The sequence below is a fragment of the Bacillus sp. FJAT-26390 genome (assembly GCF_001682865.1).
Classification (GTDB): domain Bacteria; phylum Bacillota; class Bacilli; order Paenibacillales; family Paenibacillaceae; genus Pristimantibacillus.
The window spans coordinates 1-55,913 of the sequence record NZ_MAQX01000036.1 but is presented as its reverse complement, the minus strand read 5'-3'; the positions used below and the strand labels follow the sequence as shown (position 1 = coordinate 55,913).

General features: G+C 46.7%; 73 protein-coding genes and 1 tRNA gene (1 of these 74 running past the window's edge). 68 read left to right on the top strand and 6 right to left on the bottom strand.

Annotation, left to right across the window (positions count from 1 at the left end):
• From A7975_RS30885 to A7975_RS30835, 12 genes are all read left to right on the top strand, one after another.
• Window positions 1-634 carry the 3' portion of a purine-nucleoside phosphorylase gene (locus A7975_RS30885; RefSeq protein WP_065387723.1) on the top strand. 206 nt of this gene lie to the left of the window's left edge, so only the last 634 of its 840 coding nucleotides appear in the window; its start codon lies off the left edge, out of view; its stop codon occupies window positions 632-634.
• A 110-nt stretch (window positions 635-744) separates the two neighbouring features.
• Complete coding sequence (locus A7975_RS33415; protein ID WP_141680465.1) at window positions 745-903, top strand: aspartyl-phosphate phosphatase Spo0E family protein; 159 nt, start codon at window positions 745-747, stop codon at window positions 901-903.
• Between the two features lie 37 nt (window positions 904-940).
• A complete protein-coding gene (locus A7975_RS30880) occupies window positions 941-2,272 on the top strand; it encodes a pyrimidine-nucleoside phosphorylase (protein ID WP_065387722.1) in 1,332 nt (443 codons plus the stop codon).
• 154 nt (window positions 2,273-2,426) lie between these two features.
• Window positions 2,427-3,635, top strand: a complete 1,209-nt coding sequence (locus A7975_RS30875) for a D-alanyl-D-alanine carboxypeptidase family protein (RefSeq protein WP_065387721.1) — start codon at window positions 2,427-2,429, stop codon at window positions 3,633-3,635.
• Between the two features lie 251 nt (window positions 3,636-3,886).
• Window positions 3,887-4,240, top strand: a complete 354-nt coding sequence (gene spoIIAA, locus A7975_RS30870; RefSeq protein ID WP_053376719.1) for an anti-sigma F factor antagonist — start codon at window positions 3,887-3,889, stop codon at window positions 4,238-4,240.
• Entirely contained in the window at window positions 4,237-4,683 is a 447-nt protein-coding gene (gene spoIIAB / locus A7975_RS30865) for an anti-sigma F factor (protein WP_053376718.1), read from the top strand. Before spoIIAA ends, spoIIAB begins: the two co-directional genes overlap by 4 nt.
• Before the next feature lie 19 nt (window positions 4,684-4,702).
• Window positions 4,703-5,458: an RNA polymerase sporulation sigma factor SigF gene (sigF, locus tag A7975_RS30860; RefSeq protein ID WP_053376717.1), complete on the top strand. Its 756-nt coding sequence runs from the start codon at window positions 4,703-4,705 to the stop codon at window positions 5,456-5,458.
• A gap of 116 nt (window positions 5,459-5,574) precedes the next feature.
• Entirely contained in the window at window positions 5,575-6,225 is a 651-nt protein-coding gene (locus tag A7975_RS30855; RefSeq protein WP_053376716.1) for a stage V sporulation protein AA, read from the top strand.
• Window positions 6,218-6,646 (top strand): stage V sporulation protein AB, encoded by a 429-nt coding sequence (locus A7975_RS30850; protein WP_053376715.1) that lies wholly within the window; start codon window positions 6,218-6,220, stop codon window positions 6,644-6,646. The genes A7975_RS30855 and A7975_RS30850 overlap by 8 nt, the downstream gene beginning before the upstream one ends.
• A 25-nt stretch (window positions 6,647-6,671) precedes the next feature.
• Window positions 6,672-8,321 (top strand): spore germination protein, encoded by a 1,650-nt coding sequence (locus tag A7975_RS30845; protein WP_053376714.1) that lies wholly within the window; start codon window positions 6,672-6,674, stop codon window positions 8,319-8,321.
• Window positions 8,322-8,452: 131 nt separating this feature from the next.
• Window positions 8,453-9,784 (top strand): diaminopimelate decarboxylase, encoded by a 1,332-nt coding sequence (gene lysA / locus A7975_RS30840; protein WP_065387720.1) that lies wholly within the window; start codon window positions 8,453-8,455, stop codon window positions 9,782-9,784.
• A 53-nt stretch (window positions 9,785-9,837) separates the two neighbouring features.
• Window positions 9,838-10,269, top strand: coding sequence for a peptidylprolyl isomerase (locus A7975_RS30835; RefSeq protein WP_053376712.1), 432 nt, complete (start codon window positions 9,838-9,840; stop codon window positions 10,267-10,269).
• A gap of 198 nt (window positions 10,270-10,467) precedes the next feature.
• Here A7975_RS30835 and A7975_RS30830 read toward each other — a convergent pair whose 3' ends face one another.
• Together A7975_RS30830 and A7975_RS30825 are read right to left on the bottom strand one after the other, a co-directional pair.
• Entirely contained in the window at window positions 10,468-11,634 is a 1,167-nt protein-coding gene (locus A7975_RS30830) for a tyrosine-type recombinase/integrase (RefSeq protein ID WP_065387719.1), read from the bottom strand.
• Window positions 11,635-11,636: 2 nt separating this feature from the next.
• On the bottom strand, window positions 11,637-11,852 hold the full coding sequence (locus tag A7975_RS30825; protein WP_065387718.1) for a helix-turn-helix domain-containing protein: 216 nt from the start codon (window positions 11,850-11,852) through the stop codon (window positions 11,637-11,639).
• Between the two features lie 1,209 nt (window positions 11,853-13,061).
• Between A7975_RS30825 and A7975_RS30820 the strand changes: the two genes are divergently transcribed.
• The 34 genes from A7975_RS30820 to A7975_RS35300 all read left to right on the top strand — a co-directional run bounded on the left by A7975_RS30820 (window position 13,062) and on the right by A7975_RS35300 (window position 40,163).
• Window positions 13,062-13,131 (top strand) — tRNA-Gly (locus A7975_RS30820).
• Window positions 13,132-13,213: 82 nt separating this feature from the next.
• Complete coding sequence (locus A7975_RS30815) at window positions 13,214-13,552, top strand: YolD-like family protein (protein ID WP_065387717.1); 339 nt, start codon at window positions 13,214-13,216, stop codon at window positions 13,550-13,552.
• Window positions 13,542-13,751, top strand: coding sequence for a hypothetical protein (locus tag A7975_RS30810; protein ID WP_065387716.1), 210 nt, complete (start codon window positions 13,542-13,544; stop codon window positions 13,749-13,751). The genes A7975_RS30815 and A7975_RS30810 overlap by 11 nt, the downstream gene beginning before the upstream one ends.
• Window positions 13,752-14,136: 385 nt before the next feature.
• On the top strand, window positions 14,137-14,466 hold the full coding sequence (locus A7975_RS30800; RefSeq protein WP_065387714.1) for a hypothetical protein: 330 nt from the start codon (window positions 14,137-14,139) through the stop codon (window positions 14,464-14,466).
• 478 nt (window positions 14,467-14,944) lie between these two features.
• Window positions 14,945-15,118, top strand: a complete 174-nt coding sequence (locus A7975_RS34415; RefSeq protein WP_176707849.1) for a hypothetical protein — start codon at window positions 14,945-14,947, stop codon at window positions 15,116-15,118.
• A gap of 524 nt (window positions 15,119-15,642) precedes the next feature.
• Window positions 15,643-16,173 carry a hypothetical protein gene (locus A7975_RS30785; RefSeq protein WP_065387711.1) on the top strand — a complete coding sequence of 177 codons (531 nt, stop codon included), beginning with the start codon at window positions 15,643-15,645 and terminating at the stop codon, window positions 16,171-16,173.
• Window positions 16,151-17,998 carry a phage terminase large subunit family protein gene (locus A7975_RS30780; protein WP_065387710.1) on the top strand — a complete coding sequence of 616 codons (1,848 nt, stop codon included), beginning with the start codon at window positions 16,151-16,153 and terminating at the stop codon, window positions 17,996-17,998. The genes A7975_RS30785 and A7975_RS30780 overlap by 23 nt, the downstream gene beginning before the upstream one ends.
• A gap of 27 nt (window positions 17,999-18,025) precedes the next feature.
• Complete coding sequence (locus A7975_RS30775; RefSeq protein ID WP_065387709.1) at window positions 18,026-18,253, top strand: DUF6148 family protein; 228 nt, start codon at window positions 18,026-18,028, stop codon at window positions 18,251-18,253.
• Window positions 18,254-18,267: 14 nt separating this feature from the next.
• Window positions 18,268-19,926 carry a phage portal protein gene (locus tag A7975_RS30770; protein WP_218061042.1) on the top strand — a complete coding sequence of 553 codons (1,659 nt, stop codon included), beginning with the start codon at window positions 18,268-18,270 and terminating at the stop codon, window positions 19,924-19,926.
• Window positions 19,865-21,022 carry a head maturation protease, ClpP-related gene (locus tag A7975_RS30765; protein ID WP_176707848.1) on the top strand — a complete coding sequence of 386 codons (1,158 nt, stop codon included), beginning with the start codon at window positions 19,865-19,867 and terminating at the stop codon, window positions 21,020-21,022. The genes A7975_RS30770 and A7975_RS30765 overlap by 62 nt, the downstream gene beginning before the upstream one ends.
• A complete protein-coding gene (locus tag A7975_RS30760) occupies window positions 21,022-21,414 on the top strand; it encodes a head decoration protein (protein WP_065387706.1) in 393 nt (130 codons plus the stop codon). The genes A7975_RS30765 and A7975_RS30760 overlap by 1 nt, the downstream gene beginning before the upstream one ends.
• A gap of 12 nt (window positions 21,415-21,426) precedes the next feature.
• Window positions 21,427-22,464: a major capsid protein gene (locus A7975_RS30755; protein ID WP_065387705.1), complete on the top strand. Its 1,038-nt coding sequence runs from the start codon at window positions 21,427-21,429 to the stop codon at window positions 22,462-22,464.
• A gap of 16 nt (window positions 22,465-22,480) precedes the next feature.
• Complete coding sequence (locus A7975_RS34410) at window positions 22,481-22,654, top strand: DUF7210 family protein (RefSeq protein ID WP_176707847.1); 174 nt, start codon at window positions 22,481-22,483, stop codon at window positions 22,652-22,654.
• Between the two features lie 8 nt (window positions 22,655-22,662).
• Window positions 22,663-22,989: a hypothetical protein gene (locus A7975_RS30750; protein WP_065387704.1), complete on the top strand. Its 327-nt coding sequence runs from the start codon at window positions 22,663-22,665 to the stop codon at window positions 22,987-22,989.
• On the top strand, window positions 22,986-23,570 hold the full coding sequence (locus tag A7975_RS30745) for a phage tail protein (protein WP_065387703.1): 585 nt from the start codon (window positions 22,986-22,988) through the stop codon (window positions 23,568-23,570). Before A7975_RS30750 ends, A7975_RS30745 begins: the two co-directional genes overlap by 4 nt.
• A 10-nt stretch (window positions 23,571-23,580) precedes the next feature.
• Window positions 23,581-24,030: a hypothetical protein gene (locus A7975_RS30740; protein ID WP_065387702.1), complete on the top strand. Its 450-nt coding sequence runs from the start codon at window positions 23,581-23,583 to the stop codon at window positions 24,028-24,030.
• The gene (locus tag A7975_RS30735; RefSeq protein ID WP_082198568.1) at window positions 24,027-24,338 is read left to right on the top strand and encodes a hypothetical protein; all 312 of its coding nucleotides are present in this window, start codon (window positions 24,027-24,029) and stop codon (window positions 24,336-24,338) included. Before A7975_RS30740 ends, A7975_RS30735 begins: the two co-directional genes overlap by 4 nt.
• A gap of 9 nt (window positions 24,339-24,347) precedes the next feature.
• On the top strand, window positions 24,348-25,802 hold the full coding sequence (locus A7975_RS30730; protein ID WP_065387701.1) for a phage tail sheath family protein: 1,455 nt from the start codon (window positions 24,348-24,350) through the stop codon (window positions 25,800-25,802).
• Window positions 25,803-25,818: 16 nt separating this feature from the next.
• Entirely contained in the window at window positions 25,819-26,334 is a 516-nt protein-coding gene (locus A7975_RS30725; RefSeq protein ID WP_065387700.1) for a phage major tail tube protein, read from the top strand.
• Window positions 26,335-26,348: 14 nt separating this feature from the next.
• The gene (locus A7975_RS30720) at window positions 26,349-26,657 is read left to right on the top strand and encodes a phage tail assembly protein (protein WP_082198567.1); all 309 of its coding nucleotides are present in this window, start codon (window positions 26,349-26,351) and stop codon (window positions 26,655-26,657) included.
• Between the two features lie 487 nt (window positions 26,658-27,144).
• On the top strand, window positions 27,145-29,457 hold the full coding sequence (locus tag A7975_RS30715; protein WP_141680462.1) for a phage tail tape measure protein: 2,313 nt from the start codon (window positions 27,145-27,147) through the stop codon (window positions 29,455-29,457).
• Window positions 29,454-29,651 (top strand): tail protein X, encoded by a 198-nt coding sequence (locus A7975_RS30710; protein ID WP_065387698.1) that lies wholly within the window; start codon window positions 29,454-29,456, stop codon window positions 29,649-29,651. The genes A7975_RS30715 and A7975_RS30710 overlap by 4 nt, the downstream gene beginning before the upstream one ends.
• 1 nt (window position 29,652) lies before the next feature.
• Window positions 29,653-30,675, top strand: a complete 1,023-nt coding sequence (locus A7975_RS30705) for a phage late control D family protein (RefSeq protein ID WP_065387697.1) — start codon at window positions 29,653-29,655, stop codon at window positions 30,673-30,675.
• A gap of 1 nt (window position 30,676) precedes the next feature.
• Complete coding sequence (locus A7975_RS30700) at window positions 30,677-30,907, top strand: hypothetical protein (RefSeq protein WP_065387696.1); 231 nt, start codon at window positions 30,677-30,679, stop codon at window positions 30,905-30,907.
• The gene (locus A7975_RS30695; RefSeq protein WP_065387695.1) at window positions 30,904-31,308 is read left to right on the top strand and encodes a phage tail protein; all 405 of its coding nucleotides are present in this window, start codon (window positions 30,904-30,906) and stop codon (window positions 31,306-31,308) included. The genes A7975_RS30700 and A7975_RS30695 overlap by 4 nt, the downstream gene beginning before the upstream one ends.
• A complete protein-coding gene (locus A7975_RS30690; RefSeq protein ID WP_065387694.1) occupies window positions 31,305-31,634 on the top strand; it encodes a GPW/gp25 family protein in 330 nt (109 codons plus the stop codon). Before A7975_RS30695 ends, A7975_RS30690 begins: the two co-directional genes overlap by 4 nt.
• Entirely contained in the window at window positions 31,631-32,755 is a 1,125-nt protein-coding gene (locus tag A7975_RS30685; RefSeq protein WP_255314622.1) for a baseplate assembly protein, read from the top strand. Before A7975_RS30690 ends, A7975_RS30685 begins: the two co-directional genes overlap by 4 nt.
• Entirely contained in the window at window positions 32,748-33,311 is a 564-nt protein-coding gene (locus A7975_RS30680; protein WP_065387693.1) for a phage tail protein I, read from the top strand. Before A7975_RS30685 ends, A7975_RS30680 begins: the two co-directional genes overlap by 8 nt.
• On the top strand, window positions 33,311-38,344 hold the full coding sequence (locus tag A7975_RS30675) for a phage tail-collar fiber domain-containing protein (RefSeq protein WP_065387692.1): 5,034 nt from the start codon (window positions 33,311-33,313) through the stop codon (window positions 38,342-38,344). The genes A7975_RS30680 and A7975_RS30675 overlap by 1 nt, the downstream gene beginning before the upstream one ends.
• 15 nt (window positions 38,345-38,359) lie before the next feature.
• Window positions 38,360-38,761 carry a hypothetical protein gene (locus tag A7975_RS33880; RefSeq protein WP_065387691.1) on the top strand — a complete coding sequence of 134 codons (402 nt, stop codon included), beginning with the start codon at window positions 38,360-38,362 and terminating at the stop codon, window positions 38,759-38,761.
• Window positions 38,758-38,904: an XkdX family protein gene (locus tag A7975_RS33400; RefSeq protein WP_082198564.1), complete on the top strand. Its 147-nt coding sequence runs from the start codon at window positions 38,758-38,760 to the stop codon at window positions 38,902-38,904. The genes A7975_RS33880 and A7975_RS33400 overlap by 4 nt, the downstream gene beginning before the upstream one ends.
• Before the next feature lie 41 nt (window positions 38,905-38,945).
• The gene (locus A7975_RS30665; protein ID WP_255314621.1) at window positions 38,946-39,236 is read left to right on the top strand and encodes a hemolysin XhlA family protein; all 291 of its coding nucleotides are present in this window, start codon (window positions 38,946-38,948) and stop codon (window positions 39,234-39,236) included.
• A gap of 20 nt (window positions 39,237-39,256) precedes the next feature.
• Entirely contained in the window at window positions 39,257-39,529 is a 273-nt protein-coding gene (locus tag A7975_RS30660; RefSeq protein WP_065387690.1) for a phage holin family protein, read from the top strand.
• Window positions 39,522-40,163 carry a M23 family metallopeptidase gene (locus A7975_RS35300; protein WP_065387689.1) on the top strand — a complete coding sequence of 214 codons (642 nt, stop codon included), beginning with the start codon at window positions 39,522-39,524 and terminating at the stop codon, window positions 40,161-40,163. Before A7975_RS30660 ends, A7975_RS35300 begins: the two co-directional genes overlap by 8 nt.
• Window positions 40,164-40,212: 49 nt before the next feature.
• On the opposite strand, the gene A7975_RS30650 is transcribed toward A7975_RS35300, so the two are convergent.
• A complete protein-coding gene (locus A7975_RS30650) occupies window positions 40,213-41,100 on the bottom strand; it encodes an ATP-dependent DNA ligase (RefSeq protein WP_065387688.1) in 888 nt (295 codons plus the stop codon).
• Window positions 41,101-41,313: 213 nt separating this feature from the next.
• Between A7975_RS30650 and A7975_RS30645 the strand changes: the two genes are divergently transcribed.
• Genes A7975_RS30645 through A7975_RS30630 form a run of 5 tightly spaced genes read left to right on the top strand, consistent with a single transcriptional unit; the run spans window position 41,314 to window position 43,195 of the window.
• Window positions 41,314-41,529 (top strand): helix-turn-helix domain-containing protein, encoded by a 216-nt coding sequence (locus A7975_RS30645; protein ID WP_065387687.1) that lies wholly within the window; start codon window positions 41,314-41,316, stop codon window positions 41,527-41,529.
• A 5-nt stretch (window positions 41,530-41,534) separates the two neighbouring features.
• Window positions 41,535-42,146, top strand: coding sequence for a hypothetical protein (locus A7975_RS30640; protein WP_065387686.1), 612 nt, complete (start codon window positions 41,535-41,537; stop codon window positions 42,144-42,146).
• Window positions 42,146-42,661 carry an accessory gene regulator ArgB-like protein gene (locus A7975_RS30635; RefSeq protein ID WP_065387685.1) on the top strand — a complete coding sequence of 172 codons (516 nt, stop codon included), beginning with the start codon at window positions 42,146-42,148 and terminating at the stop codon, window positions 42,659-42,661. The genes A7975_RS30640 and A7975_RS30635 overlap by 1 nt, the downstream gene beginning before the upstream one ends.
• Before the next feature lie 7 nt (window positions 42,662-42,668).
• A complete protein-coding gene (locus A7975_RS33395) occupies window positions 42,669-42,788 on the top strand; it encodes a cyclic lactone autoinducer peptide (RefSeq protein WP_082198563.1) in 120 nt (39 codons plus the stop codon).
• 26 nt (window positions 42,789-42,814) lie between these two features.
• A complete protein-coding gene (locus tag A7975_RS30630; RefSeq protein ID WP_065387684.1) occupies window positions 42,815-43,195 on the top strand; it encodes a LytTR family transcriptional regulator DNA-binding domain-containing protein in 381 nt (126 codons plus the stop codon).
• Between the two features lie 245 nt (window positions 43,196-43,440).
• Here A7975_RS30630 and A7975_RS35555 read toward each other — a convergent pair whose 3' ends face one another.
• Window positions 43,441-43,671, bottom strand: coding sequence for a helix-turn-helix domain-containing protein (locus A7975_RS35555; RefSeq protein WP_065387683.1), 231 nt, complete (start codon window positions 43,669-43,671; stop codon window positions 43,441-43,443).
• Between the two features lie 63 nt (window positions 43,672-43,734).
• Between A7975_RS35555 and A7975_RS30620 the strand changes: the two genes are divergently transcribed.
• Window positions 43,735-43,950: a hypothetical protein gene (locus A7975_RS30620; RefSeq protein WP_065387682.1), complete on the top strand. Its 216-nt coding sequence runs from the start codon at window positions 43,735-43,737 to the stop codon at window positions 43,948-43,950.
• Window positions 43,951-44,008: 58 nt separating this feature from the next.
• Here the strand turns inward: A7975_RS30620 and A7975_RS30615 are convergent, their stop codons facing one another.
• Window positions 44,009-44,896: an IS3 family transposase gene (locus A7975_RS30615; protein WP_065385942.1), complete on the bottom strand. Its 888-nt coding sequence runs from the start codon at window positions 44,894-44,896 to the stop codon at window positions 44,009-44,011.
• Between the two features lie 369 nt (window positions 44,897-45,265).
• Complete coding sequence (locus tag A7975_RS30610; RefSeq protein ID WP_255314620.1) at window positions 45,266-45,910, bottom strand: LexA family protein; 645 nt, start codon at window positions 45,908-45,910, stop codon at window positions 45,266-45,268.
• Window positions 45,911-46,048: 138 nt separating this feature from the next.
• On the opposite strand from A7975_RS30610, the gene A7975_RS30605 reads away from it, so the two are divergent.
• The 16 genes from A7975_RS30605 to dnaB all read left to right on the top strand — a co-directional run.
• Window positions 46,049-46,300 (top strand): helix-turn-helix domain-containing protein, encoded by a 252-nt coding sequence (locus A7975_RS30605; protein WP_255314619.1) that lies wholly within the window; start codon window positions 46,049-46,051, stop codon window positions 46,298-46,300.
• A gap of 68 nt (window positions 46,301-46,368) precedes the next feature.
• Window positions 46,369-47,112: a Rha family transcriptional regulator gene (locus A7975_RS30600; RefSeq protein ID WP_065387681.1), complete on the top strand. Its 744-nt coding sequence runs from the start codon at window positions 46,369-46,371 to the stop codon at window positions 47,110-47,112.
• Window positions 47,099-47,314 (top strand): hypothetical protein, encoded by a 216-nt coding sequence (locus A7975_RS30595; protein WP_065387680.1) that lies wholly within the window; start codon window positions 47,099-47,101, stop codon window positions 47,312-47,314. The genes A7975_RS30600 and A7975_RS30595 overlap by 14 nt, the downstream gene beginning before the upstream one ends.
• A complete protein-coding gene (locus A7975_RS30590; protein WP_065387679.1) occupies window positions 47,296-47,616 on the top strand; it encodes a hypothetical protein in 321 nt (106 codons plus the stop codon). The genes A7975_RS30595 and A7975_RS30590 overlap by 19 nt, the downstream gene beginning before the upstream one ends.
• A complete protein-coding gene (locus A7975_RS30585) occupies window positions 47,613-47,879 on the top strand; it encodes a helix-turn-helix domain-containing protein (RefSeq protein WP_065387678.1) in 267 nt (88 codons plus the stop codon). Before A7975_RS30590 ends, A7975_RS30585 begins: the two co-directional genes overlap by 4 nt.
• Window positions 47,880-47,947: 68 nt before the next feature.
• Window positions 47,948-48,133 carry a hypothetical protein gene (locus A7975_RS30580; RefSeq protein ID WP_065387677.1) on the top strand — a complete coding sequence of 62 codons (186 nt, stop codon included), beginning with the start codon at window positions 47,948-47,950 and terminating at the stop codon, window positions 48,131-48,133.
• A 98-nt stretch (window positions 48,134-48,231) separates the two neighbouring features.
• Entirely contained in the window at window positions 48,232-48,852 is a 621-nt protein-coding gene (locus A7975_RS30575) for a hypothetical protein (protein ID WP_065387676.1), read from the top strand.
• The gene (locus A7975_RS30570; protein ID WP_065387675.1) at window positions 48,849-50,432 is read left to right on the top strand and encodes a hypothetical protein; all 1,584 of its coding nucleotides are present in this window, start codon (window positions 48,849-48,851) and stop codon (window positions 50,430-50,432) included. The genes A7975_RS30575 and A7975_RS30570 overlap by 4 nt, the downstream gene beginning before the upstream one ends.
• The gene (locus A7975_RS30565; protein ID WP_065387674.1) at window positions 50,433-50,621 is read left to right on the top strand and encodes a hypothetical protein; all 189 of its coding nucleotides are present in this window, start codon (window positions 50,433-50,435) and stop codon (window positions 50,619-50,621) included. It begins immediately after the preceding gene.
• Window positions 50,622-50,624: 3 nt separating this feature from the next.
• Window positions 50,625-51,521, top strand: coding sequence for a RecT family recombinase (locus A7975_RS30560; RefSeq protein WP_065387673.1), 897 nt, complete (start codon window positions 50,625-50,627; stop codon window positions 51,519-51,521).
• Complete coding sequence (locus A7975_RS30555) at window positions 51,521-52,282, top strand: MBL fold metallo-hydrolase (RefSeq protein WP_065387672.1); 762 nt, start codon at window positions 51,521-51,523, stop codon at window positions 52,280-52,282. The genes A7975_RS30560 and A7975_RS30555 overlap by 1 nt, the downstream gene beginning before the upstream one ends.
• Window positions 52,283-52,888, top strand: a complete 606-nt coding sequence (locus tag A7975_RS30550) for a 3'-5' exonuclease (RefSeq protein ID WP_065387671.1) — start codon at window positions 52,283-52,285, stop codon at window positions 52,886-52,888.
• A 15-nt stretch (window positions 52,889-52,903) separates the two neighbouring features.
• A complete protein-coding gene (locus A7975_RS30545; protein ID WP_065387670.1) occupies window positions 52,904-53,581 on the top strand; it encodes a hypothetical protein in 678 nt (225 codons plus the stop codon).
• A 15-nt stretch (window positions 53,582-53,596) separates the two neighbouring features.
• Window positions 53,597-54,463, top strand: a complete 867-nt coding sequence (locus tag A7975_RS30540; protein WP_065387669.1) for a hypothetical protein — start codon at window positions 53,597-53,599, stop codon at window positions 54,461-54,463.
• Entirely contained in the window at window positions 54,399-54,746 is a 348-nt protein-coding gene (locus A7975_RS30535; protein WP_065387668.1) for a hypothetical protein, read from the top strand. Before A7975_RS30540 ends, A7975_RS30535 begins: the two co-directional genes overlap by 65 nt.
• Window positions 54,743-55,913 (top strand): replicative DNA helicase (gene dnaB / locus A7975_RS30530; protein ID WP_065387667.1); only part of this gene is annotated, 1,171 nt, incomplete at its 3' end. The genes A7975_RS30535 and dnaB, both read left to right, overlap by 4 nt.

Here is a 55,913-nt window from a genome sequence, read left to right as displayed (position 1 = left end):
AGGCGAGCTGCTGATCGGAACGCTTTCCGGTAAAACAGTAATTCTAATGCGCGGACGTTTTCACATGTATGAAGGATACGGCCCGGAGCTGACCGCATTTCCGGTACGCGTCATGAAGGCGCTTGGCGTCAAAACATTGCTCGTTACAAATGCAGCTGGCGGCGTGAATACGGATTATGAAGCGGGCAATCTCATGCTGATTTCCGATCATCTCAATATGACAGGCAAAAACCCTTTGATTGGTCCAAATGACAATGAGCTTGGCGTTCGTTTCCCTGATATGTCCGAAGCCTACAGCAAGCGTCTGCGCGCAATCGCTCGCGATATTGCAACAGCACAAGGCATTACGCTTCGCGAAGGGGTGTACGCGGGTCTTCTTGGACCAACGTATGAAACGCCTGCAGAAATTCGAATGCTGAGAGTAATCGGTGCTGATGCTGTCGGAATGTCGACTGTTGCCGAAGTCATTGCAGCGCGCCATTCGGGAATCGAAGTAGTTGGCATTTCGTGTATAAGCAATATGGCCGCGGGTATTTTGGATCAACCGTTGTCGCATGCTGAGGTCATGGAAACAACTGAACGCGTCAAGTCCCAATTTTTGGGACTAGTTAACGCGTTAATTGCTGCTATGTAATGTTTTTTGTAACACAATTGTAATAATTGCGTCGACTCAATATGACAGTGTTTTTTTGCGTTTCGTCGTATAATGTCCATGATTAAAGAAAGATGGAGTGGACAAAGCCCATGGACAAGCAATTAATCACGCAGATGGAGCAGTTGCGTAAAAAGATGATTGAAGCTGCTCTATTGAATGAAAGCCTTCAGCATTTGGACGTGCTCGTGCTAAGCCAATCTCTTGATGAGATTATTGTCCAGGTGCAAAGGGAACGACGCGCGTTATAAACAAATCAATAACGGGCAGGCGAATGGAGAGGGAACTATGCGGTCGGTAGATCTTATTCAGAAGAAAAGAGATGGCGGCGAGCTGACCGCTTCGGAGTTAACATTTTTGATAGACGGATACTCTCGCGGCGACATACCGGATTACCAGCTCTCAGCATGGGCGATGGCCGTGTTTTTCCAAGGAATGACGCCAAGGGAGACAGCGGCGCTGACGCTTGCAATGGCTAATTCTGGCGATCAGGTTGATCTCGGTCCAATCAGCGGGATTAAAGTGGATAAACATAGTACGGGCGGCGTTGGCGATAAGACAACGTTAATTCTTGCGCCATTAGTCGCTTCGGTTGGCATTCCCGTTGCGAAGATGTCCGGACGCGGCTTAGGCCATACCGGCGGCACGATCGATAAGCTTGAATCTATCGAAGGCTTTCGGACGGAGCTCTCGCGCGAGAAGTTCATGACACAGGTAAATGAGATTGGACTAGCTGTTATCGGCCAAAGCGGGAATCTTGCGCCGGCAGATAAGAAGCTATATGCGCTCCGCGACGTTACAGCTACCGTGGAGTCTATTCCGCTTATTGCAAGCTCGGTTATGAGCAAAAAGATTGCCGCGGGTGCTGATGCGATCGTGCTCGATGTAAAAACGGGCAGCGGCGCGTTTATGAAGACGCTCGAGGATTCTGAGCAGCTTGCTCAAGCGATGGTTAACATTGGTACCGAAGTTGGCCGACATACGGCTGCAGTTATCAGCGATATGGATCAGCCGCTTGGTTTTGCGATAGGGAACGCGCTAGAGGTTCAGGAATCGATTGATACGCTTAAAGGCAACGGACCGGAGGATCTCACGGAACTTTGTTTGACACTAGGTGCCCATATGGTTGTGCTAGGCGGGAAGTCAGATTCCGTGGAAACGGCGAAGGAACTGCTGCGCGCCCAGATTGAAAGCGGAGCAGCCTTAGCGAAGTTCAAAGCATTTTTGGCTGCCCAGGGCGGCGACGCAGCAGTTGTCGATGATTTTTCGAAGCTGCCGCAAGCACCTGCAATTATTGAGGTAACGGCAGCTTCCTCTGGTTTTGTCAATGCGATTGAAGCGGAGCAGCTAGGCCTTGCTGCCATGCTGCTTGGAGCAGGACGAGCAACCAAAGACGCAACGATCGATTATGCGGTAGGCGTTACGCTTCGCAAGAAGGTTGGCGATTCCGTGGAATCCGGCGAGACGCTTGCGCTCCTCCATGTTCGGGAAGCGAATGAATCGGCGAGAGAGGTCGCTGAACGGGTTCGCCATGCGTATACGATTCAAGCAAATCAACCAGCGGCGCGTCCGCTGTTGTTATCCGTTATTACGGCGGATGGTATTACTCGCTATAACTAACTTATAAAATTCAAAAATCCGTCCCAGTCATGGGGCGGATTTTTTTGTTGTCCATTTCCGTCTAGCTAATGGAATAATTTCCAACTTAAGAGTCAACACTAAAAAGAGAAATATAAGCGAAGTGTGCCGCAATAAAATTCAGGAGGAGATCTCGTTGAAAAATCGTTCTATCAAGCTATGTATACTAATTCTCGCATTTGCGCTTGCGCTTCCGGCGGCCGCGTTTGCCGCTGTGGAGCCAACACCGGCCCCAGGGCCCAAGCCATCAGCTCCGAATCAATCGCCTTCCGCCAATTTGGCGGCATCGGCTCGTTCCGCCATTTTAATGGATGCAGATAGCGGGACGGTTATTTATGAAAAAAATAGCCATGATAAGCTTCCGCCAGCTAGTATCACGAAAATTATGACGCTGCTTCTCATTATGGAGGCGCTTGATGACGGAAAAATCAAGCTGTCTGATAAGGTACAGACAAGTGAGTATGCCGCTTCTATGGGCGGCTCCCAAATCTTCCTTGAGCCGGGAGAAGAGATGAGCGTTGACGATATGATTAAAGGGATAGCGCTTGCCTCAGGCAACGATGCCTCCGTCGCCATGGCAGAGAAGCTGGCTGGCACGGAGCAGCAATTCGTAGCGATGATGAATGAGCGGGCGCGGCAGCTCGGCATGAACGATACGCAGTTTTCCAATCCAAACGGCTTGCCGGTTGCGAATCATTTTTCCTCGGCACATGACATTGCGGTGATGTCGAGGGAGCTGCTCAAGCATTCGGAAGTTACTAAATATACTGGCTTGTATCAGGATTATTTGCGCAAATCGTCGGAAAAGCCTTTCTGGCTTGTCAATACGAATAAGCTGGTTCGTTTTTATAGCGGTGCGGACGGTCTGAAGACGGGCTTCACGAGCGAAGCGAAATATTGTTTGTCCGCTACGGCTAAACGCGATAACATGCGCGTCATCGCAGTCGTAATGGGCGAGCCGGACACCAAAACGAGAAACGCGGAAGTATCCCAGATGTTTGACTACACATTCGCGCAATATATGAACCATTCGATCATTAAGGAAGGCGAATCGATGGGGACGCTGAAAATTGAGAAGGGCGTAGCACCAGAGCTCCCGCTTGTTGCTAAGCATGCGTACAGCGTGCTTCTTAAAAAAGGCAGCCAAACGAAGGATATCCGCTACGAGCTGAAAATTAACGGCCCTCTCAAAGCTCCGGTCCAGATCGGGCAGCCAATCGGCAAGCTTGTCGTCTATCAAGGCGATCAGGTGCTCAAGGAATTTGATGTGGATGCGCCGCTCTCGGTTGAACGGGCGGGCTGGTGGAAACTGTTGAAACGTTCCTTCTCCGGGTTGTTTGCTTAATAGTGTACGGTTTCTTCTAGATTACAGCGCATTTTTTGTCAGCTGTTAGCGGTATGCTTCTAGTTTTGTCGGCATGCAGGAAATGGTTGCCGCGGCGGAGAATTGCTAGTTCTATCTCGGCAAGTGTAATCGTTTGTATCTTGTAGCTTGAAGACCAGCAAACGTTGCACGGTGGAAATGTAAGGAAGGGAAATAACGTTTGGCTTATTCTTTCTTATGTTTGAAAAAACCTAGAGGAGATGAACAGCATAATGAGTCTGCAAGCAGAATTGGAGCAATACCGCAATGTGCTGATCGTGAGGCTTCGGGGAGAGCTGGATCACCATACAGCCGATGTCGTGCGCTATAAAATGGAAGAGGCTCTTCTTCGGGGCAGCAGCGAGCATGTCATCCTAAGCTTGAAGGAGCTGCAATTTATGGATAGCTCCGGACTTGGCGTTATTCTGGGCAGGTACAAGCAAGTGAAGAGCAAGGGCGGCAAAATGGTCGTTTGTGACGTAAATCCGAATGTCCATCGCTTATTCGAGATGTCGGGCCTATTCAAAATATTGACGATTCACGAAAACGAACGTACCGCAATTTCCAGTTTGGAGGTGGTGTCATGAACGGTTCCAATGAAATGACGCTTTCCTTCAGCGCCCGCTCGGAGAACGAAGCCTTCGCACGAATTGCGGTCGCTGCATTTGTGTCACAGCTTGATCCGACGCTCGAGGAGCTGAACGATTTGAAGACGGCTGTGTCTGAGGCAGTGACGAATGCGATTATTCACGGCTACGAGAGCGATTCTTCCTGCAGCGTAACGATCGAGGCGAAAATCGAGGGCGATTCCGTCTCCATCACCGTATCGGACAGCGGCAAAGGGATTGAAGACCTTGAGCTGGCTCGTCAGCCGCTCTATACGTCGAAGCCGGAGCTAGAGCGCTCTGGCATGGGCTTTACGATCATGGAAAACTTTATGGACCATTTCGAGGTTTCGAGTAGGGTGGATGGCGGAACTCGCGTAGCGATGCTGAAGAGAATCGAATCGAAAAAAGCGCTCTACAATTAGCGTATAGGGGTTGAACCTCATGGATGTCAATCTAAAGCAGACGGCCCAGCCATACTTGGATGACGCAGAAGTAAAGCGGCTTATTGCGTTAAGTCAGTCCGGCGATACGCTTGCAAGGGATACACTCGTACAGTGCAATATCCGGCTTGTCTGGTCGGTCGTGCAGCGTTTTATCAACCGTGGCTATGAGCCCGAGGATTTGTTCCAAATCGGCTGTATCGGATTGCTAAAGTCAGTAGACAAATTCGATTTGTCCTACGATGTAAAGTTTTCCACTTATGCGGTGCCGATGATCATTGGGGAAATTCAGCGGTTCCTGCGCGATGATGGTACGTTGAAGGTCAGCAGATCCCTCAAGGAAACCGCCAATAAGGTGCGTAAAATGAAGGATGAGCTGTCCAAAACGTTAGGTCGCTTGCCAACCATTAGCGAGGTTGCGGAACGGCTTGGCATTACGCCTGAGGACGTTGTTTTCGCTCAGGAAGCGAATAAGCCTCCGACCTCCATTCACGAAACGGTGTTTGAGAATGACGGCGACCCCATCACACTGATGGATCAAATAGCGGATGAATCTCAGGATCGGTGGTTCGACAAGCTAGCGCTGGTTGAAGCCATCGAAGGTCTGAGCGAGCGCGAACGGTTAATCGTGTATTTGCGTTATTATCGAGACAAGACGCAATCCGAAGTAGCCAGCAGGCTGGGAATATCACAGGTGCAAGTATCACGGCTAGAGAAAAAAATACTGCAGTCCATCAGAGACCAAATCGCCCTTTGAGGCGATTTGGTTTTTTCTATTTTTTACCTCATATTCAATGAGTATCCGAATCCTCCTTTTCTCATACTAAAAGGGAAACAAACACCAAAGCCTATATGCAGAAGGGAAGCTGACAGATGGCAACATCCAAGCATTCGGTCCTCTATCTGCGTTTGAAAAAACGAATCTATACGAAACCGAATCAACGGGTCTCTTTGGGGCAGGCAGCCAGGCTTCTAGCTGAAGATGATGTGCTTGAGAGACGGCTGAAGGAGCTTGTTCTGTACGAGCACAAAAGCGCAGACGGCAACCGCGTCGTGATCGACCTGCTGCAGATCGTCAAAGCAATCAGGCAGATGGTGCCGGATTTGACGGTTGAAGCTTATGGAGATCCTCAGGTACTGGTCATGGTAGCGGAGAAGCCGGTTAAGCCGCGAATTGCGGTGCTCGTTTTTGCGTGGCTGCTCTTATTTTTTGGAGCGGGACTCGCCATTATGAACTTCCATACGGACGTCAGCATGAAGGAGGTTCACATTCGGATTGTTGAGCTGATTACCGGGAAGCGAACGGAGCATCCGCTATGGTTTCAAATCCCTTATTCGCTCGGAATCGGGCTTGGAATGGTGCTGTTTTTCAATCACCTGTTCCGCAAACGGTTCAATGAGGAGCCGAATCCCCTTGAGGTCGAGCTATATATGTATCAGGAAAACGTGAATGCCTACGTCATTGCTGATGAAATGCGCAAAAAGTCGGATTACGACCAGACAAATGGTAACAAGCATGATTAATACATTATCCAACGTCTTTGTCGCTCTGCTTGGTTTGGCAGGCGGTCTTGCGGTAGGCAGCGGACTGGTGGCACTGCTAATCGTGCTTGATCTGATTCCGCGCCTGGCACAGGTGGCCAATGCTTACCGCATGTCGGTATGGTTTGAGACGGCGGTTATTAGCGGCTCGTTATATTGGACGTTCGCAGATTTTATGAATTGGCGATTAATGCTGCCTTCCGGCGTTTTTTTGAGCGGTGCGGGATTAATCGATGGCATGTTTGTCGGCATGCTGGCCGCCGCGCTGACGGAGGTAATGAACGTTCTTCCTATTTTGGCCAAAAGGATGAATCTATCGGCTTACATGGTTGGACTTGTAATGGCGATGGTACTGGGGAAAACGCTTGGGTCTCTATTCGATTGGCTTGTTTTTCAGTGGTAGCTTATAAACGACGAGGTGACGGAATATGAAGGATCATCATTCAGAACATGGTCATGAAGACGGAGATAGCCAAGAAGCATCCTACGCACAGATTTCCGGAGAACAGCAGCAGCGGGAGGAGTCGGGTTCATCACGCGATGAAGCCTCCGCCGCGCATACAGAGAAGAGGCCAAGAATAGGGAAGTCTGCTACTCATAAAGTGGGGGAGGAGGACAAATCTCCGATTCCTGATGACTTGGATGAAGTGCTCTCCCGCTTGGAGCATGAGATCGGTTATAAAACAAGCTTCGATGTGGTCGTCAGGGAGATGACGTTCGGCGAGAAGAAAACGGCGATGCTCTGCATGAATGGTTTAGTGAAGGATACCGTGCTGACAGAGGTGCTCAAGCGTTTGACCTTCTTGCAGCCAGAGGATTTGTCCGCTCATGCGTTTCATTCATTCCTTGATTTGTACGTCCCGGCAGCCCAGGTGACGAAGGAAGCGGATTGGAACAACATGCTCACGGGCGTAATGTCCGGCGTGACCGCTTTTTTTATAGACGGGGAATCATGGGTCATCATGATAGACGCGAAGTCCTTCCCTTCAAGGGGGCCGGAGGAGCCGTCGCTAGAGAAGGTTGTACGCGGCAGCAGGGACGGCTTTGTAGAGACGTTGATGGTCAACGTTTCACTTGTCCGCAGGCGACTCCGCGATCCGCAGCTTCGCTATGAAATTGTAAGAGTAGGCGAGCGAACGCAGACCGATGTATGTATCGCTTATATTAATGATATCGTCGACCAAGAGCTTCTTAAATCGATTAAAGATAAAATTTCAATGGTGAAAATAGACGGCTTGCCGCTTGCGGACAAGCAGCTCGAAGAGTCTACCGTAAAGCGCGGATGGAACCCGTTCCCCCTTGTACGGTATTCGGAGAGGCCCGATACGGTAGCGGCGCATTTGCTTGAAGGTTACGTGGCGGTATTCGTTGATACTTCGCCAAGCGTGATGACCCTTCCGACGACGTATGCCGATCTCATGCAGCATGCGGAGGAAAACCGCCAAACTCCGTTTATCGGCACCTATTTGCGCTGGGTGAGATTTATCGGCATTTTTGCTTCTTTGTTCATGCTGCCCCTTTGGCTTCTGTTTGTTATGCATCCGGAGCTGAAGCCGCCTGCGCTTGAATTTCTAGGACCTAATAAAACGGCAAAGCTGCCGCTCGTCGTTCAGTTTCTCCTCGCCGAGATCGGTGTCGATCTGCTGAGGATGGCTTCGGTGCATACGCCAACCTCGCTCGCAACGGCGATGTCGCTCGTAGCTGCGATTTTAATCGGCGATATTGCGGTAAAGACCGGTATTTTTGTCAATGAGGTTATTTTGTATATGGCAGTAGCCGCAATCGGCATGTTTGCCACGCCAAGCTATGAGCTGGGGCTTGCGAATCGAATCGTGCGACTCGTGCTGATTGTGTCGGTGTCTGCCTTCAGTGTGCCTGGCTTCGTCATTGCGACGACTGCCATATTGCTGATGCTGGTGATGGAGCGCTCATTCAACCGTCCGTACATGTGGCCGTTCATCCCGTTTGACTTGAAGGCGCTGTGGAGCATCCTTATACGCCAGCCGGTGCTGTACAACCGGACGCGTCCAAATAACCTGAGAGCGCAGCAGATCGATAAGATGCCTAAAACCGAGTAGATTCACAAAATGCAAATGAAATGTTGATTTATCCATTTCGCAGTGCGGGTAGATTGCGTTATACTGATGCTATTGATGCAAATTCTATCCGTTCTATCTGCATGCAGATAGAAGAAAGCTGAGGGGAAATTATGTACCTGCATGGAACTAGTAAAATTAACACTAAAGGACATTTGGAAATTGGCGGTTGTGATGTAGCTGATTTGGCTGCACAATTTGGAACGCCACTATATATCGTGGACGAGGCACTTGTACGTCAGCGTGCGAGCGAGTATGTTGAAGCATTCAAGGCTTCCGGCCTTCGTTTCCAAGTCGCTTATGCAAGCAAAGCGTTCAGCGTAATGGCTATGTGCGCGATTGCTGAGCAAGAGGGGCTATCGCTGGATGTCGTGTCCGACGGCGAACTGTACACAGCTATGCAAGCGGGTTTCCCGGCGGAGCGCATTCATTTCCACGGCAACAACAAAACGCCTGAAGAAATCAACATGGCGCTTGATGCAGGCATTGGCTGCTTCGTAGTAGACAATTTCATGGAGCTTCAACTGCTTAACGCACTTGCAGGCGACAAAGGCAAAAAAGTGAATATTTTGCTTCGCATTACGCCAGGCGTAGAAGCCCATACGCATGATTACATCTCTACAGGCCAACAGGATTCTAAGTTCGGCTTTGACCTTGGAAATGGCGCAGCAAAACAAGCTATTCAAGAAGCTCTTGCTTTGCCTAACCTTGTTATTTTGGGCGTTCACTCCCATATCGGTTCGCAAATTTTCGAAGTAGAAGGTTTCCGTATGGCTGTGGACAAGGTTGCTGATTTCGCGGTTTCGATCCGCAACGAGCTTGACCTGACATTTAAAGTAATCAACCTTGGCGGCGGCTTCGGCATTCGTTATGTTGAAGGCGATACTCCGCTTCCAATTGCTGAATATGTTGCAGCCATTACGGGTGCGATTATTACGAACTTTACAAACGCAGAATTCCCATTGCCTGAGATTTGGGTAGAGCCGGGCCGCAGCATGGTAGGCGATGCAGGAACGACTTTGTATACAGTGGGCACTAGCAAAAACATTCCTGGCGTTCGCAAATATATCGCTGTTGACGGCGGCATGACGGACAACCCTCGCCCAGCGCTTTACCAATCGAAATACGAGGCTGTGCTTGCCAACCGTGCGAATGATGCAGCAGAAGAAACCGTTTCTATCGCGGGCAAATGCTGTGAAAGCGGCGATATGCTGATTTGGGATTTGGAATTGCCTAAAGCCGAAAATGGCGATTTGCTTGCTGTTTTCTGTACAGGTGCTTATAATTATGCAATGGCGAGCAACTATAACCGCATCCGTCGTCCTGCTGTCGTTTTTGTTAAAGACGGCCAGGCTGACCTTGCAGTTAAACGTGAATCGCTTGAAAATATCGTATGTAACGACGTCATTCCGGCAAGACTTCAAAAATCACCGCTTGCGAAATAAGGGCGATATTGGTAACGTAGTCTTATCTGGATAAAAGAAAGGTAGATGCAGCAATGGCAAAACAAGCAAAAATCACACTAGCAAACGGCGGAGAAGTTCTAATCGATCTATTCGATCAAGACGCGCCAAATACAGTAGCAAACTTCGAGAAGCTTGCTAACGAAGGCTTCTACAACGGTCTTACTTTCCACCGTGTTATCCCTGGTTTCGTTGCACAAGGCGGTTGCCCGAACGGAACTGGTACAGGCGGTCCTGGTTACACAATCAATTGTGAAATCAATCCGAACAAGCATGAGCGCGGAACGCTTGCTATGGCACATGCTGGCCGTAACACAGGCGGCAGCCAATTCTATATCGGTTACGCTCCACAGCCGCATTTGGATGGCGGACATACTGTTTTCGGTAAAGTATCGAAGGGTATGGAGTTTGTTGATGCTTTCAAAGGCGGAGACAAAATGGAAAAGGTTGAAGTTGAAACGATTTAGTGTTAAGATACTAACTATAATTATGTAAGTGCAGCTTTCCTTCGGGGTCAGAAAAGAGTATCCCGATACAATAAAAACCGCCAATCCCTTGATATATAAAGGATTAGGCGGTTTTTTATTTGCCTTAAAAAAGGCTTTGGTAGGGTGTTTGGTAGGGAATCGGTAATAATAAAATGCCGTGACTTGACACGACATGAGTTAATTCAATAATTTGTCTAACGATTTAACGGCTTCTTCCTGCATGTTAGGCAGCATATGCGAGTACGTATCAAGTGTTATTGATATTGATGAATGACCTAACAATTCCTGTACGACCTTTGGATGTGTTCCGTTACTGAGTAACAGGGAGGCACATGTATGTCTCAGGTCATGAAACTTGATGTAGCGCATTTCAGTCTTCTTGATAACCCCGTTCCAAAACTTTGTGAAATTACCAATGCTGATTGGATCGCCATTTGTTTGGCATATTACCAAGTCCAAATCTTTGTAGTTCTTCTGTGCATGCTCCAGTTCGCTTAGATTTCGGTATCTCTCCACAGCACCCCAACGTTCTTGAACAATCATAGCCCTGTGCTTCTTGAGTTCGCTTATCACGAATGGTGAAAGCGTGATTGAACGAGATGCATTTACACTCTTACCACCGTCCTTGATACGTCCTCGCGGCTTCAAAGTCTGCCTTATCGACAATATGCCATTATCAAGATCGACGTCAGACCATCGCAGCCCGGTTATCTCTCCGCGACGCATGCCTGTATAAACCGCGATTACGAAAAGGATTTTGAATCTGTGGTCAAGCTTGCTAAAGAATTGTTTAACCTCATCTTTGGTCCAATAATCATGATTTACTTTATTAACCTTTGGAACAGAGCCCTTGTCCATCGAATCAAAAGGGTCGATATTAATCAAGCCTTCGATTTTGGCAGCTCCGAAAGCGGTCTGCACAATGTTGTAAATCTTTTTGATGGTTCCCTCGGAAAGATTCTTCCCATTTTCTTGTTTGTATTCTTGGAGAAACTTGATCAAAGACTTTATATCTTTAACACCGAACTTCTGGACAAGAACTTTTCCAACTGCTGGATTGATATGAACTTTGAGATGGCTTTCGTATGTCTCCCTTGTTTCCGGAGAAATGTCTTGCTTGTCTTTGAGCCATTGCGGCAAATAGTCTTCAACAGTCAATTTCGAGGGATCGAGATACGTTCCTTTGTCCCACTCAACACGCGCCAGACGTTCAGCTTCCCTCGCTGCAGTCTTCCCAGTAAACCCTCGTTCCTTGATTGTCTTACGCTTCCCATTTCGGTCCTTAACTTCAAAAGCATAGTACCAGTGTTCTTTTCCGCTTTTGGTATAAGGATATATCGGCATGATTAATCCTCCTGCTCTTTTTCGTATTCAATCAATTCGTTTACATTTTCAATTTCAAGCGCCACCATAATTTTATTAAGATTATCTGGCGACCAAGCTTTGGAATCGTTATTACACATATCAAGGACAGTTGGATAACGGATACCTGTCAACTTGGATAGTTGATTTGGATTCATATGTCGATCATGCAATAGCTTATCAATTTTTAATCTTAGCATGCTTATCACCTCAATCTCATTATAATACGAATATCGTAACAATGTCTACGAAAATCGTAATTAATTATACGAAAATCGTTGACATATATACGAATATCGTATATAATAAGAATATAAGGAGGTGAGAACAAGATGGCCAAAAAGAAAAAGAAACAGCAAGTAGATAATCGAGCAGTAATCATCACGCTAGTGAGTGCAATCATTAGCCTGATAAACTCGACAATCGCCCTCATCATCACACTCAGCCACTAAGCAGTACCCGAAGCCTTGGCTCCGAAAGGAGCCTTGGTCTAGGGGATGGTGAAATATAAGGGTGCTGTTTCTTTCTCTTTAAAAATTATATCACAAAGGGGATGGATATATGAAGACGTCCAAAATATTGACAGCAGCCGTTATTATTAGCATCGCGGCGTTGGTCATTAGTTTAGTAGCCCTTACAATAACTTTGGTTAGATAACCGCCTGAAGAGCGCGTAAGCGCCTTGGACCTGTTGCGGAATAGGTTGAAACCATATCGTTGAAAATAACGGTATGGTCGCGGATCTCCGCCACGAGCCGGCCGTGCATGGCTGGCCTTTACATATATTGTTCTTTGACAATTTCAATGATTTGTTAGTAATGGTACATAATTGGCAATTAAAAGTAAAAAGCGCCATTTCTTGTCATGCGGGCGCCACCTATAAGTGAGAAGACAAACGAGAGCAGCACCCGACACACTAACATGCTCATTCCGGCAGTAGGCAGGCTTCGAGCCATAAGGACTCCTAAAATCCGCAAGGGTACTTCTGCGGGCATGCTGCTCTTTTGGTTTCTTTAGATCATATACAACAATTGTTGTTGGAGGTGATCGGTCATCTCTTCACCTGACGCTCAGATTTGCCGCGAGAACAAATGTTTGGTGTTCTGCCTCGTAACAGGACACTAAAATACAAAGTCTCTTAAAATGTCATTGTGAGCGTCTAGTGATGTGTGTTCTTTTTCGCTAAATCAACCAGCGTGGATTAAGCGACGACTCAGCCAGCTCCGCAGGGTCGGTAGGCTACCGAGTACTTGATGAGGGGGAAACCTTCATTCTGGTGACACAGCCTGCGGAGTAAAAACAAATTAAGAAAAAGGCTTATGAGGACAATAGTCTGAGGCCGCTGAAATCTCATTCCGAGGATGGCGCATCGGCGGTAGGCGCATGTAATAAATTACCGCTCTCTGATATGCGGACATGGTATAAAGGTGTGCTGCAGCATTCCAAGCTGCTGATGTGGGTTCGAGTCCCGCTGTTCGCTTACAATTAAAAAAGTCAAGACTGTATTTAAGAACATCTGTTCGCATATAATAAGAACATCAGATAAGAAGGACGGTGTTCTAATGGCGACAGGATCGCGGAAAAAACTTGAAGGTAACGGGATGTGGGAGAGCAGCCGAATGATGCTGCCTGAGCATAAAGTGGCATTGAATGCATGGGATATCGAGCGGCAAAAACGGCAGCGGATCCATCTTGATGAGCAAGAATGGGAAGATGTATCGCGTTCGGTTCAAGAATCAATGCAGCGGAGAGAACCAATTAAGCTTAAGATGTTTCATGAATTTGAGGATCTCGAAGTTAACGGCATCGTGGATCGGGTTGATCAACTGCAAGGCCGATTTATGGTTGACGGCGAATGGTTTCTGATTAAGGATATAGAGGGCGCCAGTCTTGAGCATTGATCGCCAAAAACTGGTCGAGCATCTTGAAGGTAAGGCAGAGGAGCTTCGACTAAAGATCGACGGATATGACGAGGCAAAGAGCATCGACAGTGGAATGATTTTGATGTGGGTTGCTAAGAAGATCATGCTCACGCATCTGCTTGATGACTTGTATAAAGGTAATTTTGACGAAGAAAAAAAGCCGCTTAGCGAACCTTGAATTCGCAGGCGGCTTTTACATAATGCATTCCATTAATTGTGACGGTGTGATCGTCTTGTTTCTCAATCACGCCGCCAAAGTCGATGATCTCGCCATCCTGCCATGCAACGACTGGTGTTTGATTGAATTTGGCGGCGGCTAGATGTTCGTGTGTGGTAAGAGCAAATCCTGATCTAAACATTATTTATCAAAAGAATAAATAAATGAACCTAACGCCAATAAAGTTGCTGCAACGATAACGAAGCGTAATAATACCGGAGAAAAGACATTCCACAAGTCCTCAACTATTCTCACATCAACCCCTCCTTTCTACCTAGTTCTTTCGACACCAAAAGAGGAAATCCTTTCCTGTTGGCGAAATATGTTGAAAAGGGAGGTGTTAATTATGAAATGCTTTAGATGCGAAGGAGAAGGCAAGGTAGTAACAGAAGAGTGGGATCGTGAGTGGGATCGTTTTAGCCATAATGCTCCTTCCAATTACGATACGAAACGACACATGGAACGATCGGGGATCACAAAGTACAAAAGTTGTCCGGTATGCAATGGTTTAAAAGTATTAACAAATGTCAAATTAGATGATTTAAACGGTAAGAACGCAAGGGTCATCGAGGTTTCGAGAGAAGGTGTATCTCTAATTGACTTTGTATTGATAAAATTTGATGACGATACCTTTGCGAAAGTACTTATTAAGGATTTAGAGATAGGCAAACGTTAAAAATATGATGAAGTCACTCAAATGAGTGGCTTTATCTTTTTCGAAAAGAGCATAAGCAATAGTATAAAGAAGTACGAACGTGTGTTAGGTTGTTTTCTTCATGAAAATCGCTAAAAGAAAGTTTGACTCCAAAATGTTCCATCGATATAATGACCTTGTTCTTCCTCTCAAGTTACAAAGTCCGTATGCTTTAAATATAAATGCGCGTCTTACGCGCTTCCATGCCTTTAGTGAGGAGCAAAGCGACCTCATGCTTTTATACCTGCTCTACCTTATATCGTTATCAGAGTCGCCCTTAAATGGAGCGGCTTTTTTTATTGCCACGAAAGGAGGGTTTATATGATACTGCAACGGCTATCCATATTCTCAATATTCCTCACGCTATTTTTATATATCAACGTTGTGCCGATTAGAGACGTTCCTAGCAATTTTATTCTGACAGATCGGACAGAGCCAAAACGAAAAGAAGAAGCTGATCATGGCTAAGAAGCCCGCGAAGGCAACGAGCAGCAGGCCAGATGTACAGACGATCAACGTTACATATAAGTGCGGTCATGAGGGCAAGCGACGAGAGATCGTTTATCCTCATGTTGGCATTTCGCATACGCTTAGCTGGATCAAAAATAACGTGAAGTGTGGTGAGTGCTATTGAGTGTTGTAATGATTCTATGTTATTTAGCAGTCGCATTAATAATCTTCGCCCTAGTGGCTTCATTGATCGTAATCAAGATAATGATCAAAAAGCATAAAGGTTTTAATAAAGAATATAGCGCAGCTGAAGCGCAAATAAATCTGACCAAAGATCATATGAGGAATAGAACATGTATGATTCTGTGGTAGTAAGTCCATAAGGTTTAAGACTTCTATCCGCCAAGGGAACGTTGTTTGCGAACAGCCGCGGTGATCGATGGTGTTGCAATGCGGGAGTATCAGGGACAGAACGTGCGAGTACAGGCTCGGAAGCCCTGAAAATATTTGAATTTGGGTCCCTCTGGACTTTGAAACAACTGCGGGTACGCGTGAGCCCGATTTTCAACTAGTTTTATTTCAGAAAATTTCCTTCCGCTTCCGAATCAGTCAGGTCGTTATTGATATTTTTAAATAATCGGCTTCATTAAAGCTAATTGATTTCATCGTTGGGATGGATTGGATATAAACGGAAGTGAGGTGCCGACGATGGCAAAGAAAAAGACGGAATCCGAAACGACTATCAACGATAGCATAATTCAAACAGGCGAGCTGGCCGCCATCGTCGGAAAGTCGGATCGTTGGGTTAGGCAGCTCGTTACTGAAGGCGTGCTTAAACCAGTAAGTCGAGGCAAATTCGTGCTCGGCCAAGCAGTTCGGGATTACATTGAGAACCTGCTGGGCGGCAAAGAAGATAGCAAGAAGCCAAAACTGATCGACTATAAGACCGAGCATGAAAAGACCAAGGCGGAGAAATCCGCGCTTGAGCTTGAACAGATGAAAGGGAATCTGCATGCTGCTGCCGATGTCGAGAGATTACTATCCGATTTAATTCTGACGACTAAGTCACGGATGCTTGGCGTCCCGAGCAGGATTGCAACGGAGTGCGACAATGAGCCAGCTGACGTTGTGGAGTCCATTGTCCGCCGAGAGATCGAAACGGCATTGTCGTCGTTGGCAAAGTACACCCCGGATAAGATTGGGGGCGAATTAGATCATGGTAGTCCGGAAGACAGTTGACTTATTCACGCGATCCAATCGTCATTGGGAGCCGAAAAGGCGCCTCAGTGTTTCAGATTGGGCGGACCAGCACCGTGTATTGACTACCGAAAGTAGTGCAGAGGCGGGTCCGTGGCGGACGTCTAGGGCTGAATACCAACGCGAGATCATGAATTCGATTGAGTTTTGGGAAGAAGTCGTGATCATGGCTTCAGCTCAAGTCGGCAAGACGGAATTCTTGCTGAACGTTACCGGCTCTTACATTGACCAGGAGCCTTGCCCTATCATGCACGTTCTCCCGAACGAGGATTTGATTCAGGCGTATTCTAAGAAGCGCCTCACTCCAATGATTAATAACAGTGAAGTGCTGCGAAGCAAGATCGGAGTTGCCAAATCTCGGGACAGCGGAAATACCATTGAAGAGAAGTCTTTCCCAGGCGGATATGTGACGATCGTCGGGGCAAACGCACCTTCTGGCTTGTCGTCAAGACCAGTCCAGATTGTATTGTGTGATGAGGTGGACAGGTTTCCTGTTTCAGCAGGTAAGGAGGGCGATCCTATCTCGCTTGCGACTGCGCGGACCAAGACATTCAGACACAAACGCCGTCATCTATTCGTTTCAACGCCGGTTGATAAAGAGACCTCACGGATCAACCAGCTTTATGAGGATAGTACAATGGAGCAGTGGTGTCTTCCTTGCCCGCATTGCAACGAGCTGCAGGCGCTGCGCTTCAAGGATGGCATTGTTTATGAGCATTATGTCTCCGAGAGTGGCGAGATCGTCGTCACGAAGGCTGAACATCGCTGCGTATACTGTGGCGTGCTTGGCACTGAAAAGGAATGGAAGCGCGGAGAAGGTGCTTGGATCGCTCGTAAAGAGCATTCAACTCGGCGTGGCTTTCACATCAATCAGCTTTCCAGCCCGTGGTCAGATTGGCGCGAGGTTGCGAAAGCTTTTTTAGTTGCAAAAAGGGAAGGCGTAGACAAGCTAAAGGTTTTTATAAATACTGTCCTCGGTGAGCCTTGGGAGACAAAGCAAAAAGGCGTAAACGAGAAAACACTAGCAGCTCGTCGTGAACCATATTATGAAGTTCCTGCTGATGTAAAAGTTATAACGGCTGCCATCGATACTCAGGATGACCGCTTTGAGATCGAGGTAAAAGGGTGGGGCGCTGGTAAAGAATCGTGGGGAATTGAATACCACAGAATTTACGGCAACCTAGACAAACCGGATATATGGCGCGAGCTGGATGAATTCTTGTGCCGCTCATGGATTGGGGAGAATGGTCGTGAATATCGAATCATTGGCGCATGCATGGACTCCGGTGGACACTATACAAAAGAGGTTTACGAGTTCACGCGACCAAGGAACTACCGCCATATCTACGCGATAAAAGGGCAAGGTATCAGCGCGAAAACAGCTAAAGAAGTCCCTTTTATTCATAAAAAAAGCAAGACACAGCTTGAGGGTGCCGCGCTCTGGATACTTGGCGTTGATGATGGAAAAGTCAAAGTGTTCGATAGCCTGAATGTTAAGGAACCGGGTCCACTATACTGCCATTTCCCTGGTGAGGATAGGGGATACACGGAAGAGTATTTCCTTGGTCTGACAGCTGAAGTACCTGTCTATCAAACCATTAGCGGACAAAAGTATAAGACTTGGAAAAAGGTAAGGGACCGAAATGAACCGTTCGACTTAGCTGTCTACAATCGAGCGGTCATTGAAATATTGCGACCAAACCTTTCCTTGCCGATCGAACGGCAACCTAACGGTCCGAAAATAGCACCGGGTGGAGCGGTGGTCGGCAAGAAACGGCGTAAGCAAGGAGTATCAAGCAGCATCTAAATTGCGTGAAGGGAGGTGAAAGGGAAAATGCCAAGAATGACACTTGCAGAAGCTCAAGCTATGTATAAATTATGGACCGATGCGGAGATCGCGCTTGCGACTGGTCAATCATACAGCATTGCTGGCCGATCATTAACGCGTGTAGATATGAGCACGGTGCTCGAACGCAAAAAATATTATGGTCGCATGTGTAATGAACTTGAATCGGGCAGACGGCGCACTAAAGTGAGGAGCATTACCCCGTTTGATCTATGAACAGGCTCGATCGGATGATCGGGTTTGTAGCTCCTGGGTGGGCGGAGAAGCGCGCTTCATCCCGTGCAGAGACTGCAAGGCATGAAGCTGTACGAAACGTCATGGCGGGTTATGGGAAAGGCTACGGCCGCCACGGAGCCAGCCAGACGAAAAAGTCCATGGTGATGTGGCAAACGTCTGCAGGTGATGCTGATGCAGATATCCATAATAATTTGGAGCAGTTGCGGACTCGGGCGCGAGATTTGCATATGGGATCGGACATTGTAGCAGCAGCGCACAAAGGGTTGCGAACAAACATTGTCGGTACCGGACTTAAGCTTAAGCCTGCATTCGATTCCAAATATCTGAAGCTCAGTAAGAGTCAAGAGAAAAAGCTTCGCGACAGTATTTATAGGGAGTGGTCCATGTGGGCAGAAACAACCAAATGTGACGCCGCTGGACTTAATGATTTTTATGAGCTTCAATCATTGGCCTTTATATCATCACTCATGAGTGGGGATGTGTTCGGCTTATTGCCGATGTTGCCACGAAAGCATTCCGTATATGACCTTAGAGTTAACATCGTTGAAGCTGATCGATGTGACACGCCGCTTGCGGCCGCGCTATTGAAACCAGAGCTCATTCAATCGGGGGTTGAGGTGGATGATGACGGTATGGTCGTCGCATACCACTTTTCCAATCATCATCCCGGAAGCGACACGACCGCAGTTTCTCCAAAGGATTGGGTCAGGGTGGAGAAATACGGCAAGCTTACGGGACGGCTCAACGTCATCCATTTGTTTGAAGCTGAGAGACCGGGGCAGCGCCGGGGGATTCCTGTTATTTCACCGATCATTGAATCGCTGAAGCAACTCGATCAGTACACAGAGGCAGAACTGATGGCTGCTGTCATTGCGGCCATGTACACCGTATTCGTGAAGACTCCTGCAGAAGATGATGACTATATGCACGGCATGGAATCCCCTGAGACAGACAACCAATATCAGGAGCCAATACCCGGAACTGGTGGCGATAATGTCAAAATGGGGCGTGGAGCTATTGTCTATTTGGATCCTGGCGAAGAGGTTCAGTTTGCAAATCCAACGCGTCCGAATCCTGATTATGTCGGGTTCGTCAACGCCTTGCTGCGGCAGATTTCGGCGGCGCTGGAATTGCCTTTTGAAATTCTGACCAAGCAATTCACTTCATCGTACTCCGCAAGTCGTGGTGCACTGTTGGAAGCTTGGAAGATGTATCGAATGCGTCGATCTTGGTTGGCGAAATCTTTTTGTCAGCCAATTTATGAGGAATGGTTTGTTGAGGCGGTAACTAAAGGCCGTATTGACGCGCCGGGCATCTTTGATGATCCGGCTATTTTCCATGCCTACACGCGGGCGGAATGGCATGGTCCAAGCCAAGGGCTGCTTGATCCAACGAAGGAAGTTGACGCTGCGGTTACACGTATTGAAAACAACTTTTCGACGGCGGAGCGCGAAACTGCAGAGCTTACAGGCGGTTCATGGGAACAAAACATTGAGCAGCGTGCATATGAAAAAACTCGGTTGGCTGATCTAGGACTTTCTTCTAATGTCGGTGCAGATCCGCAACAACAAGCTTCAGGAAAATCAGAAGATGATGCAGATGAAAGCTCGGAAGGGGGTGAAGAAGAAAATGCCGAAAAAGGTCAAGCTTAACGGCACTGTTGTCGGAGATAGCGAAGCATGGATCTATGATTGGTTCGGAATTCCAACAATCAATCCCGGAGCTGTAGCCAAAGTACTCGAAGATGCTGGCGATGAGGATATTGAAATTTCGATAAACTCCGGAGGCGGTTCGGTCTTTGCTGGTTCAGAAATTTATACCATGCTCAAAGAACATGCATCGAACATTATAGTGAAGATAACTGGGGTCGCAGCAAGCGCCGCTTCGTTTATCGCAATGGCAGGAAATAAGGTAACCATTTCCCCTACCGCTCAAATTATGATCCATAATGCAACGACCAGTGCTTGGGGCGACAAAGGGGTCATGGAGCAAGGCCGTGGGATGCTTAGTAGCACGGACGAGGCTATTTCAAATGCTTATGCCATTAAAACGGGCATGAACCGCGACGAACTGCTTGCCATGATGAACAAGGAAACTTGGCTTAATGCTCAAGAGGCGCAGCGACTTGGGTTTGTGGATGAAATCATGTTTAGTGAGAACGAACACGCCGTAACAAACAGCATTTCAATGGGGGCGGTGCTCCCAGCAGAAGTCATTGATAAATTACGTAACGAGCTTTTAAAAAACAAAAGCATCGATGGTTTAGATTTAACGAAATTGTCAGCCGGGACGGTCACCAACAATGCAGGTGAGCCAGTTATTGAACCAAACGGACATAACGAGAACGAGGAGGGCGAATTGCCGATGAATTTTACTGAATTGAAAGAGAAACACCCGAACTTGGTCAATGAAATTATGACACAGGCCATTAAAACGGAGCGCAGCCGGATTGCTGCGCTTAATGATTTGGCGGGAGCTCCTGGGGCTGCGGCGTTTATCAAAGATGCCATTGCTAATGGCGATACTGCCGGTGATGTTGCGATGATGATCGTGAAAGCTTCTGCTGAACGTGTATCCCAAGAATCTGAAAATAGAATCAAGGACGCACAAAACAGCGGTGCAGCAGCGGTCGTTACGCAACAGCCAGCTGATCAAGCCGTGAAAGACGCTGCCGAGGAAGAAGCAGCTGTTGACAATATGGTTAGTTATGCAACAGAGCTTATTAACAAACTAGGAGGTAGAGGCTAATGCCAGCATATGAAAGCCAGAAGTTCGACGACCTGTTCGCCGGTAATGTTAAGCCGCCGACAGCAATTGCAATCATCGTCAAGTCCGGAAATGGAATTGTAACGCGAGGAACGGTGCTCGGAAAGCTGTCGCAATTGGCGGAGTCTGATCTTTACGCAGGCACACCAATAACTTCAAAGGTTGATTCGACCAAAACGGACGGCTCCGAAGATCCGTTTGTTGTCCTTGCGGATGTCGAGGTAAACGCCACGTCTGCTGACGTTCGAGCTGTCGGCTATACTGACGGAGAATTCAACCGCGATGCCTTGAAATTCGGCGGCACAGACACTGTTGCTACCCATGAAACGGCTCTACGTAATATCGGAATTATCACAAAACGAGTGGTTAAATAAGGAGGCCCAACAATGCCAAGAGATATCTATTCTTTCCCGCACCTGTTCCGCGTAGTCGAGGCGCTACCAAACCCGAGCATGTACCTTGTTGACCAATTTTTTGCAGAAGGTGAAACCTTCGAAAAAGATGAAATCGAGATCCAGACGAAAAAAGGTCACAAGCCGATCGCTCCATATGTTAACGAGCTTTTGCCTGGTAAAGTCGTGCTTCGCACTGGTTTTACGGCTCAACAATACAAGCCGGCATTGCTCAAACCAATGCGTACTATTACCACTATCGATCTTCAAGTTCGACAAGCGGGCGAAAGTCTGTACAACCCTGATGGCCCAGAAGTTAGAGGGCAAAAGCTACTAGCCAAAGACATTGTCGAATTAACGGGAACAATCAATCAAAGGAAGGCGCAAATGGCCTCCAGCCTAATGTTTACGGGTAAAGTCACTCAGATTGGCGAAGGTGTTAATCAGGAATTGGATTACGATTTCGACAACATGTATACCCTCTCAGGAACGGATCTCTTCTCCAATGACGCCGCGGATGTACTAGGCCTTCTTGGGAACATGAAACGTGATGTTATGGAGAAGAGCGGACGCACACCGCGCAAAATTTTGACGACCTTCGCAGTTGGCAAACGAATCATGAGCCACCCTAAAGTGGTTGACATTGCAAAAATCAATAACAACAGCGTGATTAACGTCGGCAACCTCAATCAAGAGATGCTGCCTGATGGAGTTACCTATCATGGATACCTTCAGCAGATCGACCTTCATGTTTACAGCTTGATTGCAAGCTACACCAATGAAGATGGCGATGAGGTCGATTTCATACCTGTTGGTACGTTGGCAATGCTTCCTGACGGTAAGCCGTTCGAATTCGCATATGGCGCTAATCTAATCATGGGAGACAACGGCGCCTTCCAGTATGTCAAAGCTAAAATAACGCCGCAATCTTGGACTACGAAAGAGCCGGCTGCTCGTTACCTGCAAATGATGTCTCGTCCATTTCCGATACCTGCTGATGTAAACGGCTGGGCAGTCGGGAAAGTAATGTAAAGGAGGGTAAGTGACAATGGCATACACAGTAAGCAAAGGCACCGTGTCCCATAACGGAAAAGAGTACCGAAAAGGCACTGAAATATCGGGTTTGAAAAAGGAAGATGCTGAACGTTTGATCGAACTTGGTGTTGTCGTGGAAGAAAAGCGCAAGCTTGCAGCGAAGGACTCCACAAACGACACGGAATAGGCAAAACTATGAACTTACGCGAGCAGATGAAGCTTGACGTGAAGCAAACATTCATTAACCCGAATGAGTTTGCAACCATTCACACAGTTGACGGCGTCCAGATAAAAGCTGTTGTCTCCGAAGGCACGGACAACCCCCACCCTCTTGCATACGCGGAGGGTGTTTCGCTTGTTCGGAAACTGGCTCATTTTGATGCTGTAGAATTTGATATTGCGTTTGGGGGCATCCCGCGTGAGGGGATCCGTTTAACGTTGGATGGTGTCGCGTATACCGTTGTCAAATCGTCGGATGACTGCGGAATCTATGCGGTCACGCTGGAGGTGAACGTCGATTGAAGGTAGAGGGTTTGCGGGAAGCTGTGAAGGTCGTCAAATCTTTAAAAGAACGTATGGACGAAGTCTCTTCGAAGGCCCTTAACCGCGTTGGTGAGGGCGTCATGACAGAAGCAAACCGCAAGGTACGGGAAACATATCAGATTAAAGCATCCGAGGTAAAGGGTGCTTTGAAGCTGGTTTATGCGTCCGCTTCATCTGGCGAGGCCATCATTAAAGCGAGCGGCCCTAATCTTCCGTTAACACGCTTCAAGTACAGTCCGAAAAATTGGAATCCTCGTAAACCGAAACCAGCAAAGGTCGAGGTCAGAAAAGGGGAGTCCAAGACGATTCGGTCTGCTTACATCCGCAACACTGGCTCAAAAGTCATGGTCATGAAGCGGAAATTCCCCTCCGGACAGAGTGGAGTTAAACGGGTAAAGAACCCACAGGGCAACTATCCAGAGCTACCAGTTGAAGAAATACGCAGCCCAGCTATCGCAGTCATGCTGAATGCTCCAGAGGTTATCAAGCATGTTGAGGAACAAGCCGAGGAGCGTATGCACAAGCGGTTGGACCATGAAATAGGCCGTATTCTGAAATGAGGTGACCAGATTGTCTACCCCGATTTTGCTCAGCGGAGCAATAAAACGATTTATCGAGGCTGTTATAGCGGATAACGTATCACAGCAGCCGGCAGTCCATGAATTTTATCTGCCCGAGAAAGTTTTGGGGAACCAGAACGTTCCTGAGTTTCCGTATATCATTGTACGGCTTCATAAAGGCGAAACACAGGCGGACGGTCATAAGGTGATTGTTAATCTGTATTTCGGAACGAAATCGGAAGATGCAGAAGCACCTAAAGATGTATTCAACGTCATGGAACGTGTGAGGCTGGCGCTATTGAAAAACCGGACACTGGAAAGACAGTTTCGACTTGAAGTAGAACAGCCGAACGCATATAAATGGGAGTTTTTCGAGGGGCAGCCTAGCCCAGAGTATATTGGTCAGGCTATCACGACATGGACGATCCCGACTATTACTGAGGAGGTGGAAGGGATATGAACGATCAACAAGGAGTGGAGCAAGAAAAGCCGAAAACGCCGAAAGAAAGGGTGCCTAAAACCGAAAAGACCGAACCGGTTGAGCAACTTATTTACATCGGCCCAAATCTGCCGGGTGGTCGCTTGTCGCAGTACACGGTATTTCGCGGCGGGCTGCCGGTCTATCTGAGCGACCTATTGGAGCAGCAACCGAGTATTAAGGAATTGATTGTTCCTGTTGCGGAGACGGCAGCGACACAAGCAAAAACAAATATGTCCGGTACGCCGGAGTACATTGCATATCAAAATCTCATGACATTGAGAGGATAGGAGGTCAACATGGCACATGGCGTTACAGTAAGAGAGCAAGCAACTTCAGTTGTATCCCCTGCACAGGTCGCTTCTGCGATCCCTGTTGTTATCGGTACAGCTCCAATCAATATGAGCAAGTTGGCTACGCTACCGATCAACGTTCCAATATTGGCTAATTCCTTTGCGGAAGCAGTCGAAGCGCTTGGGTATTCGGATGATTTTGCTTCATATAGCCTTTGTGAGTTCATGGATTCGCATTTCCGGCTATTCGGCCTGTCTCCGGTTATCTTTATCAACGTACTGAATCCGGCAGATCATAAAACAACGGTGGCGCCTGCCAGCGTAACTATGACGGCGGGCGTAGTCAAAATTACGACCCAAGGCGTGATGTTGCCGAGTGTAGTGGTCAAGTCATCTGATGGAACAACCACTTACGCTAAAAACACGGATTATACGATTGATTTTGATAAGGACGGTAATGTCGTTATTTCGCGCAAGTCTACCGGCACAATTCCAGCCAACGCATCTGCATTGCAGGTTGGCTATGATCGTCTCAATCCGTCTGCCGTTGATACGGCTGATATTATTGGTGGTGTCGATGTTGTTTCCGGCAAACTTACTGGGTTGGAACTAATCAATCAGGTATTCCCGCGATTCGGCCTTGTACCAAGTCTGATCGTAGCACCAGGACACTCCACAGACCCAACAGTCGCAGCGATCATGGTTGCCAAAGCAGGGAACATCAATGGTCATTTTAAAGCTTTGGCTTTGACGGACGTTCCGGCCACATCGGCGGGCGCGGATCAATACAGTGAGGTGCCTGGTTGGAAAAACACCAACAACTATACGTCTAGGCGACAAGTGCCGACATGGCCTAAAGTAGCGCTAGGAGGCAAGCAGTATCATATATCGACCCAGCTTGCAGGTGTGATTGGCGCGACTGACGCCGCCTATGACGGTATTCCTTATGCATCTCCATCAAACAAAACGCTACAAGCTAATGCTGCTGTATTGGCTGATGGCACAGAGGTTTTCTTAGGACCTGATCAAGCAGCCTACTTAAACGCCCAAGGGATCGTCACAGCGCTCAACTTTGTTGGCGGGTGGAAAGCATGGGGCAACAATACAGGCGCTTATCCAGCCAACACGGACGCGAAGGATGCATTCATTTCTATTCTTCGCATGTTTGACTGGATCTCCAACACAATCACGCTCACATATTGGGCAAAAGTTGATAATCCTATTAATAAACGATTGATCGAGACCGTAACGGACTCTATTAATATTTGGCTTAATGGACTTACGTCTACTGGCGCGCTGCTAGGTGGCCGCGTTGAATTTAACGCTTCAGAAAATCCAACAACGGATTTACTTGGAGGCATTATACGTTTCCATGTATTTATTGCTCCTCCGGGACCAGCGCAAGAAATGAATTTTATACTGGAGTACGATCCGAGCTACCTCGGTTCGTTATTCGGATAAGGGAGGATGACAAGTCGTGAAAATACCTGAGAAAATTACGGGATACTCTGTTTATCTCGATGGTTCGACCTATCTCGGCGTTGCTGACGTCGAGCTGCCTAGCCTCGAAGCATTGACAGAGACGATTAAGGGAGCTGGAATTGCTGGTGAAGTGGACTCACCGACAATCGGACATTACGGCAGCATGGGTTGTTCGCTTAACTGGCGGACCATTGATCCATCGGCCATCAAGCTCGCAGCACCAAAAATGCATGCCATCGATTTTCGGGCAGCACAACAAACACTTGACTCAGCAGCTGGATCGTACGGCAGTTCGCCAACGAAAGTATCGGTTAGAGCAATACCGAAATCTTTATCGCTTGGCAAATTTGAAGTCGGAGCTACTACGGATACGAGTAATGAATTCGAGGTGACCTATATCAAGATTCTAGTTAACGGAAAAACGTTGCTGGAGATCGATAAGTTCAATTCGATTTGTATCATTGATGGTGTGGATTATCTTGCAGCCGAGCGCGCAGCGCTAGGCAACTAAAGGAGACCTGACAAATGGAAGAAGAAAACAATATGAATAAGTATGTACTGAGCAAGCCGGTTGATTTCGATGGAGAAATCTTTAAAGAGCTTGACTTGGATTTTGATAGCTTGACCGGAGAAGATATCCTATCGGCTGAGCGTCAATTTAATGCCATCGCGGCTAAGACTAGGGATGTGGTATCGATGAAAGAAACATCAAAATCATATCTGTCTTTGGTCGCTGCACGTGCTGCCAAGGTAGCTCCTGAGCTAATGAATAAGCTATCAGCGAAAGATTTTTCAAAGGTAACGGTGCTAGCGCAGAATTTTTTGCTCGCATAGGATTGTTCGAAGATGGAGGGCTGCTGTTGTTGCGTAAGCACATAGCAGCCCTTTCTGGCGCTTTAAATACACCTATGCCCTATTTCCTTGGCTTGCCACTAGAAGAGCTACAGGAGTGGGGTAAGGCGGCCCAGCGACCGAATAAGAGGTGATTTAACTGTCTGGTAAAGTATATAAAATTGCATTTGAGCTCGCGGCTAAGCTAGAGGGGACTTATACCTCTGGCATGACGCGAGCTCTTTCTGATCTTACGGAGCTTGAAACAAAGGCGCGAGCGCTTAACAGTATTCGCCTATCAGGCGATATGGTTCGTCCGCTTCGTGACGGGCTGCAGGACCTTGAACGACATTTCCGTGACATTCGTACAACTTCGATGCCTACAGGAGTATTTACGAACATGCTCACTGAGCTTCGAGAGGCTGTCACTAGCTCGCGAGAGTTGGCCCGAAATCTAAGGGATATAAGCACGATACGGATGCCGGGTAACATGTTCGGAAATGACATGACGCGCTATTTGAGGGATGTTGAGCAACTAGAGAGACGCATGCGCGATCTGCAAAATGCGGGTGGACCTGGAGGAGGAGGCGGCGGAGGCGGGGGAGCACTCGGTGGTGGTGCAATGTTGGGTGGTGCTGCTGTGGTCGCTGGAGCAGGGATTGCAGCAGTTGCCGGTGTAGGACTAGCTGGTGCTGCTGTGTTCAATATGGCTGACGATTACCAAAGCGCACTTGCTCAAATTCAAGTTGGAACCGGCGCTGCGAAAGCGGACATGGCCGGGCTTGGCGATACCATGGTTAACATCTATAACAACTCCATGGGTGAAAACTTCATGGACATTGCTAATTCGCTAAGCCAGGTCCAACGGGTTACGCAGCTCTCTGGTGACGCGTTGGAATCAACAACGAAAAATGCCATCGCCTATCGTGACGCATTTGGCGAGGACATCACCGAGAGCATTAAAGCTGCAGATACCATGATGAAAAATTTCGGTATATCCTCAGACGAAGCTTACAGCTTACTTGCACAAGGCGCTCAAGGACCGTTAAGCAAAACAATGGACCTGCTCGACACAGCTAATGAGTACAGCTCCTACTTCTCCAAGCTCGGTTTCTCTGCTAACCAAATGTTTGACACGTTTGCTGCTGGCTTGGAAGCAGGGGCTTTCTCGCTGGATAAGGTTGGGGATGGGATTAAAGAATTCGGAATACGGACGAAAGACGGATCAAAGGGCTCTATGGATGCCTATAAAGCACTTGGGCTGAGCGGTACTGAAATGACAGCACAATTCGCTGCTGGCGGACAAACTGCACAAGAAGCATTCTTAAAAACTTCTCAGGCTATTAGTGCCATCAAAGATCCGGTTGTTGCTAACGCGGTATCGGTTCAATTGTTCGGTACCCAAGCGGAAGATCTGGAATCACGAGTAGTGCAAGCCATGACTTCAGCGCGGAGCCAATTCGACATGACGAAGTATACGATGGGCGAAGTGGCCAAGATCAAATATGGGACGATCGGAAAAGCCTTTGAAGGAATAGGTAGGCAGCTTCAAACAGGGCTCTTGCTTCCTATCTCGAAGGCGGCGCTGCCGTTGCTGGAAAAGTTCAGCGGTTTTCTATCAGATGCTATGCCGGGAATCCAAGCAGCGTTTGGCAAGATAGGAGCGGCGGTTGGTCCGGTTTTCGAAAAGATTTCCGGCATCGTCTCCGGAGTGTGGGATAGCTTCGGTGGCGGCGATGCTGCTTCGGGAATGGGTTCGTATATCGATGGTTTGATTGATTACTGGCATTTCTTTTCGGATAGTGTCATGGGAATTTGGGACATGATTAGTCCACATGTAATGAGCGTTATGGGCTCTATTGGAAAGATTATCAAGCAAATATTTCCCATCGTGTTTGCCATCGGAAAAACTTTTCAGCAGGTCATGACAAAAGTGGTGTCTGCTGTTATGCCAGTAGTAGGCTATCTCATGTCAAAGTTGTTCCCTGTACTATCGACTATCTTTAGTTTTCTGGCGAATGAAGTTATGCCGGTTATTTCAGGCGTGATTGCTGCGATATTACCGAAAATCATGATGGTTGGGGATAAGATAGCGGAGCTCTTCACGGTTATTTGGGAAATTATCAAACCGATTGTAGATGGCATATTTGATGCGTTTAATGTTGTGTTTCCAATCATACAGTCGATTGTATCCAATGCCATTACAGCAATAGGAGGCATACTGAGCGGTTTGTTTGATGTCTTGGGTGGTATCATCGACTTTGTTACAGGTGTCTTTACGGGTAATTGGGGCAAGGCATGGGAAGGAGTGCGCAGCGTTTTTGAAGGCATCTTTAGTGCGTTAGGCTCCGTGCTCAAATTCCCGATTGACCTCGCAATTGACGCAATAAACGCAGCTATTCGTGGCATCAACAAAGTGAGCTTTGATGTGCCAGAGTGGCTTGGAGGAGGTACATTCGGTGTTGATATACCGGAAATACCAAAGATCGGCGGCTATGCGGATGGCGGGTACGTCACACAGCCTGAGCTCGCATGGGTTGGTGAAGGCAAGTCAAACGAGTGGATCATCCCAGAGAACAACAGTCAGCGTAGCCGCGATTTATGGCAGTCGGCAGGATCGTCTATGGGACTGATGCCGCAAGGTGGCGGAGATACCTATCAGATATCGTATAGTCCTAACATCATCATACAGGGCAATGCGGATGAGCGAACATTGCAGCGTGCGGTATCAGCCGGACATGATGATTTTGAAAGACGGATGGATTCGTATATTGCTCAGCAAAGTCGGGTGAGTATGAAATGACTTATATGACCTCACAAGGCGATACCTGGGACATGATCGCATACAAACTTTACGGCAGCGCTAAAATGCTGCCTTTACTTATCAAAGCTAACGGGCAGAATGCGGGTACAGTCATCTTCTCGGCTGGATTGCTGCTACAGGTCCCAACTGCGCCAGAGGAATTGCCTACTGATTTGCCGCCTTGGAGGAGATAACATGCAAAATGCTCGTAGAGCTGAAGTTTTAATCACATATAACGGCAAAGATATCAGCGCGGACATTGCTGGCTCGCTAATTTCGCTATCTTATACAGATAATGCGCCTGGGCAATTAGATGATCTTCAGATCACGCTAGAGGACGTTTTGCGGCGCTGGCAAGGACCGTGGAATCCAATGGACGGCGATACGATCAATGCATCTATACAAGTTAAGGATTGGCTTGCAACAGGGGATAAACGGACGCTGCCACTCGGCACATTCGAGGTCGATTCTGCCACGCTGGCGGGACCTCCCGATACCGTGCAAATCAAGGCATTGTCTTTGCCTGCGGGTGTCGGATCACGACGAGAGAAGCGTTCTAAAGCGTGGGAAAAGTTTTCACTGCGATCCATCGCGCGAGATATTGCTGATCGCGCCAAATTAACGCTTTTATATGAGGTGCCAGATAATCCGGTCTATGATCGGCTGGACCAAACAGAGCAAACGGATTTGGCCTTTTTACTTGATCTATGCAGCAAAGAAGGGGTAGCGCTAAAGGTATCAGCAGGCAAGCTCGTATTGTTTGATGAGCAGACCTATGAAGCGCGTCAAGCGGTTGCTACGCTGACACGTGGTGATTATGTTGTAATGAGCTATAGTTTTGGGTGGAGCGCAACAGATACATCATACAGAGCTTGTCAGGTCAGCTATACACCGCCTAAAGCTAAAAAAGCGCTGACGGTTTTATACACACCGCCAGGAGCTCCAAAAACGGGGCCAGTACTCAAATTAAATGAAAATGTGAAGTCGCAAGCAGAAGCGCTCCGGCTTGCTCGCATGAAACTGCGGGAGCAGAACAAGAATTATGGCCGCGCCAGTTTATCCCTTGTAGGCGATATTCGCATGTCTGCCGGGCTGACGATTAACCTTACAAGTTTCGGGCGATACGATGGCAAATACATCATCGAGAAGGCAACACATGCGGTTGGCGGCAGCGGCTACACAACATCGATTGAAATCCGCAAAGTATTGGGGTGGTAGCATGTCCGATTTGAAAAACACAATTCGTATTGGCATCGTATCAACGTCAGATCATATCCGCCGAGTGGTTCGCGTGGCATTTCCGGATAAAGACGATTTGGTTAGCGATGAATTACCTTTGCTTAAGCATGTACCAACGCCGGAGATTGGTGTTCAAGTCCTTTGCGCCTTTCTGCCGAACGGCATCAGCGTAGGCTTTTGTTTGGGCGAGATCGATGAGGGTGAATCATGATCGGGGCATTAGGTCAGGTTGTTTTTGTCGCGACACCTAAGATAATTCGGACCTTTGCGGATTTCACTCGATCGACTGCCGGAAGGTGGGCTAATCACGAAGTCATTGGTAAGAAGGCAGTCAAGCAATGGGTTGGGCCGGGGCTGGACACAATCACTTTTACCATGCACTTTGACGCTAAATATGGCATAAACCCGCGTAAAGAAATGACTGCTCTGCAGCAGCTTGCGGCGTTAGGCAAGGCGGTGCCCTTAACCATTGGCGGTAAAGCGCTCGGAAGCCAGATGTGGGTTGTGACGCAATTAAGCCAAACATGGGACGTGGTAAACAATGACGGTAATGTCGTTTCCGGAAATGTGGACGTGACACTTGAGGAGTATTTGGCGGTGATTAAAAAATGATAGAGGTAACGATAGAACCACAGCCGATTCATTGGAGCCCTGACGAGACGCAGGAAATTATCCAAAACGTCCGAACAATTATGATGACAGCGCAGGGCAGCGTCCCATTAGATAGAGCGTTTGGGCTCGACAATAGTGTGCTGGATGACCCGATACCCGTAGCGCAGGCAAGGCTCACAGGTATCATTACATCCGCCATACGAACCTATGAACCACGCGCTGCGGTTGTACAGGTTCGTTATGAAGCAGATCAACAGCAAGGAATGCTGCAACCTATTGTACAAATTGAAATTGTGGACGAAAGCGAGGAGGTGGCCGAAAGGTGACACTTATAGACTTGCCTGAGATGGAGTACGTCAGCGAAGACGTAACCACATCTTTAAATCATATGATTACGACATACGAGGCTGCCAGCGGTCGGGTTTTATATCCGGGTGATCCTGTGCGCCTCTTTTTGTTATCTATAGCCGCTATTATCGTACAGCAGCGGACGCTGATTAATTTGACGGCGAAGCAAAATCTGCTCAAGTATGCAGCCGGTCCGATGCTGGATCATCTCGGCGCTTTTACGGAGACGCCTCGACTTCCAGCGGCTCCGTCTGCTACAACGCTGCGTTTCACCCTTTCAGCACCGCAATTATCAGCAGTTTCGATTCCAGCAGGTACAAGAGTAAGCACCGAGTCAGATCCGAAACGCTATTTTGCAACGGTAGCCTTTGTTCAGGTGGCTCCGGGTCAATTGACGGTGGATGCCTTGGCTCTTTGTACAGAGGCCGGAGCACTCGGTAATGGCTACGGAGTTGGACAGATCAATCAAATCGTAGATCCTATTCCGTTCCTTGCAACAGCTAGTAATGTGACAGTGAGCGCGGGCGGGGCGGACACTGAGGATGATGAGGCATATCGCGAGCGTGTTCACACGGCGCCGGAATCTTTTTCGGTAGCCGGTCCAAGCGGGGCATATCGGCATTGGGCTAAGTCGGCTAGCGCGTCTATATCAGATGTTGCTGTTTTTTCTCCATCGGCATGCAAGGTTGTGGTCGTGCCTTTGCTGGAGAACGGGGAGATACCTGGACAGTCGTTACTTAATCTTGTGGATGAGGCTGTAAACGATAGGACAAGGCGCCCGTTGACGGACCAGGTGACGGTACAAGCTCCATCGGCTGTCACGTACAACATTGTGCTTCATTATTGGATTTCGAAAGATCGGACATCTGAGGTGGCTGCCATACAGGCTGCTGTGACACAAGCAATCACTGGTTTTGTGCTCTGGCAAAAATCGCGTCTCGGACGTAACATCAACCCTTCGGAATTGATACGGCGGATTATGGACGCAGGTGCCCACAGGGTAAACGTAACGGGTCCAGTATACACGGAGGTCGAACCAGATGAGGTTGCTATAGCGGGGACGATTACGCCCACATATGGAGGATTAACGGATGATTAATATGGATGCAATCAATCTTGTTGACCTTATGCCTTACAATATCGCAGTTGATCCTGTTGTCTCCGCTGCAGCTCAAGCGATAGATGGTGAATTGCGTGTGCTGACAAATCAAATCAAGCACCTATCCTATTTTAACCGTCTGGACACGATCACGGAGGCGGAGACGGACGAGCTTGCTTGGCAGTACCATATTGACTTTTACGACCCGACATTGCCATTAGAGCAGCGAAGGGAGCTTGTTAAGCGGAGCTATGGTTGGCATCGGCGTAAAGGGACGCCAAGCGCGGTCGAGGAGTTAATTGCAACGATATTCGGCTCGGGAGAAGTACAGGAGTGGTATGAGTACGGAGGGGAACCTGGTTATTTCAAAGTTCTAACGAGTGACCCGGCGGCTAATGCGAGTAAGGCGGCGGAATTTATCGCAGCCATTAACTCGGTGAAAAACGTGCGAAGCTGGCTGGAGTCTATCGAGATTACAAGCGGCGATAGTATGGGGATTTATATCGGTAACGCTCTGCATACGGGCGAATTTATTACAGCGAAGCAGGTGACCTAATGGCATCATTTGGCGGATTGATATTAACCAATAAAGGACGAGCGCTACAGGCAAAAGCACAAGCAGGTACAGCTCTGGTGTATACCCGCATTGGTATGGGGGACGGCAATCTTGGCGGACAACAAATGCCCGGACTGACGGCGCTGATTAATGCAAAAAAATACTTGCCCATCAATAAGATAACTGCGGTGACTGACGGCAAAACAACGGTGAGCTCGTACCTATCCAATGCAGAGATTACAGTCGGCTTTTTTTTCCGAGAGCTCGGGTTGTTTGCGACAGATCCCGATGAAGGGGAGATTCTTTATTGTTACGGCAATGCAGGAGCTGGCGCAGAATATATCCCCGCGGGCGGAGGTCCGGACATTGTTGAGAAATACATTAATGTCGTGTCTATCGTCGGAAATGCGGCGAACGTCTCTGCAATCATTGATAATTCTCTTATTTTTGTGGAACAAACGGAGTTTGATGATCATGTTAACGCTGCTGTGCTTGATCATCCGGATAACTCTGTCACTGATCCGAAAATCGGGAATCGGACAGCAGATCCAAACACCTCAGTGCCTTACGGATTAACGGGCAGATTAACACAATGGATAAGCTGGTTTACTAAATATCTGAAGGCGATCACGGGAAAAACGGGTCCATTTGATACTCCCGACATCACACTTGCTGCGACAAAGACCCACGTCGATGATTTGACCAAACACATCACAGCAGCGGAGAGGACAGCATGGAATGCAAAACAAGCAGCTCTAGGGTTTACGCCAGAAAATGTAGCGAATAGAAATCAAGCTAATGGTTATGCGGGACTGGACGGCACGGCGAAATTGCCTGCATCATTACTGCCGGCATTAACGGGTGACGTCACTTCGAGCGCAGGAAGCGCAGCTACAACGATTGCAGCGAACGTTGTTAGTGATTCCAAAATAGGTAATCGGACTGCAACTGACTCGGTCACGCCATCATTGACCGGATCATTGACCGCATTGCTATCGAGTTTATTCACGCTAATCAAGGGGATTACAGGTAAACCTAGTGTGCTATCAGCACCAGCGATTACTTTAGAGGCAGCAAAGACGAGTATTGATGAACTCAAAGCAGCGCAGACCGAAGCGGCTACGATCACCGCACCGATCAAACGGGGGCTAAGTGTTATCAATACGTCACAAGCCAGCGGAACTGATTTGACGATTGGCGGCCGAACGCAGATTAACCTATTTGGACGAGATGGAGGGTGCGAGTCTCTTGCACCGTTTAAAATTTCAGGTCTGAATCCGATTGTTTCAAGTACTCGTAGGAGGTCGGGTGAAAATTCTATAAAGTTTTCACCTACAGTAGCGCAGGGAAGTTATTTGTATAAGGACTATACGTACAAGCTAGATACGACTAAACAATACCTTGTAGGTGCTTGGGTTTATTTGGAGGCATTCGCAACGGGTGCAATGTGCGAAATCACATTGCGAGACATAGGGACGTTTACTACCAAATATTCAACGTATATCAACACATCCAAGGTCGGAGAATGGCAGTTCCTTTATATCAAAGTTCCGACAGCTAACACGTTGATAGGTGAAGGGTTCAGGTTGTTGTTTGGAGCAGGAGCAGCGGGCGCATTGACGGCTTACTACGATGAAATCAGAGTTATTGAAGTGACTCAAGCGGATTACACAGCCATAGGTACGACTTTAACGGCAACGTCCGTTCCCAGCATTGATGATGTTTTCCCCTACGTGGATAGTATTCAGAGCTTACAGAATCCGGCTATTAGAAAGAAAGGTAAAAACCTATTGCCTCCTTTTACACAATGGACGATACATGCGAATGCGAAGGTGTTAGAGCCATACAAATTGGAGCTTTCAGCAACAGCGAATTATCAATATTCAGAGGTGACGATTCCGGTAGTTCCTTCTACCACGTACACGCTCTCAAATTCAAATTCTGACGTTACGTTGAATACGGTTAAGCAAATCATTCTTCGGGATGCTAAGGGAACATACTCCAGGACGGTAACCGGAACATTTACAACTAATGCAACTGAAGTCAGTGCAACCCTGCAAATCGGTAACGGCGCAGTTGCATCCGGCACTTTTGTATTCTCTGAGATAATGATAGAAATCAGCGGAGCTAAGACGCAGTTCCAGCTGCAAAACGACGACATGCTCATTATCCCTACAGTCCTAACCTCAAATCTCGATGGCAGCGTGAAGGATACGTATAACAGTGCTTTAGGTACGGTGACGCGAAGATGGAAGGCGGGCATGCTGCTTGATGGTTCGTTAGCGTGGGTTGGCGCTACCATTGGAACTGGTCTGAAATTCTTTTATGCTCCCTCCGCTCCACTGGCGAAAGGCGGGGTGGGTTCACTTACAAGACCTGATGGTTCAATAGCTAAATATGAAAGTTCAGGACTCGCGGCCAATATAAAGGCAGGAGGTTTTTTGATCAGCGGAGCTGGAAACATCTATCTAGCTGTTGCTAATTCGGACAGTGGTTGGGGCGAAGCATATAACCCTACTAACGCCGAATTGATAGCTTTCATGAATGGGTGGCAGATGAACAATGGGACATTGGGAACGGTTTACGACAGCGGCACGAAGAAATGGACTTCGATAGTTAGTCCGAAGGCGGACTTTGTGGGGAAAACTGCAGGCAGCAATGTTGTTAATCCACATATCGCTCAAGCTGGTGCGTCCGCTTCGCTCATTGCACCTGCCGGAGCATGGTTTGAGTTTGCTACCGCAGCATATCTTCAGATATCGGCAGCGGGTGAGGGCGGAATAGCTTCTAATTCGACGACTATAAACGGTAGTTCACAACAGCATTGCGCGAGAGTGAATGTCATTGAGCATATTATACGTGAATACGGGGCGGCTAGATTTGGATCGGCGGTAACATTGGCCGAGCGCATCGCTTGGGCAAAAGCTAATGTCGGGAACATTCGTTTACAATGGACAGGCACAGCTTCTGGCCCGAATGGATATAAAGCTACGTTAGCAATGTATAAAGCGTCTACAAGCACTTGGCAAGTCTCAACATCAACTACTACGTCTTCAACTCCGGTTAAATTAACAGCTGGAACAGGCTATAGTGCAATTACTGTTGCGGATCAAATAGATGATAACGGGTTTGCGTTATTTGCTATTTTTGCCGATGCGAGTAACGGATCTATAGCGAGTGTGGTGAATACAGACGAGCTATATTTCGACGTTGATCTAAATCTTAATACTATTCCTTCCGGACGAGCTGCATTGAAATACACGCCTCACACACTTGATTATCAGCTTGCTACAGCAGTAGAGGAAACAATTGTTGTAGAAGGTGCAATTGGGCTGCAGAGCGGTGGGAATCAAATCGAGCTGCTAGAGGGTGTTGTGGTAAGAGAGAAAATAATTCCGTCTTTAGATACGTCTGCAAATGATAGGTATTATATAAATGAAAAAGGTGTTGTTTCCTTCATCGCGGACAACCCATTGAAATATAAAGCTGATAAAATATTGGCTGTTTACAGGAATGGTGTTGAAGATAAGTTTTGGTATCCTTACATTAATTCCAATCTTCAAAATGGCGCAGCTGTCAGAATCGAAAAATATAATTATGATCCATCTGCTGAATACACCGTGACATATACCGTATTGGACAAGCACATTTACACATCAAATATTATTGATGCGACAGTGACGTACCAAACAACGCTAGGCGGTACAGTAGCCAAGAACACGCAGGACATCACGGACATTAAGACGCAAAATGATGTGCAGGATTGGAAGCTATTACTTGATGAAGCATACGCGTTGAATACACGCTTTGATCTCAATGCTCATATTGGTTCGCGGGGCTTCTCCCATGCAATTGCTACTCAAACAGAAGCAGGCTTTATAGACTTTCCTGACAAAATAAAGATTGATGGCATTGAAGCAGGTGCGAATAAATACGTGCATCCTACAACACATCCTGCGACTATGATTTCGATTGCTGACGCGGGAAATCTTATCACAGCCACTGATGTAGAGGGCTCGCTCCAAGAGATCGCTGGCAGCGTATTTACAAAGGTTCTCGCAGCTAATTACAACGTAAATACCTTGTCAAAAACAGGTCGTTACTATGCCTATGCCAGTTCTGTTAACATACCGACTGCTGATATTTATTACATCGACCATATTCAATCGATTGACGCGGGCTATGCAACTCAGAAGGCATATAACCTTATAAACAATCGAGAATACGCGCGTCGAAATAATAACGGAACGTGGACTCCTTGGACGCTAGTAAGTAAGGAAATGATAAACTACGGGGCAGGCGTAAACGCCGATACTCTTAAGACAGACGGATGGTATCACATACCACAAGGTACAAACGTACCGATAGCAGGGGTAAACTTCTTTATCGAGGTTGTTAGATTCCCAGCAGGAGAGTGGACAGTACAAAACGCTTACTTTCCAGACGATAGTAGAATCTGGACAAGAAGACAGGTAGGTGGTGTTTGGGGTGTTTGGACTCAAGTGAGTAATGAAACAGTATATGTTGCTTCTGGTTTCAATTTAAACAATCTTATATACAACGGAAAATACAATATAAATCTTGGAGTAAATGTACCTGCTAATTTAGGTAGCGATTGGTGCTATTTAGAGGTGACAAAGTATACAAATTCAGATGTCTACACTTCTCAGACATTGCGAGACTTTTATAGCGCAAGAGTGTGGGAGCGCAGGTTAATAGGTGGAACATGGGGCGCATGGTCTGAGTTATCATCATCATCTAGTCAACCGTACGTTTTTGGAAATTATACTGGCAATGATGCGGAATCACGAACGATTAGCCTTCCATTTACCCCTAGTTCTGTGCTCGTATTTAAAAATGGAGCAGCCGCTTATTCGTCATACGATTCAGGTTTAGCGGTGCCCGGCGTTCCTGTTAATTATAGCGGATCGAACAATATTATTATTACTACTAACGGCTTTATTGTTGGTTCAGGTGCATATAAAGGTACTAATAATTCGCCTAATATTTTTACCTACATGGCGTTTAAATAAGAAAGGAGCATGAAGTTGGAAGATAAACTACTCGTTTTTAATAACGGTCGCGGAACGTATGAAACAGGGTATTGGCTCAACGCGGACACGTACCCTGATTCAACGTATCCCTATTACGTAGTGCCGGCCGATTCTGAATTAGCTGATAAGGTACGTTCACTTTATCCGTACTTCACGTTAGTTACGGCAGATGGCGATCTTATAGATGTTATAGCACGCGATAAGACGCAAGAGGAAATTGATAAGGAAAACGCGCCGCCTCCAAAGACAGCCGATCGGATTCGCATTGAGCAGCTAGAAGCTGAAAACGCCGATCTATGGTATGACACGATGCTCAAGGATGCACGAATTTCTGAGCATGACACAGATATAGCGGATATTTGGTATGCAATCATGACAGGAGGTGCTAGCGCATGAGTGTTTGGTATGAAAGGATAAAGAGATTTTATGATCGCGAGCTTTGGAGTTTGGAACAAGTCAAAGATGGCGTTAAGACGGCCACAATCACAACATCGGAATACCAATTGATAACAGGTCAAGTTTATGAGCCTTCCGCTTAAGCGGGGGCTTTTTATTTTGAGATATGAGAGGAGGCTGGACATTGACTCAGGAGCAGCAACTAAATGATATATCAGTAAAAGTCGGACGGGTGGAGGTCTTGCAGGAAGTGGGTGCTAAAAACATAAATGACCTCACAGTAACGGTGCAGCGTCTTGTTGAGAAATTCGAAGCGAACAACGACATTGCTCGTGAAGCGCTCGACAAAGCTAAATCAGCACACCATAGATTAGATGGGATCGACAAGATCGTTTTCTGGGGAGGCACTACGGTCATTGGGGCTATAGTTTTAGCCGCTATTGCTTTTATCGTTAAGGGTGGATTAGCAAACTAATTTTGAGAGGATGATTCTATATGGAATGGAATGCTATTTTTCAACTAATTGATCCAAAGTTATTTATTGTAGTCGCTGCATGTTGGGTTCTTGGATACGTGCTGAAGCAAACGCCAAATATTCCGAACTGGAGCATCGTTTATATCGTTACTGCCGTCGCATTAGGCCTGACAGTCTGGCTAATAGGTTGGGGGCCAGAGGCGGTTATTCAAGGCGTCTTAGCAGGGTCGTTTGCGGTGTTCGGCCATCAAATCGTAAAGCAGGCTGTAGAAAGGGCGGAGAGCGATGAGTAATTGGGGCTATGATCCTTCATATCGGTTAACCAGTCCATTCGGCATGCGAATGCATCCTGTACTTCACGTTAACAAATTTCACCGTGGCGTTGATTTGGTGGTCACTCCCGGCAATGGTCCGCTACACGCTTTTGTAGCCGGCACAGTCATGTATGCAAAACAAGGCGTACCTGGTATTGGTATACCAGCAGAGATGGGTATTGTCGTAGCAATCAAGGATGATAAAGGCTTTCTCCATTTTTACGCCCATCTCAGCGCCGCTGCTGTTAAGGTGGGCCAAAAGGTCGCGTGCGGTCAGGTGATTGGTTATCAAGGCACTACAGGCGCGAGTACGGGCAATCATTTACACTATGAGATTAGAAAAAAGGCATCTCCAAGCTTCGGCTGGACCTCTACTGAGGCAGGAGTCGTTGAGCCTACCAAATACTTGCAAGAATATTACAAAGCAGCGGCGCCCGTTGTGGTGCCTCCTGTTAAGGAAGAGGTGAAGCCGAAGATGAAGGCAGAGGATGCAAACAAGATTATTCCATTCTTAAGCGCTGCTCATGCCCTTGCACAAGATAAAGCTAGCAGGGATGAAGCACACAGGCTGGCGAACGTGTTGCGCGAAGCGAGCGGTCAACCGAAACAATAACAGAGAGCCCTCACTGACCTTGCGGTTGGTGGGGGCTTTTTTTGTTTGATTATTTATCACCAAATCCCAGCAGCTTAGGTTGCCTAAGAATGCCTGAATCACTAAATTCGAGTGCAGTTACACGGCAAGAGAATGGTACGGCCAGCCAAACAACATCAGATTTTTTCATGCTAGTGGAGAGTGTGGGAAACGGGCATTCCCCTGGATGCTGCTGCATGAATTGCTGCAAGACCTTTTTAGATGCAGCATCAATTCCTGATACATGACCAACGTAGCGATCCTCATAACGCAGCACAAGGCTGGATACACGGCCCTCTTTAAGCTTAATCCCCACTACATCCGCAACGATCCTGACCTCTTTCCTTTTCTTAAACCAATACTTATGTTTCTTGCCTTCCACATATGGGCTATCTAGTTTTTTAGAAATAATACCTTCCCATTCACGATCGTTTACCCAGTTCCAGAGAGCAGGCCCGTCATAAAGGAGATCCGTCACAAATACTCGCGGCTGCTTATTTGGAAATTTAGCGGTTAGTCGAGCATAACGCTCTCGGAACGGGAGCGAGCGAATATCGTTCCCCTCATCATGGAGCATGTCAAACATGACGAAAATAAGTGACTCGTCATATCTCTTTCGGTTCACGCCTACTAGGACACGTTGAAAGTTAGGACGGCTGCCGTCAAAGTATGCGATCTCGCCGTCCAGTACACAGGCACCGATCCGCAGCGGACTCAACAGTTCAACGATCTCGGGAAATCGATCGTTCCTCGGTTCAACACGTTTAGAAAAAATCTCAACTCCACCTTTACCGTCGAGTCTTACAAGAGTACGCACACCGTCCCATTTGATTTGATATCCCCACTCTGGCCCGGTCGGGATTTCTGGCGAAGTAATAGGTGCCATTGGTACGCCTGGCAATTCCATAACCTTATTCATAATCCCCCACCTAATTAACCTTTTACGAGTATGGTGCTCAAAAAAATGGAAATGTATTCTTCATCAAAAAAGCCCTGTCCTTCGTGATAGGAGTTATAATGTATTAAGAATAGGCAATGAATAATTTTCAAAATAATGTCTTGCAAACAAGACGATAGTTGTGATATATTTGTCTTGCAAACAAGACAGTCTATTCGGTAAAGGAGACGTGATATGAGTAATGTCAAAAAGAAAAAATCTCCACTCTTTGTGGTCTACACATCGCGAGAAGCTGCCGAACTGTGGGGTCTGTCCGAGAATACTGTAACGAAGTGGATCAGCAGGGGGAAGTTCAATCCAGATGAGGCAAGGAAGTCCGGTAAGGTTTGGCTCGTTACGCATGACGGCATGGTACGTCTGTCGGAGAAAGAGCCACAAGAAGAGGAGTGACGGGGTTGAACGATATTTTGGGATTCTTTATTTTTTCGACAATTGAAGGTATCGGAATTTTTATAATGATGATGGCCATATTCCGGCTAAAGCCGTACAAGCATTTACTAGGGTTCATACCAGTGTTGCTGGTCATGGTGTTCCAGAGCTTCATACTTCGTGAGGAGTTGTCATACCCGTTCTTGGTTCCTGTGGTGAGCATTCTGCTATTCGTGCTCTACCAGACGGTTATACTCAGGCTGCCGCTAGTCTGGTCGTTTATTATCACTCTTACCGGATATACCGCCTTTAGTGTTTTGCAAGCTGGCTTGCTCTACATTGAGTTCGGAGGCATTGAAAACTTTGATAGTAAATCATCTGAGGGATACATACTGCAAGCTTCCACTGCTGCATTGCAAATTTCGTTATCCTTGATACTCCTTAAGTATAGGATCGGATTCACTGCCGACTTTGATAGTCTCCGGCTCCGTGCTGAAAGGATAATCGTAATCGCTGTAATCGCACTGACTATTCTAGGTCTAGCACTTGTGGCATTATCGATCAAAGCAATGTTCATTGTCGTCGTTTCATTTGCATTCTTCTTGCTTTACAGTATCAAGAAAGAGAGGGAATCGTAATGATAGAGGCATTAGCAGGTAGTATTGCAAACAGGATAAAGACAAAAGTTCCAGAACATCCGACATCGGTCGCCGTGTTGAAATACTCACTTTCATTATTGCTGAATGCAGTATTTATAGTCGGTTTGACGATCTTGATTTCGCTACTAACAGGGAAGACGAATGAAGCGATTATCGTACTGGTCAGTTTCGCATTATTGCGACAGGTAAGTGGCGGATTGCATTTAAAATCAGGGATGTCATGCATTCTTGTTTCAACAATTACTGCTACTATCGTATCAATGAGTAATATCGGGGAACTAACTACTATGATGATCACAATTACAGCTGCTGTGATCATGGTTATACTGGCACCAAGCAAAATTGAAAAGCAATCGAGAATACCGAAACATTATTATCCGCTGCTAAAAGCGATATCAACAACAATTGTTCTATCGAACTTATTCATACAATCAGATGTGATAGCTGCTGCATTTGCACTTCAAGCATTGACGTTAATTCTATCAAGGAGGTGATAAAGAGATGTTGAAAAAAGCTACATACGGTTTTGCTACTGCATTGGGCCTTCTCGCAGTCGCAGTTGTATCCACAGCAAGTTTTTTATTTGTCTATCAAGATGAGACTCCAGCCGAGCTGCTGTAGTCTGCTGAGTAAGGATGTGATACATTATGCATATATTGAGCGTAACCAGTTGTCCTGATGGTTTGTCAGGCATATATAATCTAAGTGTTGATGCAGTTAATTACATGGAGGGCGACTCAGCTCAGAGGAGAGTCGTCATCTATACACTCACCGATGTGTTTTATATGCCTGGCAGTATTAAGTTTTGGCAGACAGCTTTGAATAATAGTGGATATGCATTCGCAGATATTGATCGTAATATTTTGGTTAATTCCGCAAATGTGAAGTTGCTCGACAGCGATAAGAAAGAGGCTTACTTCGATTACGAAATAAAGAAGCAGTCGCAACGCTGTGGAATAGCATTTCATAAGTACAAAGTTCATGAGCTTTTCATTAGGACATTCAATCCGGATGTTGTAATCAGATAAAACGAAAACCCGTCCGATAATGGATGGGTTTTTTGTCAAAACCTTACATGTCAAGGGGGTAATTTGTCGCAGCGTGTCGAAAGTACCACAAAATTCGCGGATGCGAATTTTCGTTTACATATCGATCACTCTGAACAATAATAATAAATAAGGAAGTGATTGGCAACTCAGGTAATTACACTTAACTTCAACCCTACAAATTTGTAGGGTTCTGCTCGGGGGAGGGCGAACAAATCGCCGTCCGACTACTCTATAGGCCAGGTATAAAAATTGTCCATTGGAACCTTAAAGATAAGTGACATTGCGCGAAGTATTTCAATACTCATTGCCCGTCTATTGTTTTCAAGGTGACCAATAAGAGTATCGGATACATTCAGTCCAAACCGTTTAAGAAGTTGGTCAGACAATTGAACCTGTGTCAATCCTGCCTTGAGGCGGAACTTTTGTAGTCGGCACTCTCCACGACCAAGTGCCATGCCGGGATCCTCTCTATTTTAATTTAACGCTGAAATTATAACATCAAGATTGGGGGAAATGATATGCAGAAATTTACAATGGATATTCTTGACAACAGCTTGGAGGATTTAAGAATCTATCTAGGCAGTAAAGTTTTAGTCGAAGAGACAGAAGACATAGATAAAAGTATTGTCTGTGCGGTATATGATTCCAAAGGAATAATGCTAAAGAGAACTTCTGAAATTGACAATAACGATAGCATAGCTGGAGTTGTGGTTAATGTTATCTTCGAAATATAATAAAAAGCCCACCATTCATTGGTCAAGACCCCATATAGCGGACACTGAATAAAAGACCCTACCTAACAAGCTGGAGCCGGTACTGAATCGGAGCCAGCTTGTTTAGTTTTCTTTGCGGACGCTTGTTGTTGTAAAAGTGTATATATTCTTCAATTCGGCTTTGTGCTTCTTCTACAGATCGAATATCATAAGGGTAGAGTGCTTCTGTCTTCAAATGCGAGAAGAAGCTCTCCATTGAGGCATTGTCGTAACAATTGCCTCGCCTGGACATGCTGATTTGGGCGCCAACCTTTGGTAGCATGTCGTGGTAATCGTAGGACGTGTACTGGGACCCCTGATCGCTGTGAACGATCAGCCCAGTCACGTCCTTTTCCTTTTCAAACGCCTTAGAGAACGTCTGTAGAACAAGTTGCTTGTCATTGTGATGACTGGTTTGGTAAGCGACAATTTCGTTCTGACACAAATCTTTAATGGCAGAAAGATACAACCAAACATCACCAATTCGATACTGTGTGACGTCAGTTACCCATTTTTGATTGGGCGCTTCCGCTTGAAAGTTACGTTCCAGTATGTTCTTCGTAACGCGATCACCGATGTTCCAGCTTCGAGTACAGTGACGGTACTTACGACGTACTCTAGAGCGCAGCTCCATTTCTTGCATGAGCCGGAGAACCTTCTTGTGGTTCATCCACACGCCATGATCTTGGAACATAAACAATTGAATTTGGCGGTACCCATACACGCCTTTATAGTATTCAAAGGTATCATGAATGACCTGTTTATCCTGCTTATTCTTATCTGTCTTCAAGCGCTTCACGTATGCGTAGAATCCGCTTCGGGAGACTCCGATTTCTTTACAGAGTTCTTTGACGCTAAATCGTTCACGAAGTTCGTAGACGAGTCTATACTTCTCTGGTACACCTCCTTCTTCGTAATTTCCAACCACTTTTTTAGGACAGCATTCTCCATCTCCAATCGCTTTAAATAACGTTCCTGATCCTTGTACTGTTCTCGTCTGCCTCGGTGTTCCATAAGCCCATATTCGCCTTGTTCCTTATACTTCCTCATCCACACCTTTAATCGCCCAATATCTGCGATCCCAAGCTCATCCTCTACCCTCTGCTTGGTCATTCCCCCATGTCGTAGCTCGATAGCCTTCTTCTTTAATTCAAAACTATACGTCTCAAATTTCTGTCCTTTTCTCGCCATAACGAAAAGCACCCCCTATAATATCCATCGGTTTAAACACCAGGGTGTTTTTACAATGTCTACTATAAGGGGTGCACTTCACATTGATTGGTGGGCTTTCTTTATTTTAAAACGTAATTACAACTTTCTTGAGCTTGCCAATTATACGAATATTTTCATCCAATTTGCAAACGATAGGAGCATAGTCTGAATTCATTGAGTTAAGTACTATTGAATCATTTTGCTTGTAAACCTTTTTTAGTACTGCTTCTTCATTAATCAAAACTGCAGCAATTTCTCCATCTTCAACCTCGTCTTGTTTCCTGATCAAGAGTAGATCGCCTTCATGAATTCGAGCTCCAGTCATGCTATTTCCCTTAGCTTTTAAGTAAAAATAATCGCCCCCATTTAACCAAGAACGTGGAGTAGATTCGTATCCATCTATGTATTCAAAAGCCACAATACCACTTCCGCATGATATCTTACCTACAATCGGCAGGTTGATGTTCTCTGAAATAGAAGCATCTACACTCTCAAGTAATGGTGATATCTCTGATGCATCAACCTTCAATGCCTCTGCAATTGATTGAGTGATACTAGGAGCCATAAGTCTTTTTGCTGTTATGTAATCAGATATTGTACTAGTAGAGATGTCAGTCATTTCGGCCAATTCTTTTTGAGAAATACCTTTTCTTTTTAGGATGCTTTTAAGGTTTTCTGCAATATCGCTCATCATTTTCCGCTCAATGTCATTGATTCTTTTTCTAGCCACAACGAACATCCTCCCGACAACTATTTGCTTCTGATTATATAGTGTAATCGCCTGATATGTAAAGAAAAAAATCCGCAAAACTCGGTTGACAAGCCGAGAAACTCGGATTAATATAGGGATCAGAAAGGCGGTGAGAAAATGACGGACATCAAAATCACGCTTAGAGCTGCTCGTGTAAACAGTGGCTTCACGATAAAAGAAGTAGCGGAGAAGACTGATAAATGTTTCGATACGATCTCGAAATATGAGGATGATTCAACGAGCATACCTCAGGACCTTCTTGTTCAGCTTCTCCAAATTTATAAGATCCCATTCCCATATATTTTTTTTGGCAAAGAATCCGAGTTTCACGGATTCGAAAAAGCAATAAGAAGAAAAAGAACGTCGTAATTGCGGATTGCGCATTACAAACTGGGGTTGATTGATAAATAAAGAACTGAGAGACGGAGTGAAAACGAATGAGTAAATTAGTACGAATTGAAAATGGCCAGCCGGTAACAGACAGTTTGATCGTTGCGGAAATATTCGGCAAGGAACATAAAAATGTTCTTCGAGATATCGAAACGCTCGAGTGCAGCTCAGAATTTTCACGGCTCAATTTTGAGCAGTCAGATTATACAACTGATCGTGGCCGATCTTATCCGAAATTTATCATCACTCAAGATGGATTCTCTTTTCTAGTCATGGGCTACACCGGAAAAGAGGCTGCCCGTTTTAAGGAAATGTACATCGGAGAATTCAACCGAATGCGCCAGCAGATCGCCGCCCCACTAATTCCGCAGTCCTTATCCGAAGCTTTATTCCTTGCTGCCACACTGGCCGAGGAGAAGGAAGCCTTACAACTCCAAGCTGCGGCGGACAGGCCGAAGGTAGTCTTCGCAGAAGCGCTTGTTGTTTCGGAGGATTCAATCCTAATCGCTGATCTAGCTAAGCTACTTAAGCAAAACCTGATTAACGTTGGAGAAATCAGATTGTTCAAAATGCTTCGCAATGAGGGCTATTTGATCAAAGGCGGCAGCGAGTACAACATGCCGACACAACGATCCATGGATCTCGGCATTATGGAAATCAAGGTCGGGCAGCGAGGCAGCGCCAGCGAAGGCGTGAAGATGACTCGAACACCTAAGATTACAGGCAAGGGTTGCATGTACTTCATAAATAAATATAAAGAACGGAGGGAGTTACGTTATGACAATTACTGAAAAAGCTCGGCTGATGGTTACGGAAGCCAAGCAGGCGACCACAACATTTAAGCAGGCAATGCAAGTCATTCAGACGACTTGTGCCGCGCTGCCGGCAGGACGCAACGCTAACGAGATTCACGATGCTGCTATCGGAATTCTATTCTCAGAAATGTATGATTCGCCACATGGGGGTGCACAGGAATGCATCAAGGAAATCTGAACTTTAAACCAATGCTGCAAGCAATCGGCCTCACATCCGGTCCAGTATATGCAACTGGCTTGCTAAAAGGCCATGAGGCTGCCCGAATGGTTGCCGATTGTAAAGCACAAGAGACGATTCGCGCAGCTCATGCCATCGTGATATCTGAGGCAGAGCCGGTTGGCAGCGTGGCCCATGTAGTAGACAGGCTTGCGACATTTTACCATTCGGAACACGTCAAGGTGTGTCAGCCGGAAATATTGGAAACGCCCTTTGAGGAATGGCGGGATAGGCAGCTTGCGGCAAGGGGGATAGTGCTATGAGTGGTGAGGACTTTGGAACTTACCTGAAGCAGTTACGGAAGGAGAAGGGGTACGAAAGCCAGCGCCGGTTCGCTGTTGCGGCAGGAATCAGTAATGGCACTATAGCAAGGATCGAATTAGATAAACAGTCACCCGACCCTGATACATTACGGAAATTTTCGAACGTGCTGGATATTCAATTCATCGAATTGATGATCAAAGCTGGCCATGTGACGGAGGACGAGGTTCTTACATTCCGTTCTAAAAATGGCATTTCGCCATAGGCCTATTATTTTTTTTGCCAAAAACGGCATTTTGAGCGGTTTTAGAGCTTGGGAGGGGGTGAAAACAGATGCGATTAACAGAACAAGCGAGGCAAACAGATGAGCAAATGCAAGCAATCAGGAAGTTTCTTGGAGAACTTGATGATGCTCTATCAGAGATTGTTGACGAGCTATCTGAAGCTGATGAAAGTAACGCACTTGCGAGATGTAAGTCAGTGCATGACAAGCTGGATGGATTCTTTCAACGGTTGTAAAGGAAAAGCCCTAACAGCGATGGCCGTCGCGTTAGAGCTGCAAGAAAACAATTCACCGCCAGTTTAGCACAGAGCTGGCAAAAGGAGAAGCGGAACATATGAGCGTAATCAAAATCGAACTTAAATTGGATTGGCTAGAAGAAATGATTCAGGAGGGTTCGGGTATCTCCGAAACTCTGAAAGAGGAAGTTTTATCTACGCTTCAAGCTAAGATGCTATCCAATGCAGAGTTGGCTATCAAATCAAAGATCGACGAGAAGGTGGCCGCGGTTGCCGAAAAGGTAACTGAGGAATTTCTGACCGGAATCATGAAAAATCAAATCGAATCTATGAAGATCCCTTATAAATCTGACGAATGGCGAGCAGAGGTGCAGTATCTTTCCCTCAGCGAATATGTCGGCATGAAGTATAAGCAGTTCTTGCAGAACAAGGTGCTTGATGAACACGGTCGCCATACGGAATATAGCCGCGATGCTAAATATACTATTCACGAATATTTCGTGAAAAATGCTCTTGGTAAGGACCTTGAAAAGAAGATAGCAAATTTGATCGTAGATGCCCGCCAGAAAGCGGAACAATCCGTGGTCAAGACGATGGAAATGAATTTGCAATCACAGTTATCGGCGGACATCATCAGTCGCTTGAACATCCCTTCTATGCTCAAAAGCCTGCAAGAGAAGGCTGCTGAAATTGAAATGACTGGAGGCGACCGGACTTGACTAAGGTTATCCGATTCAAACAATTAGAGCTTGTAAATTACACTGGGCTCCGCAGCAAGACGGTTCATTACGGAGACGTAACCGCACTATCCGGTCGTAACGGAGAAGGCAAGTCATCTATCGGCACTGCGCCGGTATGGATCTTGTGGGGCAAGGATCTTCTCGGCAATGATTACACATCAGCTAAAAACAGCCCAAGGCCAAGTAATTATAAATACGATCGGGTTTTCGCTTCGATGATCCTGTCAGTTGAAGGCACGGAATACAAGTTTGCTCGGGAGATCGCTGGCAAGACAAACAGCTTCTATGTAAACGACATACCGAAGCCTGCGAAGGAATACGAGGCCGCAGTCGCATCCTTATTCTCACAAGAGGAGTTTATGGCTCTGTACTATCCGGCTTTCTTCTTCGGCCTCCATTGGACCAAGCAGCGCGCATTGTTGATGCAGGGAGTAACGCCGCCGCCCAATAAAACAGTATTTACGGAAATGTCGCGGACAACATCGGAGCAAAAGGACAAGGAGATCACCCTTAACCCGCAGGCTGCGAAGCTGGCGGAGCTTACCAAGAAACACACCATCAATGATTTGGAGGCTAAACACAAAGAGCTCAAGCCTAAGCTTGACAAGGCTCACACGGAGGCTGTCGGGGCTGCCAAGAAGCTTAATGAAATGCTTGCACGATTGCCAGCGGTGCAAGCGGATATAGCCACTCTTGAATCTGAGGTTGCTGCTCTGATGGTAGATATCGAGCGCGAGGAAAAGATTGTCTATGATGCGTCATCTATCAATTCGCATTACAACGCTCTTGAAACACGCTGGCAGCAGCTCGACAAAGAGGTTAAGGATTCGGCTGCGGCATGGCCTGCATTAAAAGAAGAGCCAATTGAGGATACATGCAAAACCTGTAAGCAGCACCTGCAAGACGAAGCTATTGAAGCTGTTACAGTCGACAAGGATCGCCGTGTTAAGCAGTACCGCGTCAAGCATGCTGATTTACAGGCAAAGCGCAAAGAGGCGCACGAAGCGCTCAAGCAGGCTGAACGAGTCGACATCGAGGAGCAGCAAACGAAGGTTAGAGCTCTCAAGGAACAATATGACTCGCTGCTCGGCAAGATCAGAGATCATAACGAGCGTGCTCGCTTAGCGGCAGAAGTTACAGCAGCGGAAGAAACGGAAGGAACCGCGCTAACAAATTCAAGAGAAACGACTTTCATCTTGGATGCGATCAAAGCTTTCCGCGCCAAAGAGGCGGAGCTGCAGGCTGCTGAGATCCAATCCAAGTTCACCACACTATCGATTCGCCTCTATAAATATGTAGCTTCTCGGAATGAATATGATCCGGATTTCAGCGTCCAGAAGGATGGCAAGGATTATGCATCCCTCTCGGTAGGCGAGAAGATCGGCGCGGGGCTCGAGTTGACAGAGGTACTATTCAAGCAATCCGGACTGATCACTCCTGTATTCATTGACGGCATTGGCGAGTACACGGGACCTGTTGCGGCATATGACCAGGTTATCACTGGCCGGACTGTTCCGGAAATAGATTTAAAAATTGAAGTGGATGGAGTGATTGTATAAATGAAACCTCAAACTTTTATGTGCATTAAATCTGATGCGGCGAGCGGGCTAGTAGAAGGCAAGCCAGTAAGGCCATATTACGAAGATTCAAACGAAATCATCATCTCTCTTGGCGGCTCCGTCGATCACCATATCCGCAAGAATGGCGATTATTTTGCCAATCACCTGAAACCAAATGGAGGTAATTAACCTATGACAAATGCAATCGCTCCTGTAAATACGCAATTACTTGTCGGAAACTTCACTCAGAATGAATTAGAAACACTGAAAGGCACGATTGCGAAAGGTACAAGCAATGAGCAATTTGCTCTGTTCGTCCAGACTTGCGCAAGCTCCGGCCTTAATCCTTTCCTTAATCAGATTTATTGCATCACCTACAACGGCAAGGACGGACCTGTAATGAGCATTCAAATCGCAGTTGAGGGCATCGTCGCATTGGCTAAAAAGAATCCGCAGTATAAAGGGTTCATCGCCTCAGAGGTCAAGGAAAACGACGAGTTTGAAATTGACACGGTAACGGGAATTCCAGTACACAAAATTAAAGGATTAGGAAGTCGCGGGAAGACAATAGGGGCTTTTTGCGTGGCTTACCGCGAGGGAATGCCTAACATTTCGGTTGTTGTTGATTTAGAGCAAGTTTCCCACCTTATTAATAGTAGTGTTGCCAACACAAAGAAAATGTGGAGTGACTATCTCGACGATATGCTTGTCAAACATGCTATAAAGCGTGCATTTAAAAGGCAGTTTGGCATCGAAGTTGCAGAGGACGAGCTTACAGAATCGAATACCGGAGCGCCAGCACCGTATGAGCGCCGCGACATCACAGAAGAAGTGAATACAGTCGATCCTGTCAAAGAACTAGAGTCACCAGCAGCTGCTCAGGTTAACGAAATGGTTATTGTACGGCAAAAAATTTCAGCGGCTTTCAAAACGCTTGGCATTACTGATAAAGAGGCCCAAGGAGTATACATGCAAGCTAATTGCACAGTAGCTGGAGATAAGCCAACGCTTAAAGAACTAAACGGTTTGCTCAAGGTCATGGAAATGGATATTGCCGAGAAAACAGCCGGCGACGACGATCTCGAATAATGGGGACCATCGTCAAAGTGCTTTCAACAGGTTCTGAAAAAGGCAGCTGCATTTATATTGCCACGGAGGGAGCCAGCATCTTAGTCGATGCTGGTCCATCCAAAACCAAAATCGAAAAGTTGCTTTTGGCCCAAAACTATGACCCAACTAAAATCGATGCTATATTCGTCAGCCACGAGCACGGGGATCATACCGACGGACTTGGCTTCGCTGACAAATTTAAAATCCCGGTATACGCCAGTGAGGGGACGCTCAAGGCAATCGGCAGGCTGGACAGCGGGCGGGTTGTTAAAACGAATGGGTTTACCGGCTTCGCTTCATTCCAAAGCGGCTACATGAATGTCAAACCCTTCAACATTTCACATGATGCAATGGAGCCATTTGGATACACCATTCAAACGATTGATAAAAAAGTAAGCGTGCTGATGGACACCGGCTGTGTCAACGAGGAAATGTTGACGGCGATGGAGCACAGCGGCATTTACGTTTTCGAATGCAATCATGATATCGCGATGTTGCATGCCAATCCAAAATATCACGATGGTCTGAAACACCGGATACTCTCCGACATCGGTCATATGTCTAATGATGCGGCAGCTGAAGCGCTCGCCAAGCTAATATACGGTCGAGGCGAACAAATCTATTTGACCCATATGAGCCAGAACAACAATACTGCAGCTCTGGCTGAGAAGGCTGTAAAGCTGGCATTGTTCGATAAGGGGTTCGTCAAAAACAAGCATTACAAATTGGAGGTCATATAATTGCTCAACGATCTATGCGTATTCGATTTTGAAACAAGCGGGCTTGATCCAGCAAAAGAACGGGTCATCGAAATGGCAGCTATCCGTGTCATTAACGGCATTCAGGTTTCCGAATTTCGGACCTTTGTAAAATATGACGGCAAGCTGGCGCCGAAGATCACGGAGCTTACAGGAATCACTGACGAGCACCTGGTCGGCGGGATGGAAGAGAAGCAAGCCTTCATGAACCTTCGTAGGGTTATGGGTCCGCAATCGCTGCTGGTAGCTCATAACGCAACATTTGATCTCGCATTTCTACATTATGCTATGTTTCGGATTCAAGAGATTAACTTTGCAAATAAATTTCTGGACACGCTGAGTATTGCTCGGGACCGGACGCCATTTCCTCATAAGCTGGAGAACATGTGCGACAAATACGAAATCAAGTTAGAAGGCGCGCACCGCGCACTGAATGATGTAGAGGCAACCTTAGCGCTGCTGCAGGCAATGCATGCCGAGAAGCCGGTAGATGAATGGATCAATAAATTGACCTACGTAGAAAAATACGGAAAACCTGTGTGGGTGCCGGCACATGCCGAACTGTCTCCTGTAGTCTGGAAAAAATAGAGGATGGTGAATTGAATGGGACGCATGAAGGAACGAGATTTTAAAATTTTGAAAGAGAGATCGAACGACGTCACTCCCTGTTTTTTCGCCAAAGAAGCGGTTCGCGGTCTCGTCGCTCACGCTGAAGCAATTGAGCTTGAGCTCAAGATAAGCAAAGAGGACGAGGAAGAGGCAGTTCGCAGATTTGGAGAAGCGGAGTTGAGTATCGTTCGCCTTAATCAAAAGGTCGATCATCTTAACCGGGAGTTGGGCGAATCCCGCGCCGACGAGCTGCTGGCAACACAAAGTGCGGACAGGCTTTCTACAGAGAACGACACCTTGAAGGCACAGTTAGAAGCTAAGAAGGTCGTGCTGCCGAAGGAAGTGGCTGAGGCAATAGAAGATTACCGATCAGGTGGTCATGACACTGATTACATTATTCGTGCTTTGGCATCGAGATCAGGCGGCATGCCTCTGCCAAGGTTACAAACACTATTGGATTATGCAGCAGATCACGGCCACCAACTAATAGACGCCCTCGTTAACGACTTCACAGTCGAGGAACCCCTGACGACGGAGGATAAACTCGAAGCGAAATTCGAACAGTTGCTGGAAAAGAATAATATAGGTCGTGTAGTTCCGGTTCGTGAATTAGCGATTTTGCTGACACTTGTAGTCAGGGGAGTTCTAGCCGAAGATCGACAGGAAGAATAAAGCAGGTGAGGTGAAATGGCAGGCGGTGCTTTTCAAACAAGCAGGGAGATTTTCGGCCATTCGATTTGGAAGAACATCGTTGAATTCCGTCTATTCTTCCTAATATACGGGAATGCAGTCTTCTCAGAGGAAGGGGTTAAGATCGATGAATCCTTAACCCTCCAAAGAGGCCAATGGTTGCGGTCAACAAGGAAAATTCAAGAGGATTTGGAGTACATCGAAAACAGACAGGTTAAGCAATATTCGACCTCTACGATCAATCGAGCCATCAAATCTCTTTCGCACGTTAAAGTGCAAATGCTATGCACGAAAACACATGAACTTGGAACAGTGTTCACTGTAGTGAATTATGAGCAATATCAAGGGTTTGGAGGCTATCGGAATATGGAACTTGGAACACAACTTGGAACAGTAGCGAAACAGTCACGGAACAATAATAAGAATGTAAAGAAAGAAAAGAACTTAAAAGATCTTATATCTTGTATTTTCGACCATTGGATGAGCAAAGATTTGGTAAAGCATAGGGTCTTAACCCCGCAGATCAATCTTCAAATCAAGTACAAGCTGAATCACTATTCTGAGGAAGAAATGATTCAGGCTATCAGTTCCTATGATGCCATTCTGAATAATCCGGATTACAAACTTAATACTAGATGGGGATTGCTAGACTTCTTAGAAAAGGGCCACTTTGAAAAATTCCTACCAGATCGAGATCCTTATACCTTTTACCCCAAGGTCGTAAATGACCTAGTTCCTCAAAAACAATCAAAGCTTAGTAAAAACAAAGAGCTCCTGCGCGGGAAAGGGGGCGGCGGTCATGCTGCCGGAACAAGCCAAGTTTCTTCTTTTCAAAGCAGCGGCAGCTTACCCAAACCAAATTGAGCTCGAGGAAGAGACCGTTGCAGTTTGGGTGGAGCGCCTGGCGAAAGTTCCTTTCGAATGGGGCATAGCAAATTTAGACTTCCACATCGATACAGATGATTTTTTTCCGAAGATTGCTAATATAACCCGCTATGATCTGCAGCCTGTCAAAAACAATGAAGTGCTGCGATTAGAAGCTGATCAGCAGTTTGCGCTCCTAGAGCATTGGATTCGTATCGATGCGCCGGCGCCGGATGGCTATTGGGAGAATGCACGAAAGAAGATATGGGGTGAACGATCATGAGCCTTCCAACCGAAGCTCCTCCCGATTATGAAGGAAATTATCTAGGGATGCCTGACTCAGAGCCTTACAACATTGAAGCAGAGCAAGCGGTAATCGGTGCAATCCTGCTTAATGCAGAAGCTTTCGAAAAGGTGAAGGATAGACTTACCGAACAAAAATTCTACGAAAAGTCCCATCGAACAATTTATAAAGCGATGTGCGATGTTTACGATTCGAAAGCTCCAATAGACGTTGTAACGGTCAGCGCGGAGCTACAGGATCAGGAGAAAATTGATTCAATCGGAGGCGTGTCCTATCTATCTCGCCTAGCAAACTCCGTTCCTACGGCGTCGAGTGTCGCGCATTACGCTGATATCGTCCTAGATATGTCACTACGAAGAGAATCGCTCGTAATTGTCCGCGAGTTGGAGAAGCATGCCAGATTGGAGCAGAATGTCGCCGGCTTTGTCGCTTTGGCAGAAAAACGAATCTCGAAGTTGACGGCAGAGAACAAGCCTCCAAAAGCGTTTGTGGCGATAAAGGATGCACTCTATCAGGTGTTCGACCAGACGGAGGATAAGTATAACAATCGCCACATTAAAAGAGGGATAACGGGGCTACCGAGTGGATTAACCGATTTGGATAAGATGACTGCCGGATTCCAAAAGAGTGACCTCATTATCATTGCTGCTCGCCCATCCGTAGGTAAGACAGCATTTGCCCTTAACATCGCCCAGCACGTTGGGGTGAGAGCGAAAGAGACCGTTGCTATATTTAGCCTCGAAATGTCGGCGGATCAGCTAGTGCAAAGGATGATCTCGTCAGAAGGCAATATTGACGGAGAAAAACTAAAAACAGGATTCTTTGAACCGGATGACTGGGGCAAGATGACAAATGCTATTGGGATCCTAGCTGAAGCTAACATCATGATTGATGATACTCCAGGTATAACGGTGGGCGAAATTCGCATGAAATGCCGAGAGCTCAAGAAAGAAAAAGGGCTCGGATTGATCTTAATCGACTACTTGCAGCTTATCAGAGGGAATGGCCGCAGCGGAGAGAACAGGCAGCAGGAAGTATCTGAAATCTCACGGACACTTAAGGAAATTGCGCGTGAGTTGGAAGTGCCAGTTATCGCTCTTTCGCAACTCAGCCGTGGTGTAGAGCAGCGGCAGGATAAACGTCCGA

Coding starts and splice junctions, on each gene's coding strand:
- A7975_RS30720 (WP_082198567.1), top strand. CDS start 26,349: ATGGAAGAAGAAAACAATATGAATAAGTATGTACTGAGCAAGCCGGTT.
- A7975_RS30825 (WP_065387718.1), bottom strand. CDS start 11,852: ATGCTAAGATTAAAAATTGATAAGCTATTGCATGATCGACATATGAAT.
- A7975_RS30835 (WP_053376712.1), top strand. CDS start 9,838: ATGGCAAAACAAGCAAAAATCACACTAGCAAACGGCGGAGAAGTTCTA.
- A7975_RS30785 (WP_065387711.1), top strand. CDS start 15,643: ATGGCAAAGAAAAAGACGGAATCCGAAACGACTATCAACGATAGCATA.
- spoIIAA (WP_053376719.1), top strand. CDS start 3,887: ATGAGTCTGCAAGCAGAATTGGAGCAATACCGCAATGTGCTGATCGTG.
- A7975_RS30535 (WP_065387668.1), top strand. CDS start 54,399: ATGCTGCCGGAACAAGCCAAGTTTCTTCTTTTCAAAGCAGCGGCAGCT.
- A7975_RS30650 (WP_065387688.1), bottom strand. CDS start 41,100: ATGAATAAGGTTATGGAATTGCCAGGCGTACCAATGGCACCTATTACT.
- A7975_RS30635 (WP_065387685.1), top strand. CDS start 42,146: ATGATAGAGGCATTAGCAGGTAGTATTGCAAACAGGATAAAGACAAAA.
- A7975_RS34410 (WP_176707847.1), top strand. CDS start 22,481: ATGGCATACACAGTAAGCAAAGGCACCGTGTCCCATAACGGAAAAGAG.
- sigF (WP_053376717.1), top strand. CDS start 4,703: ATGGATGTCAATCTAAAGCAGACGGCCCAGCCATACTTGGATGACGCA.
- A7975_RS30855 (WP_053376716.1), top strand. CDS start 5,575: ATGGCAACATCCAAGCATTCGGTCCTCTATCTGCGTTTGAAAAAACGA.
- A7975_RS30760 (WP_065387706.1), top strand. CDS start 21,022: ATGCCAGCATATGAAAGCCAGAAGTTCGACGACCTGTTCGCCGGTAAT.
- A7975_RS30600 (WP_065387681.1), top strand. CDS start 46,369: ATGAGTAAATTAGTACGAATTGAAAATGGCCAGCCGGTAACAGACAGT.
- A7975_RS33400 (WP_082198564.1), top strand. CDS start 38,758: ATGAGTGTTTGGTATGAAAGGATAAAGAGATTTTATGATCGCGAGCTT.
- A7975_RS30700 (WP_065387696.1), top strand. CDS start 30,677: ATGTCCGATTTGAAAAACACAATTCGTATTGGCATCGTATCAACGTCA.
- A7975_RS34415 (WP_176707849.1), top strand. CDS start 14,945: ATGGCTAAGAAGCCCGCGAAGGCAACGAGCAGCAGGCCAGATGTACAG.
- A7975_RS30780 (WP_065387710.1), top strand. CDS start 16,151: ATGGTAGTCCGGAAGACAGTTGACTTATTCACGCGATCCAATCGTCAT.
- A7975_RS30620 (WP_065387682.1), top strand. CDS start 43,735: ATGCAGAAATTTACAATGGATATTCTTGACAACAGCTTGGAGGATTTA.
- A7975_RS30595 (WP_065387680.1), top strand. CDS start 47,099: ATGACAATTACTGAAAAAGCTCGGCTGATGGTTACGGAAGCCAAGCAG.
- A7975_RS30555 (WP_065387672.1), top strand. CDS start 51,521: ATGGGGACCATCGTCAAAGTGCTTTCAACAGGTTCTGAAAAAGGCAGC.
- A7975_RS30545 (WP_065387670.1), top strand. CDS start 52,904: ATGGGACGCATGAAGGAACGAGATTTTAAAATTTTGAAAGAGAGATCG.
- A7975_RS30755 (WP_065387705.1), top strand. CDS start 21,427: ATGCCAAGAGATATCTATTCTTTCCCGCACCTGTTCCGCGTAGTCGAG.
- A7975_RS30775 (WP_065387709.1), top strand. CDS start 18,026: ATGCCAAGAATGACACTTGCAGAAGCTCAAGCTATGTATAAATTATGG.
- A7975_RS30565 (WP_065387674.1), top strand. CDS start 50,433: ATGAAACCTCAAACTTTTATGTGCATTAAATCTGATGCGGCGAGCGGG.
- A7975_RS30800 (WP_065387714.1), top strand. CDS start 14,137: ATGAAATGCTTTAGATGCGAAGGAGAAGGCAAGGTAGTAACAGAAGAG.
- A7975_RS30850 (WP_053376715.1), top strand. CDS start 6,218: ATGATTAATACATTATCCAACGTCTTTGTCGCTCTGCTTGGTTTGGCA.
- A7975_RS35555 (WP_065387683.1), bottom strand. CDS start 43,671: ATGGCACTTGGTCGTGGAGAGTGCCGACTACAAAAGTTCCGCCTCAAG.
- A7975_RS30540 (WP_065387669.1), top strand. CDS start 53,597: ATGGCAGGCGGTGCTTTTCAAACAAGCAGGGAGATTTTCGGCCATTCG.
- A7975_RS30845 (WP_053376714.1), top strand. CDS start 6,672: ATGAAGGATCATCATTCAGAACATGGTCATGAAGACGGAGATAGCCAA.
- A7975_RS30560 (WP_065387673.1), top strand. CDS start 50,625: ATGACAAATGCAATCGCTCCTGTAAATACGCAATTACTTGTCGGAAAC.
- A7975_RS30590 (WP_065387679.1), top strand. CDS start 47,296: ATGCATCAAGGAAATCTGAACTTTAAACCAATGCTGCAAGCAATCGGC.
- A7975_RS30730 (WP_065387701.1), top strand. CDS start 24,348: ATGGCACATGGCGTTACAGTAAGAGAGCAAGCAACTTCAGTTGTATCC.
- A7975_RS30675 (WP_065387692.1), top strand. CDS start 33,311: ATGGCATCATTTGGCGGATTGATATTAACCAATAAAGGACGAGCGCTA.
- A7975_RS30660 (WP_065387690.1), top strand. CDS start 39,257: ATGGAATGGAATGCTATTTTTCAACTAATTGATCCAAAGTTATTTATT.
- A7975_RS30750 (WP_065387704.1), top strand. CDS start 22,663: ATGAACTTACGCGAGCAGATGAAGCTTGACGTGAAGCAAACATTCATT.
- A7975_RS30585 (WP_065387678.1), top strand. CDS start 47,613: ATGAGTGGTGAGGACTTTGGAACTTACCTGAAGCAGTTACGGAAGGAG.
- A7975_RS35300 (WP_065387689.1), top strand. CDS start 39,522: ATGAGTAATTGGGGCTATGATCCTTCATATCGGTTAACCAGTCCATTC.
- A7975_RS30715 (WP_141680462.1), top strand. CDS start 27,145: ATGTTCGGAAATGACATGACGCGCTATTTGAGGGATGTTGAGCAACTA.
- A7975_RS30690 (WP_065387694.1), top strand. CDS start 31,305: ATGATAGAGGTAACGATAGAACCACAGCCGATTCATTGGAGCCCTGAC.
- spoIIAB (WP_053376718.1), top strand. CDS start 4,237: ATGAACGGTTCCAATGAAATGACGCTTTCCTTCAGCGCCCGCTCGGAG.
- A7975_RS30605 (WP_255314619.1), top strand. CDS start 46,049: ATGACGGACATCAAAATCACGCTTAGAGCTGCTCGTGTAAACAGTGGC.
- A7975_RS30680 (WP_065387693.1), top strand. CDS start 32,748: ATGATTAATATGGATGCAATCAATCTTGTTGACCTTATGCCTTACAAT.
- A7975_RS30770 (WP_218061042.1), top strand. CDS start 18,268: ATGATCGGGTTTGTAGCTCCTGGGTGGGCGGAGAAGCGCGCTTCATCC.
- A7975_RS30705 (WP_065387697.1), top strand. CDS start 29,653: ATGCAAAATGCTCGTAGAGCTGAAGTTTTAATCACATATAACGGCAAA.
- A7975_RS33395 (WP_082198563.1), top strand. CDS start 42,669: ATGTTGAAAAAAGCTACATACGGTTTTGCTACTGCATTGGGCCTTCTC.
- A7975_RS30815 (WP_065387717.1), top strand. CDS start 13,214: ATGGCGACAGGATCGCGGAAAAAACTTGAAGGTAACGGGATGTGGGAG.
- A7975_RS30830 (WP_065387719.1), bottom strand. CDS start 11,634: ATGCCGATATATCCTTATACCAAAAGCGGAAAAGAACACTGGTACTAT.
- A7975_RS30880 (WP_065387722.1), top strand. CDS start 941: ATGCGGTCGGTAGATCTTATTCAGAAGAAAAGAGATGGCGGCGAGCTG.
- A7975_RS30580 (WP_065387677.1), top strand. CDS start 47,948: ATGCGATTAACAGAACAAGCGAGGCAAACAGATGAGCAAATGCAAGCA.
- A7975_RS30765 (WP_176707848.1), top strand. CDS start 19,865: ATGATGCAGATGAAAGCTCGGAAGGGGGTGAAGAAGAAAATGCCGAAA.
- A7975_RS33415 (WP_141680465.1), top strand. CDS start 745: ATGGACAAGCAATTAATCACGCAGATGGAGCAGTTGCGTAAAAAGATG.
- A7975_RS30710 (WP_065387698.1), top strand. CDS start 29,454: ATGACTTATATGACCTCACAAGGCGATACCTGGGACATGATCGCATAC.
- A7975_RS30630 (WP_065387684.1), top strand. CDS start 42,815: ATGCATATATTGAGCGTAACCAGTTGTCCTGATGGTTTGTCAGGCATA.
- A7975_RS30695 (WP_065387695.1), top strand. CDS start 30,904: ATGATCGGGGCATTAGGTCAGGTTGTTTTTGTCGCGACACCTAAGATA.
- A7975_RS30575 (WP_065387676.1), top strand. CDS start 48,232: ATGAGCGTAATCAAAATCGAACTTAAATTGGATTGGCTAGAAGAAATG.
- lysA (WP_065387720.1), top strand. CDS start 8,453: ATGTACCTGCATGGAACTAGTAAAATTAACACTAAAGGACATTTGGAA.
- A7975_RS30645 (WP_065387687.1), top strand. CDS start 41,314: ATGAGTAATGTCAAAAAGAAAAAATCTCCACTCTTTGTGGTCTACACA.
- A7975_RS30735 (WP_082198568.1), top strand. CDS start 24,027: ATGAACGATCAACAAGGAGTGGAGCAAGAAAAGCCGAAAACGCCGAAA.